The 57,671-nt window shown below is 71.9% G+C and carries 45 protein-coding genes and 3 tRNA genes (1 of these 48 running past the window's edge); 27 read left to right on the forward strand and 21 right to left on the reverse strand.

Annotated features, from left to right (window positions below; translation table 11 throughout):
- Positions 1 to 341: 341 nt before the first annotated feature.
- The 3 genes from J3486_RS37065 to holA all read left to right on the forward strand — a co-directional run bounded on the left by J3486_RS37065 (position 342) and on the right by holA (position 2,574).
- Positions 342 to 1,223 (forward strand): YceI family protein, encoded by an 882-nt coding sequence (locus J3486_RS37065; protein WP_207828215.1) that lies wholly within the window; start codon positions 342 to 344, stop codon positions 1,221 to 1,223.
- Between the two features lie 48 nt (positions 1,224 to 1,271).
- Positions 1,272 to 1,517 carry a hypothetical protein gene (locus J3486_RS37070; RefSeq protein WP_207828216.1) on the forward strand — a complete coding sequence of 82 codons (246 nt, stop codon included), beginning with the start codon at positions 1,272 to 1,274 and terminating at the stop codon, positions 1,515 to 1,517.
- 70 nt (positions 1,518 to 1,587) lie between these two features.
- The gene (gene holA, locus J3486_RS37075; RefSeq protein WP_207828217.1) at positions 1,588 to 2,574 is read left to right on the forward strand and encodes a DNA polymerase III subunit delta; all 987 of its coding nucleotides are present in this window, start codon (positions 1,588 to 1,590) and stop codon (positions 2,572 to 2,574) included.
- Positions 2,575 to 3,062: 488 nt separating this feature from the next.
- On the opposite strand, the gene rpsT is transcribed toward holA, so the two are convergent.
- Complete coding sequence (rpsT, locus tag J3486_RS37080; protein WP_207828218.1) at positions 3,063 to 3,329, reverse strand: 30S ribosomal protein S20; 267 nt, start codon at positions 3,327 to 3,329, stop codon at positions 3,063 to 3,065.
- Positions 3,330 to 3,564: 235 nt separating this feature from the next.
- Here rpsT and lepA point away from each other — a divergent pair, with 235 nt between their 5' ends.
- Both lepA and J3486_RS37090 read left to right on the forward strand, forming a co-directional pair.
- Entirely contained in the window at positions 3,565 to 5,430 is a 1,866-nt protein-coding gene (gene lepA / locus J3486_RS37085) for a translation elongation factor 4 (protein ID WP_207828219.1), read from the forward strand.
- 257 nt (positions 5,431 to 5,687) lie between these two features.
- A complete protein-coding gene (locus J3486_RS37090) occupies positions 5,688 to 7,577 on the forward strand; it encodes a long-chain fatty acid--CoA ligase (RefSeq protein ID WP_207828220.1) in 1,890 nt (629 codons plus the stop codon).
- A 17-nt stretch (positions 7,578 to 7,594) separates the two neighbouring features.
- Here the strand turns inward: J3486_RS37090 and J3486_RS37095 are convergent, their stop codons facing one another.
- Positions 7,595 to 8,173, reverse strand: a complete 579-nt coding sequence (locus tag J3486_RS37095) for a two-component system response regulator (protein ID WP_207828221.1) — start codon at positions 8,171 to 8,173, stop codon at positions 7,595 to 7,597.
- A 15-nt stretch (positions 8,174 to 8,188) separates the two neighbouring features.
- Complete coding sequence (locus tag J3486_RS37100; protein ID WP_229379223.1) at positions 8,189 to 12,397, reverse strand: HAMP domain-containing protein; 4,209 nt, start codon at positions 12,395 to 12,397, stop codon at positions 8,189 to 8,191.
- A 93-nt stretch (positions 12,398 to 12,490) separates the two neighbouring features.
- Here J3486_RS37100 and J3486_RS37105 point away from each other — a divergent pair, with 93 nt between their 5' ends.
- The gene (locus tag J3486_RS37105; RefSeq protein WP_207828222.1) at positions 12,491 to 14,479 is read left to right on the forward strand and encodes a SpoIIE family protein phosphatase; all 1,989 of its coding nucleotides are present in this window, start codon (positions 12,491 to 12,493) and stop codon (positions 14,477 to 14,479) included.
- Positions 14,480 to 14,794: 315 nt separating this feature from the next.
- Here the strand turns inward: J3486_RS37105 and J3486_RS37110 are convergent, their stop codons facing one another.
- From J3486_RS37110 to J3486_RS37140, 7 genes are all read right to left on the reverse strand, one after another.
- The gene (locus J3486_RS37110) at positions 14,795 to 15,652 is read right to left on the reverse strand and encodes a carbohydrate ABC transporter permease (protein WP_207828223.1); all 858 of its coding nucleotides are present in this window, start codon (positions 15,650 to 15,652) and stop codon (positions 14,795 to 14,797) included.
- Positions 15,649 to 16,590, reverse strand: a complete 942-nt coding sequence (locus tag J3486_RS37115) for a carbohydrate ABC transporter permease (protein WP_207828224.1) — start codon at positions 16,588 to 16,590, stop codon at positions 15,649 to 15,651. The genes J3486_RS37110 and J3486_RS37115 overlap by 4 nt, the downstream gene beginning before the upstream one ends.
- Positions 16,587 to 17,936, reverse strand: a complete 1,350-nt coding sequence (locus tag J3486_RS37120) for an extracellular solute-binding protein (RefSeq protein WP_207828225.1) — start codon at positions 17,934 to 17,936, stop codon at positions 16,587 to 16,589. The genes J3486_RS37115 and J3486_RS37120 overlap by 4 nt, the downstream gene beginning before the upstream one ends.
- Positions 17,937 to 18,092: 156 nt before the next feature.
- Positions 18,093 to 18,932 carry an SMP-30/gluconolactonase/LRE family protein gene (locus J3486_RS37125; RefSeq protein WP_207828226.1) on the reverse strand — a complete coding sequence of 280 codons (840 nt, stop codon included), beginning with the start codon at positions 18,930 to 18,932 and terminating at the stop codon, positions 18,093 to 18,095.
- On the reverse strand, positions 18,929 to 19,702 hold the full coding sequence (locus tag J3486_RS37130) for an IclR family transcriptional regulator (protein ID WP_207828228.1): 774 nt from the start codon (positions 19,700 to 19,702) through the stop codon (positions 18,929 to 18,931). Before J3486_RS37130 ends, J3486_RS37125 begins: the two co-directional genes overlap by 4 nt.
- A gap of 112 nt (positions 19,703 to 19,814) precedes the next feature.
- Positions 19,815 to 21,062, reverse strand: coding sequence for a CdaR family transcriptional regulator (locus tag J3486_RS37135; RefSeq protein ID WP_207828230.1), 1,248 nt, complete (start codon positions 21,060 to 21,062; stop codon positions 19,815 to 19,817).
- 6 nt (positions 21,063 to 21,068) lie between these two features.
- Positions 21,069 to 21,221, reverse strand: a complete 153-nt coding sequence (locus tag J3486_RS37140; protein ID WP_207828232.1) for a hypothetical protein — start codon at positions 21,219 to 21,221, stop codon at positions 21,069 to 21,071.
- Positions 21,222 to 21,398: 177 nt separating this feature from the next.
- Between J3486_RS37140 and J3486_RS37145 the strand changes: the two genes are divergently transcribed.
- From J3486_RS37145 to J3486_RS37190, 10 genes are all read left to right on the forward strand, one after another.
- Positions 21,399 to 22,427: a DUF3068 domain-containing protein gene (locus J3486_RS37145; protein WP_207828233.1), complete on the forward strand. Its 1,029-nt coding sequence runs from the start codon at positions 21,399 to 21,401 to the stop codon at positions 22,425 to 22,427.
- A gap of 216 nt (positions 22,428 to 22,643) precedes the next feature.
- On the forward strand, positions 22,644 to 23,786 hold the full coding sequence (locus J3486_RS37150) for a glycosyltransferase family 4 protein (protein ID WP_207828234.1): 1,143 nt from the start codon (positions 22,644 to 22,646) through the stop codon (positions 23,784 to 23,786).
- Positions 23,783 to 24,523, forward strand: coding sequence for a class I SAM-dependent methyltransferase (locus tag J3486_RS37155; RefSeq protein ID WP_207828235.1), 741 nt, complete (start codon positions 23,783 to 23,785; stop codon positions 24,521 to 24,523). Before J3486_RS37150 ends, J3486_RS37155 begins: the two co-directional genes overlap by 4 nt.
- Positions 24,520 to 28,689 carry an alpha-(1->3)-arabinofuranosyltransferase family protein gene (locus J3486_RS37160; protein ID WP_207828236.1) on the forward strand — a complete coding sequence of 1,390 codons (4,170 nt, stop codon included), beginning with the start codon at positions 24,520 to 24,522 and terminating at the stop codon, positions 28,687 to 28,689. Before J3486_RS37155 ends, J3486_RS37160 begins: the two co-directional genes overlap by 4 nt.
- Entirely contained in the window at positions 28,686 to 29,981 is a 1,296-nt protein-coding gene (locus J3486_RS37165) for a condensation protein (RefSeq protein WP_207828237.1), read from the forward strand. Before J3486_RS37160 ends, J3486_RS37165 begins: the two co-directional genes overlap by 4 nt.
- The gene (locus J3486_RS37170) at positions 29,978 to 30,733 is read left to right on the forward strand and encodes a bifunctional 2-polyprenyl-6-hydroxyphenol methylase/3-demethylubiquinol 3-O-methyltransferase UbiG (RefSeq protein WP_207828238.1); all 756 of its coding nucleotides are present in this window, start codon (positions 29,978 to 29,980) and stop codon (positions 30,731 to 30,733) included. The genes J3486_RS37165 and J3486_RS37170 overlap by 4 nt, the downstream gene beginning before the upstream one ends.
- A gap of 6 nt (positions 30,734 to 30,739) precedes the next feature.
- Positions 30,740 to 31,660: a hypothetical protein gene (locus J3486_RS37175; protein WP_207828239.1), complete on the forward strand. Its 921-nt coding sequence runs from the start codon at positions 30,740 to 30,742 to the stop codon at positions 31,658 to 31,660.
- Positions 31,650 to 31,877: a Trm112 family protein gene (locus J3486_RS37180; RefSeq protein WP_207828241.1), complete on the forward strand. Its 228-nt coding sequence runs from the start codon at positions 31,650 to 31,652 to the stop codon at positions 31,875 to 31,877. Before J3486_RS37175 ends, J3486_RS37180 begins: the two co-directional genes overlap by 11 nt.
- On the forward strand, positions 31,874 to 32,851 hold the full coding sequence (locus J3486_RS37185) for an FkbM family methyltransferase (RefSeq protein WP_207828243.1): 978 nt from the start codon (positions 31,874 to 31,876) through the stop codon (positions 32,849 to 32,851). Before J3486_RS37180 ends, J3486_RS37185 begins: the two co-directional genes overlap by 4 nt.
- A complete protein-coding gene (locus J3486_RS37190) occupies positions 32,817 to 33,413 on the forward strand; it encodes a hypothetical protein (protein ID WP_207828245.1) in 597 nt (198 codons plus the stop codon). The genes J3486_RS37185 and J3486_RS37190 overlap by 35 nt, the downstream gene beginning before the upstream one ends.
- Before the next feature lie 40 nt (positions 33,414 to 33,453).
- Here J3486_RS37190 and J3486_RS37195 read toward each other — a convergent pair whose 3' ends face one another.
- The 4 genes from J3486_RS37195 to J3486_RS37210 form a co-directional block, all read right to left on the reverse strand.
- Complete coding sequence (locus tag J3486_RS37195; RefSeq protein ID WP_207828247.1) at positions 33,454 to 34,329, reverse strand: RimK family alpha-L-glutamate ligase; 876 nt, start codon at positions 34,327 to 34,329, stop codon at positions 33,454 to 33,456.
- A gap of 446 nt (positions 34,330 to 34,775) precedes the next feature.
- Positions 34,776 to 35,978, reverse strand: coding sequence for an MFS transporter (locus tag J3486_RS37200; RefSeq protein WP_207828249.1), 1,203 nt, complete (start codon positions 35,976 to 35,978; stop codon positions 34,776 to 34,778).
- Positions 35,979 to 36,149: 171 nt separating this feature from the next.
- Positions 36,150 to 36,938 (reverse strand): DUF4239 domain-containing protein, encoded by a 789-nt coding sequence (locus tag J3486_RS37205; protein WP_207828251.1) that lies wholly within the window; start codon positions 36,936 to 36,938, stop codon positions 36,150 to 36,152.
- Between the two features lie 68 nt (positions 36,939 to 37,006).
- On the reverse strand, positions 37,007 to 37,729 hold the full coding sequence (locus tag J3486_RS37210) for a FadR/GntR family transcriptional regulator (RefSeq protein WP_207828253.1): 723 nt from the start codon (positions 37,727 to 37,729) through the stop codon (positions 37,007 to 37,009).
- 136 nt (positions 37,730 to 37,865) lie between these two features.
- On the opposite strand from J3486_RS37210, the gene J3486_RS37215 reads away from it, so the two are divergent.
- The gene (locus J3486_RS37215; RefSeq protein ID WP_207828255.1) at positions 37,866 to 39,338 is read left to right on the forward strand and encodes an acyl-CoA synthetase; all 1,473 of its coding nucleotides are present in this window, start codon (positions 37,866 to 37,868) and stop codon (positions 39,336 to 39,338) included.
- Positions 39,331 to 40,617 carry a carboxyl transferase domain-containing protein gene (locus J3486_RS37220; protein ID WP_207828257.1) on the forward strand — a complete coding sequence of 429 codons (1,287 nt, stop codon included), beginning with the start codon at positions 39,331 to 39,333 and terminating at the stop codon, positions 40,615 to 40,617. The genes J3486_RS37215 and J3486_RS37220 overlap by 8 nt, the downstream gene beginning before the upstream one ends.
- A 293-nt stretch (positions 40,618 to 40,910) precedes the next feature.
- On the opposite strand, the gene J3486_RS37225 is transcribed toward J3486_RS37220, so the two are convergent.
- Entirely contained in the window at positions 40,911 to 44,588 is a 3,678-nt protein-coding gene (locus J3486_RS37225) for a S8 family serine peptidase (RefSeq protein ID WP_207828259.1), read from the reverse strand.
- Positions 44,589 to 44,769: 181 nt separating this feature from the next.
- Positions 44,770 to 46,125 carry an MFS transporter gene (locus tag J3486_RS37230; RefSeq protein ID WP_207828260.1) on the reverse strand — a complete coding sequence of 452 codons (1,356 nt, stop codon included), beginning with the start codon at positions 46,123 to 46,125 and terminating at the stop codon, positions 44,770 to 44,772.
- A 145-nt stretch (positions 46,126 to 46,270) separates the two neighbouring features.
- Between J3486_RS37230 and J3486_RS37235 the strand changes: the two genes are divergently transcribed.
- The 4 genes from J3486_RS37235 (at position 46,271) to J3486_RS37250 (ending at position 50,679) form a co-directional block, all read left to right on the forward strand.
- Complete coding sequence (locus J3486_RS37235; protein WP_207828262.1) at positions 46,271 to 47,308, forward strand: rod shape-determining protein; 1,038 nt, start codon at positions 46,271 to 46,273, stop codon at positions 47,306 to 47,308.
- Positions 47,309 to 47,366: 58 nt separating this feature from the next.
- Complete coding sequence (locus J3486_RS37240; protein WP_207828404.1) at positions 47,367 to 48,794, forward strand: GAF domain-containing protein; 1,428 nt, start codon at positions 47,367 to 47,369, stop codon at positions 48,792 to 48,794.
- A gap of 323 nt (positions 48,795 to 49,117) precedes the next feature.
- Entirely contained in the window at positions 49,118 to 49,699 is a 582-nt protein-coding gene (locus J3486_RS37245; RefSeq protein ID WP_207828264.1) for a TetR/AcrR family transcriptional regulator, read from the forward strand.
- Positions 49,696 to 50,679, forward strand: coding sequence for a DMT family transporter (locus J3486_RS37250; protein WP_374194817.1), 984 nt, complete (start codon positions 49,696 to 49,698; stop codon positions 50,677 to 50,679). The genes J3486_RS37245 and J3486_RS37250 overlap by 4 nt, the downstream gene beginning before the upstream one ends.
- Positions 50,680 to 50,725: 46 nt before the next feature.
- Here J3486_RS37250 and J3486_RS37255 read toward each other — a convergent pair whose 3' ends face one another.
- Both J3486_RS37255 and J3486_RS37260 read right to left on the reverse strand, forming a co-directional pair.
- Positions 50,726 to 51,073 (reverse strand): metalloregulator ArsR/SmtB family transcription factor, encoded by a 348-nt coding sequence (locus J3486_RS37255; protein WP_207828406.1) that lies wholly within the window; start codon positions 51,071 to 51,073, stop codon positions 50,726 to 50,728.
- A gap of 152 nt (positions 51,074 to 51,225) precedes the next feature.
- Complete coding sequence (locus J3486_RS37260) at positions 51,226 to 51,651, reverse strand: anti-sigma regulatory factor (protein WP_207828265.1); 426 nt, start codon at positions 51,649 to 51,651, stop codon at positions 51,226 to 51,228.
- A 337-nt stretch (positions 51,652 to 51,988) separates the two neighbouring features.
- On the opposite strand from J3486_RS37260, the gene J3486_RS37265 reads away from it, so the two are divergent.
- A complete protein-coding gene (locus tag J3486_RS37265; protein WP_207828266.1) occupies positions 51,989 to 53,110 on the forward strand; it encodes a hypothetical protein in 1,122 nt (373 codons plus the stop codon).
- 193 nt (positions 53,111 to 53,303) lie between these two features.
- Here the strand turns inward: J3486_RS37265 and J3486_RS37270 are convergent.
- From J3486_RS37270 to J3486_RS37280, 3 genes are all read right to left on the reverse strand, one after another.
- Positions 53,304 to 53,377: transfer RNA gene (locus J3486_RS37270), tRNA-Ile, on the reverse strand.
- Positions 53,378 to 53,555: 178 nt separating this feature from the next.
- Positions 53,556 to 53,628 (reverse strand) — tRNA-Asn (locus tag J3486_RS37275).
- Between the two features lie 5 nt (positions 53,629 to 53,633).
- Positions 53,634 to 53,706: transfer RNA gene (locus tag J3486_RS37280), tRNA-Asn, on the reverse strand.
- Between the two features lie 192 nt (positions 53,707 to 53,898).
- On the opposite strand from J3486_RS37280, the gene J3486_RS37285 reads away from it, so the two are divergent.
- The 4 genes from J3486_RS37285 to J3486_RS37300 form a co-directional block, all read left to right on the forward strand.
- The gene (locus tag J3486_RS37285; RefSeq protein ID WP_207828267.1) at positions 53,899 to 54,201 is read left to right on the forward strand and encodes a YtxH domain-containing protein; all 303 of its coding nucleotides are present in this window, start codon (positions 53,899 to 53,901) and stop codon (positions 54,199 to 54,201) included.
- A gap of 38 nt (positions 54,202 to 54,239) precedes the next feature.
- On the forward strand, positions 54,240 to 55,670 hold the full coding sequence (locus tag J3486_RS37290) for an FGGY-family carbohydrate kinase (protein WP_207828268.1): 1,431 nt from the start codon (positions 54,240 to 54,242) through the stop codon (positions 55,668 to 55,670).
- A 157-nt stretch (positions 55,671 to 55,827) separates the two neighbouring features.
- Positions 55,828 to 57,567: an ABC transporter ATP-binding protein gene (locus tag J3486_RS37295; RefSeq protein ID WP_207828269.1), complete on the forward strand. Its 1,740-nt coding sequence runs from the start codon at positions 55,828 to 55,830 to the stop codon at positions 57,565 to 57,567.
- Positions 57,567 to 57,671, forward strand: partial view of an ABC transporter ATP-binding protein gene (locus J3486_RS37300; RefSeq protein ID WP_207828270.1) — the 5' portion only. 1,824 nt of this gene lie beyond the right edge of the window; the window shows 105 of its 1,929 coding nt (coding positions 1-105); it begins with the start codon at positions 57,567 to 57,569; its stop codon lies beyond the right edge, outside the window. The genes J3486_RS37295 and J3486_RS37300 overlap by 1 nt, the downstream gene beginning before the upstream one ends.

Genomic DNA, 57,671 nt, shown 5'->3' on the forward strand with positions numbered 1-57,671 from the left:
GGCCCCGGAAAGGCGACAGCAAGGCGGAGCGACGACCGCCTCGCCCCCGCCATCACCACCCCGCCCCACTGTCCGCCCACGATCGGCGCGGGATGCCAGAAGATCGGCAGTGCGGCGGCGGAAGGTGGCGGTGTCGTTGCTACCCGTAAGTAGAAATGCCCCTGAGCTGGGCAAACGGCAAGCGGAGTGTTGAATTCGGATCAGTCGGGGGCAGCAGGGCACCATCCCTTCCATTCCCGGGATGTGGGCTCGTCTTGCCTCGAAAGCCGCAACGGTGGTCGAATGTTTCTTCGTTGAAGAAGTGACGACAGTTGTCAAGGCGCACCTGGGGTGGGTAGTTCATGTTCGGCCGCTGGCTGGGAAACCGTACGAACCGGGCTCAACGGACAAGTCCCCTGGCGGCGGTGACCGTGCCGCCCAGCGCCGGTGTCCTCAGCTGCCGGGTGCTCGACCCGGTCAATGAGCCGGTGCGCGGCGCCGAGTTCGCGGTGAGCGACGCGATGGGGCGCAAGGTCGTGAGCGGAGGCACCGATCCGTTCGGCTCGTTCATGACAGCCGTGCCCGCCGGTGACTACCGGCTCGCCGTCTCCGCCGAGGGCTTCGCTCCCTACCGGGCCAGCGCCACCGTCGCCGAGAGCGCGCACGCCTCGCTCGGTGATGTCACGCTGCAGGTCGCCGCGCCGCCCCAGCTGCCCGAGCCGGGTGACTGGGAGATCGAGCCGATGCACTCCTCGATCGCGTTCACGGCACGGCACATCGGGCTCGCCCGGATCCACGGCCGGTTCAACACGTTCGCCGGGGCGCTGCGGGTCGCCGACCGTGTCGAGCAGTCCGCGATGCACGTGGTCATCGACGCGTCGTCCATCGACACGAACGTGAAGATGCGCGACGACCACCTCCGGTCCGCCGACTTCCTCGACGTCGACCGCTTCCCGACCCTGGAGTTCTACAGCGAGCGCTTCGTGCACAAGGGCGGCAGCCGCTGGGCGATCACCGGAGCGCTGTCGCTGCACGGCGTGACGCGTACGGTCACGCTCGACGCCGAGTACCTGGGCCTCGGCAACGGCATGGAGGGCGAGACCCGCGCCGCCTGCCGCGCCACCACCGAGTTGCACCGCGACGACTTCACCGTCAGCTGGCAGACCATGCTGGCGCGCGGGATCGCCGTCGTGGGGTCCAGTGTGCGGATCGACCTCGACGTGCAGATCGTCCCGAAGGGCTGACCTCGGGCCGGTTACGGACCGGGGTGTCGCGTGGCCGAAGATGGTGACGTGAGCGATGTGAGACACGTACTGGTGCTGCCCGACCGTGACGCCGCAGAGGAGGCCGCGGAGGCACTCGGCGAGCGTTTCGGCGTGCGCGAGGAGCCCCAGCTCGTACGCGACGCCCTGGCCGGTGAGGACGACGCCGAGGACGCGCAGTGGCTGGTGGTCGTCGAGGACCCCGACGACCGGCTCGACCCGAAGGAGCTCGACGCGTTCGCCGCCCAGTGGGACGGCTGGCGCGAGGAGCCCTGACCGGCTCGTCCCTGCGGGGCGCCCGGCGGGCCGGCCGGGTTGTCAGTGGGCCGTGGGATGCTTGACCGCGATGGCCAGGAAGACTGCAAACGACGATCCGCTCGCCCCCGTCACCCTCGCGGTGGGCCAGGAGGATCTGCTGCTCGACCGCGCGGTGCAGCAGGTGGTGGCTGCCGCGCGCGCCGCCGACGCCGACACGGACGTGCGCGACCTCACCTCGGACCAGCTGCAGCCCGGCACACTGGCCGAGCTGACGAGTCCGTCGCTGTTCTCCGAGCGCAAGGTCGTCGTCGTACGCAATGCGCAGGATCTGTCGGCGGACTCCGTCAAGGACGTCAAGGCGTACCTCGGCTCGCCCGCCGAGGAGATCACGCTCGTGCTGCTGCACGCCGGTGGAGCCAAGGGCAAGGGGCTGCTCGACGCGGCCCGCAAGGTGGGGGCCAGGGAGATCGCCTGCCCGAAGATGACCAAGCCGGCGGATCGGCTGGCGTTCGTGCGGGCCGAGTTCCGGACGCTGGGGCGGTCCGCGACGCCCGAGGCGTGTCAGGCGCTCGTCGACACCATCGGGAGTGATCTTCGGGAGCTGGCGTCCGCGGTGACGCAGCTCGGGTCCGACATCGAGGGGACCATCGACGAGGCCGTGGTCGGGCGGTACTACACGGGGCGGGCCGAGGCGTCGAGTTTCACCGTGGCCGATCGGGCCGTGGAGGGGCGGGCGGCTGAGGCGCTGGAGGCGCTGCGGTGGTCGTTGGCGACCGGGGTGGCGCCGGTGATGATCACCAGTGCGTTGGCTCAGGGGGTTCGGGCGATCGGGAAGTTGTCCTCCGCGCGTGGGGGGCGGCCGGCTGATCTTGCCCGGGAGCTGGGGATGCCGCCGTGGAAGATCGATCGGGTGCGGCAGCAGATGCGGGGGTGGACGCCGGATGGGGTTGCTGTGGCGTTGCGGGCCGTGGCTGAGGCCGATGCCGGGGTCAAGGGGGGCGGGGACGATCCTGAGTACGCCTTGGAGAAGGCTGTTGTGACGATTGCGCGGGCTGCTCGGTCCCGGGGGCGGTAGATCTCGTCGTTCGGTGGCGTCGTGGCGTCGTGGCGTCGCGGCGTCAGGGCGTCGGGGTGCGGGTCTGGGGAGTCGCCCCCGCCGCCCCTTCCCGTCCCGTCCCTGGGGGCTGCGCCCCCAGACCCCCCTTCGGCCTGAACGGCCTCGTCCTCAAGCGCCGGACGGGCTGGGTGGGCTGCGCCGGTCGTCCTCAAGCGCCGGTCGTCCTCAAGCGCCGGACGGGCTGGGTGGGCTGCGCCGGTTGTGCTCATGTGCTGGACGGGCTGGGTGGGCTGTTGGCGGTCGTGCTCATGTGCTGGACGGGCTGGAAAGGCTGTGGTTACAGCCGAAGCCCCGCTCCAGATCACTGGAGCGGGGCCTCGGGGCACGCTTTGGGTGAGCCCACACCCGCGTGGCGAACGCAGGCCGCGTGTGGGCTCGGGGTGTCGGTCGGGGGCGGATGAGAGAGGGCCCGCCCGGGTCCTGCCGACGTCAGATCAGAAGAAGGTTCAGCCCTGGATGGACGCGACCTGGGAAGCGATCGCCGACTTCTTGTTGGCGGCCTGGTTCTTGTGGATGACGCCCTTCGAGACGGCCTTGTCGAGCTTGCGCGAAGCCTCGCGCGCCGCGACCGTGGCCTTCTCGACGTCACCCGCGGCAGCGGCCTCGCGGGCCTTGCGGATCGCGGTCTTCAGGGAGGACTTGACGGCCTTGTTGCGCAGCCGAGCCTTCTCGTTGGTCTTGATCCGCTTGATCTGGGACTTGATGTTCGCCACTGATTGAGCCTTTTCAGGTTCAGGCGCGGGGCCGCGAAGGTCCCGTGCCGGTGATTTTCACTGGGTGTGTGCCTCGCGCTGAGAGGGCATGAGACACAGCTGTCCACGGTATCAGGCGTACTCCCACCGGCCCAAACCAGAGAGTGGTCGCCGTCCGTGGGACCATGGAGGCTACGTATCGATCCCAACCGAGGCCGACCTGAGGCAGAAGGCGCCTCAAGAGACAGGACCCTGCGTGCCCGCGACCCCTAACAATGTGCCCGAGCCGAGCCGTACCGACCCGGCTCTGATCCGCAATTTCTGCATCATCGCGCACATCGACCACGGCAAGTCCACGCTCGCCGACCGCATGCTCCAGCTGACCGGGGTGGTCGAGCAGCGGCAGATGCGTGCTCAGTACCTCGACCGGATGGACATCGAGCGCGAGCGCGGCATCACGATCAAGTCCCAGGCCGTGCGTCTGCCGTGGGCCCCGACCCATGACAAGAGCAGTACGCACATCCTGAACATGATCGACACCCCCGGGCACGTCGACTTCACGTACGAGGTGTCGCGCTCGCTCGCCGCGTGCGAGGGCACGGTCCTGCTGGTCGACGCCGCTCAGGGCATCGAGGCGCAGACGCTCGCCAATCTGTACCTGGCGATGGAGAACGACCTCCAGATCATCCCCGTGCTCAACAAGATCGACCTGCCGGCGGCCCAGCCCGAGAAGTTCAGCGAGGAGCTGGCCAACCTCGTCGGCTGTCAGCCGGAGGACGTGCTGAAGGTCTCCGCGAAGACCGGTATGGGTGTCGAGGCGCTGCTCGACCGGGTCGTGGAGCAGATCCCCGCCCCGGTCGGCGTGCAGGACGCTCCCGCCCGCGCGATGATCTTCGACTCGGTCTACGACTCGTACCGGGGCGTCGTCACGTACGTCCGTGTCGTCGACGGCCAGCTCAACAAGCGTGAGCGGATCCGGATGATGTCCACGGGCGCGACGCACGAGCTCCTGGAGATCGGGACGAACTCGCCGGAGATGCTGTCCGCGGACGGGCTCGGCGTCGGTGAGGTGGGCTACCTGATCACCGGTGTGAAGGACGTCCGGCAGTCCAAGGTCGGTGACACCATCACCAGCCAGCAGAAGGGCGCGGAGGAGGCTCTCGGCGGCTACAAGGACCCGAAGCCGATGGTGTTCTCGGGGCTCTATCCGCTCGACGGGTCCGACTACCCCGAGCTGCGTGACGCCCTCGACAAGCTGCAGCTCAACGACGCGGCGCTCGTCTACGAGCCGGAGACCTCGGCCGCGCTCGGCTTCGGTTTCCGTGTCGGCTTCCTCGGCCTGCTGCACCTCGATGTCATCAGGGAGCGGCTGGAGCGCGAGTTCGGGCTCGACCTCATCGCCACCGCTCCGAACGTGGTCTACCGCGTCGAGATGGAGGACCGCACCGAGCACATCGTCACCAACCCGAGCGAGTTCCCCGAGGGGAAGATCGACAAGGTCTACGAGCCGGTCGTCCGGGCCACCATCCTGGCCCCGTCCGAGTTCATCGGCTCGATCATGGAGCTGTGCCAGACCCGGCGCGGCACCCTGCTCGGTATGGACTACCTGTCCGAGGACCGCGTCGAGATCCGCTACACGCTGCCGCTCGCCGAGATCGTCTTCGACTTCTTCGACCAGCTGAAGTCCAAGACGCGCGGGTACGCCTCGCTCGACTACGAGCCCACCGGCGAGCAGGACGCGCACCTGGTGAAGGTCGACATCCTGCTGCACGGCGACAAGGTCGACGCCTTCTCCGCGATCACGCACCGGGACCAGGCCTACGCGTACGGTGTGCGGCTCGTCGCCAAGCTGCGCGAGCTGATCCCGCGGCAGGCGTTCGAGGTGCCGATCCAGGCCGCCATCGGCTCCCGGGTCATCGCCCGCGAGACGATCCGCGCGATCCGCAAGGACGTCCTCGCCAAGTGCTACGGCGGTGACATCTCGCGTAAGCGGAAGCTGCTGGAGAAGCAGAAGGAGGGCAAGAAGCGCATGAAGATGGTCGGGTCCGTGGAGGTCCCGCAGGAAGCCTTCATCGCGGTTCTGTCCAGCGACGACAGTGGCGGGGGCAAGGGCAAGAAGTAGCCGCCCGCGGCTCCCGTACGACGAAAGGCGCCTGTCCGTTCAGCGGACAGGCGCCTTTCGTCGTGGTGGCGAGGAGCGGCCGCCCGCCTTTTGTGTGGGCTCTGTGTGGGCCGGGGAAGTTGGGGTGCTTCGGGTGGAAGTCGGAGGCCGGAGCCCCTTACGCGCCGGGCGAGTGACCCTTACCCTGATCACTGCTCAATGGTTACTCGCCAGTTAAACAAGCCGCGTTTCAACAGTCGCGGGCCCCGGAGGACGTCGTGAGCGACACACAGACCCTGATCGAGAACCGGCCGCCCTCCGTGGCGTCTCTCTTCCTGGAGCGCGTGGCGGCCACACCTGATGCCGAGGCCTACCGGTACCCGGTGCCCGCGGCGGGCGGCACGGGGCCTGACGAGTGGAAGTCGCTCAGCTGGGCGCAGGCCGCGCAGCGCGTCTACGCGATCGCCGCCGGTCTGGTGGAGCTGGGTGTCCAGGCGGAGGAGCGGGTCGCGCTCGCCTCCTCGACGCGGGTCGAGTGGATCCTCGCCGACCTCGGCATCATGTGCGCCGGCGCCGCGACGACCACCGTCTACCCGCAGACCAACGCCGAGGAGTCGGCGTTCATCCTCTCCGACTCCGAGTCGAAGGTGCTCGTCGCCGAGGACGCCGCGCAGCTCGTCAAGGCGCGTGAGCGGCGCGCCGAGCTGCCGGAGCTGCGGCATGTCGTCGTGATCGACGCGACGGGGGTGGAGCCCGACGCCGCCGACCCCGACGGGTGGGTGCTCACCCTGGACGACCTGGAGGCGCGCGGCGCCGCGTACCTGGAGAAGAACCCGGACGTCGTCCGCGAGCGGGTCGGGGCGATCACCAAGGACCAGCTCGCCACCCTCATCTACACCTCCGGCACCACCGGCCGCCCCAAGGGCGTGCGGCTGCCGCACGACAACTGGTCGTACATGGCGAAGGCCATCGCCGCGACCGGCCTCGTCAGCACCGAGGACGTGCAGTACCTGTGGCTGCCGCTCGCGCACGTCTTCGGCAAGGTGCTCACCAGCGGTCAGATCGAGGTCGGCCACGTGACGGCGGTCGACGGCCGCGTCGACAAGATCATCGAGAATCTGCCGGTCGTGCAGCCCACGTACATGGCGGCCGTGCCGCGCATCTTCGAGAAGGTCTACAACGGGGTCGCCGCCAAGGCGCGGGCCGGCGGCAACGCCAAGTACAAGATCTTCCAGTGGGCGGCCGGGGTCGCGCGCGAGTACGCGAAGGTCAGCCAGGACAACTTCCGCAGGACCGGCGTCGCCTCGGTGCCGTTCGCTCTCGCCTCCAAGCACAAGGTCGCCGACGCGCTGGTCTACAGCAAGCTGCGCGAGGCGTTCGGCGGGCGGCTGCGGGCCTGTGTCTCCGGCTCCGCGGCGCTCGCGCCCGAGATCGGTTACTTCTTCGCCGGCGCGGGCGTGCACATCCTGGAGGGCTACGGGCTGACCGAGTCGTCGGCCGCGTCGTTCGTGAACCCCGGTGAGGCGTACCGGACGGGCACCGTCGGCAAGCCGCTGCCCGGCACCGAGGTGCGGATCGCCGACGACGGCGAGATCCTGCTGCGCGGCCCCGGCATCATGGAGGGCTACCACGGGCTGCCCGAGAAGACCGCCGAGGTCCTGGAGAGCGACGGCTGGTTCCACACCGGCGACATCGGCGAGCTGTCGGTGGACGGCTATCTGCGGATCACCGACCGCAAGAAGGACCTCATCAAGACGTCCGGCGGCAAGTACATCGCGCCCGCCGAGGTCGAGGGCCAGTTCAAGGCGGTCTGCCCGTACGTCTCCAACATCCTGGTGCACGGCGCCGACCGGAACTTCTGCACCGCTCTCATCGCGCTCGACGAGCCGGCGATCCTGGAGTGGGCCAAGGAGAACGGTCTGGAGGGCAAGACGTACGCGGACGTCGTCGCCGCGCCCGCCACGGTGCAGCTCGTCGAGGGCTACGTGAAGGAGCTCAACCAGGGCCTGCAGCGCTGGCAGACCATCAAGAAGTTCAAGCTGCTGCCGCGCGACCTCGACATCGAGCACGGCGAGCTGACGCCCAGCCTCAAGCTGAAGCGGCCGGTCGTGGAGCGGCAGTACAAGGGGCTGCTCGACGAGATGTACGCCGGTAGCCGCGAGGGCTAGCGGCGCTGGTCACGGGATCAGGGGCGGCGCATCGCGCGCAGCGTCTCCTCCATCCTGACCATGTCGTGGCGCAGCGCCCGGACCTCGGTGTCCGGGTGCTGCGCCAGATTCCGTTCCAGGGAGTCCATGCGGGCCGCGAGCGCGTCGAACTGCTTCTGTTCCTGCGCCAGTAGACGCTCCAATTGCTGGTTCTTGCGGTGCAGGTCGAGGAAGACGGTGACCTTGGCGCGCAGCACCCACGGGTCGAACGGCTTGGTCAGATAGTCGGCCGCGCCCGTCGCGTAGCCGCGGAAGGCGTAGCCGGCGTCCGCGTCCGTGCCCGTGAGGAAGATGATCGGCACGTCCTTCGTCTGGTCGAGACGTTTGATGTTCGTCGCCGTCTCGAAGCCGTCCATGCCGGGCATCCGGATGTCCAGGAGGACGACCGCGAACCGGCGGCGCAGCAGTGCCTTCATGGCCTCCTCGCCCGAACGGGCCCGCACCAACGGCTCGTTGAGCGAGCCGAGGACGGCTTCCAGGGCGACCAGGTTGTCCTCCATGTCGTCGACGAGCAGGATGCTGGCCCGCGGATCCACTGAACTCGCTTCTGCAGTCATCATGATGACGGTGCCTCACTCGGCGATCGGCGCGACCGTGGACGCTCCCTCGGCCCCCTGCGGCCCCAGGTCTCCGCTCTCCTTTGCGGCTGCTTCGGCTTCCGCCTCGGCGGCTTCGGCGGCTTCGGCGTTCTCGGGTGCCTCCGGGGGCACGTCGCCGGGGTCCAGGAGATCGCAGACGACCGTGAGCAGCTGATCGACGTCAACCGGCTTCGGCACGTAGTCGTTGGCGCCCTTGGCGATCGACTTCTCGCGGTCGCCGGGCATCGCCTTCGCGGTGAGCGCCACGATCGGCAGACCGGCCCACTGCGGGGTCGCACGGATGACCGAGATGGTCTCGTAGCCGTCCATCTCCGGCATCATGATGTCCATCAGGACCAGCTCGATGTCCGGATTGAGCTCCAGGGTCTCGATGCCCTCCCGGCCGTTCTCCGCGTACAGGACGGGCATGCCGACCCGGCCGAGGACGTGGGTGAGGGCGAACACGTTGCGGATGTCGTCGTCGACGATCAGGACGCGGCGTCCCGCGAGCACCTGACCGGCACGGCCGGTCTTCCACTGCTCCAGCTTCGTGGGCGTGGGCCAGTTGTCCTCCTGGTCGTGGACCGGATACGTGTCCGGGGTCAGCAGCTGCTGCTCCGGTACGAGCAGCGGATGGTGCTCGGCGGTCGCGGGCAGCTGCGCGTCGGTGACCGGCTCGTGGCTGGGGTGCAGCACGGGCACGTACAGGGTGAAGGTGGAACCCTCACCGGGCTCGCTCTCGGCGACGATCCGCCCGCCGAGCAGCCCCGCGATCTCCCGGCTGATGGACAGGCCGAGCCCGGTGCCGCCGTACTTGCGGTTGGTGGTGCCGTCCGCCTGCTGGAACGCCTCGAAGATGACCGGGAGTTTGTCGCGGGCGATGCCGATGCCGGTGTCCGAGACGGAGAAGGCGATCAGGTCGTCGCTGTCGCGCACGAACTGGTGGTCGGGGTCCTTGACCCGGGAGACGCGCAGCTCCACCCTGCCGTTCGCGGTGAACTTGATCGCGTTCGACAGGAGGTTGCGCAGGATCTGCTGGAGACGCTGCTCGTCGGAGAACATCTCGCGCGGCACGTCCTCGCCGACCGTCACCTCGAAGGCGAGACCGCGGTCGAGGGTGATGGGCCGGAACGTGGCGTGCACGTAGTCGAGGAGCTTGATCAGCGGCAGCTTCTTGGGGCGTACGTCCATGCGCCCGGCCTCGATCTTCGACAGGTCCAGGATGTCGTTGATGAGCTGGAGCAGATCCGAGCCGGAGCGGTGGATCGTCGTCGCGAACTGCACCTCCTGGTCGTTGAGATGACCGTCCGGGTTGTCCGAGAGCAGCCGGGCCAGGATGAGCAGCGAGTTCAGCGGCGTACGGAGCTCGTGCGACATGTTCGCGAGGAACTCCGACTTGTACTGGGAGGAGGTGGCCAACAGGGCTGCCTTCTCCTCCAGTTCGGCGTTCGAGCGCTGCAACTCCGCCTGCTGACGCTGGAGTTCGTCGCTGCGCTCCTGCAGCTGGGTCGCCAGGCGCTGCGACTCGCCGAGCAGCGACTCGGTGCGGGAGTTGGCGATGATGGTGTTGATCGCGACACCGATGGTGTTCACGAACTGGTCGAAGAAGGCCAGGTGGACATCGGAGAAGCGGGAGAACGAGGCCAGCTCGATCACGCCGAGGAGCTTGTCCTCGAAGAGGATCGGGATGATGACCACGGACGCGGGGGCGGCTTCCCCCAGACCGCTGTTGATCTTGATGTAGTCCGGCGGGGCCTCCTCGACGAGGATGCGCTTCTTCTCCAGGGCGGCCTGCCGTACGAGGCCGTGGACCGGCATGCCGCCGGTGTCGACGACCGACGCCGCCGCCGAGCCGTAGCCCGCGATGTAGGCAAGTCCCTTGGCGGGGATGGCCGTTCGGATCGGGGTGTCGCCCTCGTCGGGCTCGGCGAGGAAGAACGCCCCGTACTGCGCGTTCACCAGCGGGGTCAGCTCGCGCAGGATCAGGTCGGCGACCTCCATCAGGTCGCGGTGGCCCTGCATCAGGGCGGCCAGGCGGGCCAGGTTCGACTCCAGCCAGTCCTTCGCGCGGGTCGTCTCGCGGAGGTTGGCCACCATCAGGTTGATGTTGTCCTTCAGCTCGGCGACCTCGCCCTGCGTCTCCACCGTGATGGAGCGCGACATGTCGCCCTGGGTCACCGCGGAGGCGACCTCGGCGATGGCGCGGACCTGGGTCGTCAGGTTCGACGCCAGCTCGTTCACGTTCGTCGTCAGACGCTTCCAGGTGCCGTACACGCCCTCGACCCGGGCCTGGCCGCCGAGCTGTCCCTCGGAGCCGACCTCGCGGGCCACACGCGTGACCTCGGAGGAGAACGAGGAGAGCGTGTCCACCATCGTGTTGATCGTCGTCTTCAGTTCGAGGATCTCGCCGCGTGCGTCGACGTCGATCTTCTTCGACAGGTCGCCCTGCGCCACCGCCGTCGCCACCTGCGCGATGTTCCGCACCTGTGAAGTCAGGTTGTCCGCCATGTAGTTGACGTTGTCGGTGAGGTCCTTCCAGACACCCGAGACGCCGTGCACGGTCGCGCGCCCGCCGAGCCGGCCGTCGGTGCCGACCTCGCGGGCCACGCGGGTCACCTCGTCGGCGAAGCCGCGCAGCTGCTCCACCATCGTGTTGACGGTGTCCTTCAGCTCCAGGATCTCGCCGCGGGCGTCGACCGAGATCTTCTTCGACAGGTCGCCCTGGGCCACCGCCGTGGTGACCTGCGCGATGTTGCGGACCTGCGACGTGAGGTTCGACGCCATGAAGTTGACGTTGTCGGTGAGGTCCTTCCAGACCCCGGAGACGCCGCGGACCTGGGCCTGACCGCCGAGGTTTCCTTCCGTGCCGACCTCGCGGGCCACACGCGTGACCTCGTCGGCGAACGCGGAGAGCTGGTCGACCATCGTGTTGATCGTCGACTTCAGCTCCAGGATCTCGCCCTTCGCCTCGACGGTGATCTTCTTGCCGAGGTCGCCCTGGGCCACCGCCGTCGACACGAGCGCGATGTTGCGGACCTGCGACGTCAGGTTGTCCGCCATGAAGTTGACGTTGTCGGTGAGGTCCTTCCAGACGCCGGAGACGCCGCGGACCTGGGCGCGGCCGCCCAACTGGCCCTCCGTGCCGACCTCGCGGGCCACACGGGTCACCTCGTCGGCGAAGGCGGAGAGCTGGTCGACCATCGTGTTGATCGTCGACTTCAGCTCCAGGATCTCGCCCTGCGCGTCGACCGTGATCTTCTGGCTCAGGTCGCCGTTGGCCACCGCCGTGGTGACCTGCGCGATGTTGCGGACCTGCGACGTGAGGTTCGACGCCATGAAGTTGACGTTGTCGGTGAGGTCCTTCCAGACGCCGGAGACGCCGCGGACCTGGGCGCGGCCGCCCAACTGGCCCTCCGTGCCGACCTCGCGGGCCACACGCGTGACCTCGTCGGCGAACGCGGACAGCTGGTCCACCATCGTGTTCACGGTCAGCTTCAGTTCGAGCAGCTCACCGGTCGCCTCGATGGTCACCGTACGTGTCAGGTCGCCGCGGGCCACCGCCGTCGTCACGAGCGCGATGTCGCGGACCTGCGCGGTGAGCCGGGACGCCATCGTGTTGACGGCCTCCGTCACATCGCGCCAACTGCCCGACAGGCCCTGTGCCTTGGCGCGCCCGCCCAGCCGCCCCTCGGTGCCCACCTCGCGCGCGACCCGCGTCACCTCACCGGTGAACAGGGACAGCTGGTCCACCATCTTGTTCACCGCGCGGCCCAGGCTGCGCAGGTCGCCGCGGAGCATCCGGGTGCCGTCGTGCAGGTCGACACGCTGCGTCAGATCGCCGCCCGCGACCGCGTCGAGGACCCGGGTCGCGTTGGCCGTCGGAGCGACCAGGGCCCCGATGATGGTGTTGACGTCCTGGACGCGCGTGGCCCATGCTCCGTGCCCCGGGCTCGCCTCCATCCGCTCGTCGAGCCGGCCGTGCCGGACGATCTCCCGGCGCACCCGGGTCAGCTCGGTGCTGAAGTGCGCGCTGCGGTCGACCAGTTGGTTGAACGCCGCGCACAACTCGCCGACCAGGCCGTCCCCGGTGTCCGGGACCGGGACGAAGTTCCCGTCCCGGGCGGCTGTGATGGCGGCCAGCAGCGGCCGTAGATCGGACGGGCGGATCGAGGTGCCCTCGAGCCCGCTGTGATGCACACGCATAGCACTGTTCTCACTCATGGCGGCCCACTTCGGTAACTCGGCGCTTATGGGCGTGGTCAGTCTGTCACTCTGGTCCTGTCGCCTGAGGCGTAAATGCCCGAACTGCTCAGGAGCCGAACCGTGGGGTCCATTCCTCTTCAGCGGGAGACCACCAACAGTGGCGCCGACCGGCCACAGCAGTCCCACGAAGGGCCGGTCGTGGCACGCACGTCCCTGCCCGGCAACCCGCTCGCGCCCGCCGCCGCGCGGCGTTTCGTGCGCGCCGCGTTCGCCGACTGGACCGAACTCGCCCTGCCCGTGGCCCCTGCGCTGAGTGACCGGCTCACCGACGACGCCGTCGTGGTCCTGAGCGAACTCGTCACGAACGCGGTCGTGCACGCCGGCACCAACGTCGATCTGCTGTGCCGGATGGATCCGGCCGCGCCCGACGGCACACCCGCCGGCCTCGTCATCGAGGTCACCGACCACCACCCGGCCCGCGCCGTCCGCAACGACCGCGGCGCGCGCCCGCCCGACACCCCGGAGTACGGCCGCGGCCTCCAGCTCGTCGCCTCCCTCGCCGAGTCCTGGGGCATCACCTACCGGTCCGGCACCAAGACGGTCTGGGCCCGGCTGCCCGTCGACGACCCCGGCGCGGCCCTGCCCGACGCCCCCGCGGTCCCCGGCCCGCAGAGCGCCGACCCCGCCACGCGCGCGCTCCAGCGCGGACTGCGCGCCGCCGAGATCCTCGCGCCTGCCCCCCAGCGGGCCGCGCAGGAACAGGACTGGATCAACCGCGGCGCGCTCTCCTTCCTCGCCGAGGCCTCCGACCTGCTCGCCGGGCAGCTCGACGAGGACATGGTCGCCGCGCTCGTCGGACAGCTCCTCGTGCCGCGGCTCGCCGACTGGTGCGCGATCTGGTTCTACGACGAGGAGGGCCGCGGCCTGCCGGGCATCGCCGACCACGATGTCAGCGGCTCCGACCCCCTGCACGCGCCCCGCCTCGCCCGCGTCTGGCACGGCCACGAGAGCCGTATCGAGGAGCTGCGCCGGATCCTGGAGAAGGAGCCGCCGCGGCTGCCCGACACCGTGCGCACCGCGCCCGTGCCCGTGCCGTGGCCCTTCGACGGCGTACCGGACGACTCCGGGGCCGCGCTCGCGTACCGGCTCTCGGCGGGCGGCCGCACCCTCGGCATCCTGCTCATCGGCCGGGCCGGGCTGCTGCGCTTCCCCGACGAGGTCACCGGCCTCGTGGAGGACTTCAGCCGCCGGGTCGCGCTCGCCGTCAGCGCGGCCCGCCGCTTCACCCGGCAGGCCACCATCAGCCGGATCCTGCAGCGCGGACTGCTGCCCAGCTCCATGGCGGAGATCCCGGGGATGAAGACCGCCCTCGTCTACGAGCCGAAGGAGCAGGGCGGGCCCGGCGGCGACTTCTACGACGTGTTCCCGGCCGGGGACGGACGCTGGTGCTTCGCCCTCGGCGACGTACAGGGAAAGGGGCCGGAGGCGGCCGTGGTGATCGGGCTCGCCCGGCCCTGGCTGCGGCTGCTCGCCCGCGAGGGGTACCCGGTCGAGCAGGTCCTCGACCGGCTCAACCGGCTGCTGCTCGACGATGCCACCGAGGCCGCCGACGCCGCGGCCCGGGCGCTTGCCGCGGCCGGCGGGCAGGGGGTGCCGCCGGAAGGTTCCAGCTCCCGGTTCCTGTCGCTGCTGTACGGGGAGCTGACCCTCACCGAGACGGGTGTGCTCTGCACGCTCGCCTCCGCCGGGCATCCGTTGCCGCTGCTGATGCGGCCGGGCGGGGAGGTGCTCGCGGCGGCCGCGCCGCAGGTGCTGCTCGGGGTCGTCGACGATCCCGACTACACGAGCGGGACGTTCGAGATGCAGACCGGGGACACGTTGCTGTGTGTCACGGACGGGGTCACCGAACGGCGTTGCGGGGCGCGGCAGTTCGATGACGGGGACGGGTTGGCGCAGGCGCTGTCCGGGTGTGCGGGGTTGACGGCGCCGCTGCTCGCCGAGCGTATTCGGCGTCTGGTGCATGCCTTCGCCGAGACGCCGCCGGACGACGATCTGGCGTTGCTGGTGTTGCAGGCGCAGTGAGGGGGCCGGGGCGGGGCTCGGGGATGTTTCTCGGGGGCCGGGGCGGGGCTCGGGGCTGTTTTTCGGGGGCCGGGTGTGCGGGTCGGACGGGGTTTCCGGGCGGGGCCGTGGGCGGGGGCCTGCGGGGGCGCCTGCCCGGCGCTGGGGTGCCGCCTTGCCCACCCTGCCGCCCTTGGCGGCAGATTGCCCAAGGCGGGCCGTGGCGGGGCGGCGGATTGCCCGAGGCGGCCGGGGCAGGCGGCAGATCGCCCGAGGCGGCTGGGGCAGGCGGCAGGTCGCCCATGGCGGCCGGGGCGGGGCGGGGTGGGCGGGTGGTTACTGGCCGGCCAGGCCCGTGTGGGCCACTCCTGCCACGATCTGGCGCTGGAAGAAGACGAACACGATGATCAGGGGCAGGCCCGCCATCAGGCCGCCGGCCATCAGCTGCGCCCACTGGATGCCGTAGGAGTTCATGACCGTCGCGATGCCGTTCGGCATCGTCATCAGGTCGGGGTTGTTGGTGACCATGTACGGCCACAGGAAGTTGTTCCACGAGCTGATGAAGGTGAAGATGCCGACCGCCGCGAGCGAGGGGCGGGACAGCGGCAGGATGATCGTGAAGAAGACCCGCCAGCGGCCCGCGCCGTCGATGAAGGCGGCCTCCTCCAGCTCCTTCGGGATGCCCTGGAAGAACTTGTACAGGATGAACACCATGGCGGCCGGGGCGCACTGGGGCAGGATCATGCCCCAGTAGGTGTCGACCATCCCCATCTGCTGGACGGTGGTGAACAGCGGGACGCCGAGGACCGCCGGGGAGACCATCAGGCCCGCCATCACCACGCCCATCAGAACGGACTTGCCGCGGAACTCGGTGCGCGCGAAGCCGTATCCGGCGAGGGCCGCGACGGCGAGCACGATGACGGTCACCATCACCGACACGACGAGGGAGTTGACGAACCAGTTCGTGACGTTGCCGGTGCTCCACAGCGCCTTCCACGCCTGCGCGCTCCACACCTTCGGCAGCCAGTGCGGCGGGATCTCGGCCGCCTCCGCCTCGGACTTGAGGGAGGTCAGCAGGGCCGCCGCGATCGGCGCGACGAAGACCGCGGAGACGACGACACCGAGGATCGTCAGGACGATCTGGCTGGGCGTCCACGGCTTGCGGGTCTTGACCCGTATCTGGGTGGCGGTCATCGGGCGCCCTCCTCACGGTTGCGCAGCAGCACCATCCGGCCGAGGGCGACGGCGGCGATGATCACGAAGAAGATGATGGACATCGCGGAGGCGTAGCCCACGCGGTAGCTGGTGAAGCCCTGTTCGAGGGTGTACTGGACGAACGAGCGGGTGGAGAGCTCGGGTCCGGGGCCGAAGTCCATCATCACGACGGCCTGGTCGAAGAGCTGGAGCGAGGCGAGGATCTGGAGCGCGACGACGAGGCCCGTGATGTGGCGCAGCATCGGCAGCGTGATGTGCACCATCCGGTGCCAGGCGTTCGCGCCGTCGAGCTTCGCGGCCTCGTAGAGGTGGGCCGGGATGCCCTGGAGCGCGGCCAGGTAGAGCAGGAAGGAGAAGCCGACCGTCCACCACAGCGTCTCGATGACGATGGCGAGCATGGCGTACGACTTGTCGGTGAGCCACGGCGTGGTCAGCCCGAACGTCTCGTTGAACAGGCCGATGCCCTGCGTGAACAGCCACTGCCACAGATTGGCCGCGACGGTCGACGGCAGCAGGAACGGTACGAAGAAGCAGAGCCGCCACAGCCACTTCCCGCGCTCGATGTGGTGCGCGAGCATCGCGAGGAAGAAGGCGAGGACGGTGATGCAGGGCACGACGAGGAGCGTGAACCAGGCACTGTGGCCGAGCGCGTCCCACATCGCCGAGTCGTGCAGCGCCTCGCGGTAGTTGTCGAGGCCGACGAAGCCCGCGGCGCTGCCGGAGATGTTGGCGTCGGTGAAGCTGAGCCAGATGCCCCGCAGCAGCGGCCAGATCACGAACAGCACGAACAGCAGCAGGAAGGGGGCGACGAACCAGCCCCCGTGCTGGAAGCCCTGCTTGCGGCGGACGGTCGCCGTGGCCGTGGCGGTCTTCGCCCGTGCCGACGGTATGACGGTCTCAGCACTGGTCGTCGTCATGCGACCGCACCTCCCTGCGCGGCAGTCGTGCCGTCCATCGGGTTCTTCGAGGCGAGGAGCTTGCCGAGCTCCTTCTTCATGCGCCGGGCGACCGCGGCGGGCTTGGCCGAGCCCATCGTCGAGGAGACGACCATCGGGCCGAGGTCCTGGGCGAGGACACCGGTGGAGCCCGCGAACCACACCTTCGGTTCGTTGGCCTGGTGGTCCATCGCGCTGACGTACTCGTGCTGCGGGGTGAGCTTCTTGTACGCGGCCGTGGACAGCGTCGGCGTGTACGCGGGGATGTGCCCGCCGGCCGCCCATTGCAGGGCGTGCGTGCAGACGTAGGCGGCGAGTTCGTGCGCGGCCTCGTTGGTGGCGCCGCCGCGGCCCTCCTGGTGCGGCAGCACGAACGCGTGCGACTCGGCGTGCGTGGCCTGCTTGCCGAAGACGGGCGGCAGCGGGGTCGCCCCGTAGTCGAGCTCGGCGCCGGAGAAGACCGGCACCGACCAGTTGCCCTCCCAGGTGAACGGGGCGCCGTTGATGAACTGTTCACCGGTCGGCGCACCCGGGATGACGTATCCGTCGGTGACGTGCCTGCGGAGGAACTCCAGGACCTCGGTGGCCTTGTCGGCGTCGAAGAGGACCTCGGTGTTCTCGTCGTTGAACCACTGGCCGCCGAGCTGGGTGTAGAAGGCGACGAAGAACCACCACTGGAAGTTCTGGTCGTTGGTCCACAGGCCGATCGTCTGCAGCCCCTTCTTCTGGACCTTCTTGGCCTTCTTCAGCACGTCGAACCACTCGGTGGTCGAGGTGACGGGGGCCATCAGGCCGTCGTCGCCGAGCAGGTCCGCCTTCTTCAGGACGTCCTTGCGGTAGAAGCAGAGCTGTACGTGGATGTCGAGCGGCAGCGCGTAGAGCTTGCCGTCGATCACGCCGCGGTTCCACAGCTTGGGGTTGTAATCCGCCTTCCGTACGCCGTACTTGGCGAGCAGGCCCTCGTCCCACGGGTCCAGGAGCCGGCCGGGCGAGAAGCCCGCGACGCGGCCGATGTGCATGACGCCCAGTTCGGGGGCGCGGTTGCCGGCCGCCGCCATGGCGAGCTTGGTGTAGAAGGGGTTGCCCCACTGGAGCGTGGAGTCCTTCACCGCGATGTCCGGGTGCTCCTTGCGGAAGGAGTCCAGCATCGTGATCATGTTGGCGCCGTCGCCGCCGCTGAAGAGGTTCCAGTAGCGCACGCGGGTGTCGGCGCCGGAGGCGAGTGCGTCCGCCCCGGTCCCCAGCGCCGCGAATGCTGCGCTGCCGGCGACGGTCAACCCGCCCGCTGCGGCGAGGAGTTGCCTGCGACTCAGGCCAGGTCGTCCCATGCCCTGCCCTTACTGTTCGAGGATGGTCGTTCGAAATTTCGGCTGCTGCCCGTAACTTCGAACGGGACCGTATGGTCGGTGCGCTTCGACCGTCAATGGGTTCGGCACCGAAAACTTTCGGTCCTCCCCAAGGGCCCAAAAAGCCGCAGTCGCGCCCTAGCCGAAGGCGGGCTGCGGCAGCCCTTCCCCGATCCCCGGGAACACCAGCAGCGAACCCGCCAGAGGGGCCGGCCGCACCAGGCCGACCCGCGCCGTCGAGACGTACAGATCCCGCAGGTCGGGCCCGCCGAAGGCGCAGGCCGTCGGGCGCCGCACCGGCAGCGGCACCACGCGGTCAAGGGCGCCGGACGGCGTGTAGCGGCGCAGCGCCCCGCCGTCCCACAGGGCCACCCAGACGCAGCCCTCGGCGTCCACGGTCAGGCCGTCGGGGTGCCCGGCGCCCTTCTCGATCGACGCCAACTCCCGCCGGTTGACGGCCCGTTCACCGTCCATGTCGAACACGTCGATCCGGTCGGTCGTCGTGTCGACGTAGTACATGCGCGTGCCGTCGGGGCTCCAGCCGGTGCCGTTGGAGACGGTGACGTCGTCGAGGACCGTCGTCACCGCGCCGTCGGGAGCCACCCGGATCAGGTTGCCGCCGCCGGGCGTCTCGTCGTACGCCATCGAGCCCGCCCACAGGGAGCCGTCGGGGGCGACCGCCGCGTCGTTGCCGCGGCGCCCGGCAACCGGTTCCCGGTGCAGCCAGGCAAAAGCCCCGTCCGGGGAGTAAGTGCCTATGCCGTCGCGGAGGTTGACGATCAGGCCGCCGTCCTTGCGCGGCTTCGCCGCGCCCACGTGCTGCTCGGTCGCCAGGACCGTGCGGCGCCCGCTGCCGGGCTCGTAGGTGTGGACGCGCGAGCCGAGGATGTCGACCCAGATCAGCCGTCCCGCGGCCGGGTCCCAGGTGGGGCCCTCGCCGAGTTCGGCGCTCTCCCTGACCGCGACCTCGGGCCTCATGCCGTCCCCCGGTGCCCGAGCCGCTCCGACAGATCGGCCGCGCCCTTGGCGGCGAGCTGGGCCAGCTCCTCCTCGCGCGCGTCGGTCCAGCGGATCATCGGTACGGAGATGGACAGCGCGGCGACGACCCGGTTGGTGCGGTCGCGCACGGGCGCGGCGACACAGGACACGTCCGGGTTGGACTCGCGGCTCTCGACGGCGATGCCGCGCTCGCGGATCTCGTGCAGGGCCTCGCGGAGCGCGGCCGGGTCGGTGATCGAGTTCTGCGTCATGGCCACGAGATCGGCGTCGTCCGGGACGCGGGTGGCCAGCTCGTGCTCGGGCAGCGACGCGAGGAGCATCTTGCCGACCGAGGTGCAGTGCGCGGGCAGCCTGCGGCCCGCGGCCGAGACCATGCGCACCGCGTGCGTCGAGTCGACCTTGGCGATGTAGATGACATCGGTGCCTTCGAGGATCGCCACGTGTACCGTCTCGTCACAGGTCTCCGCGACCGTACGGGCCACCTGCTGGCCCTCGGCGGCGAGGTCGAGCTGTTCCGCGTACCGGCTGCCGAGCTGGTAGGGGCGCACCCCGAGGCGGTAGCGGCCCGGCTGCCCGGGGACCTGCACGATGTACGACCGGGCGGCGAGCGTGGTGACGAGCTCGTGGACCGTGGTGCGCGGCAGCTGTAGCTTGCGGACGATGTCGGGGGCGGACAGCGTGCCGTCCCCGTCCAGGAAGAGCTCCAGAATGTCGAGAGCCCGGGTCACGGCTGGTACGAGGCGTCCCACGACCGATCCCCTCCCTATGTTCGATATTTCAACAGACGGTCGGTATGGCGAACATAGGCTATGCACAGCGCCATTGAGCGGGCAATGGGTCGGTCCGAGACGAGATCTACGTCTACCGGGATCCTGGGCGCGCGGTCCCCAGGTCACCGCGGAGCCGGCGGGCCCGCAGCACCAGTTCCAGTTCGAAGCGGCGGTCGGGGTCGTCGACCTCGTCGCCCCACAGTTCGCGGATCTGGCGCAGGCGGTAGCGGACGGTCTGCGGGTGGACGCCGAGGCGGGCGGCGACCTCGGGGGCGCCGCCGCGGGTCTCCAGCCAGGCGAGCAGGGTCTCGGCGAGGCGCCGGCCGTGGGTGGGCCCGCAGTGGTCGAGCGGGGCGAGGGCGCGCCGGGCCAGGTCGGCGACGAGTTCCTCGGGCTGGAGCAGGACGAGGGCCTGGGTGTGCTCGGTGCAGTGCAGGACCTCGGCGGCGGGGAGCAGTTCGCGTTCCATCAGGGCGACGGCCACCTCCGCCCAGCGCAGTGATTTCGCGGCGTCGGGCAGCGGGACGGGCGGGCCGATGGCGCCGCTCCAGCCGGTCAGGGCGCGGCGCAGCAGTTCGGGGCGGCCGGCCGCGTCGGGGTCGGGGACGACGAGGCGGGGGCGTTCGGTGTCCATGTCGAGCAGGACGTCGGGTCCGACGGCGGGGGCGACGGCGTCGCGGGCCGGGCGGATCAGCAGCCCGACGGAGACCCGCTCGGGCACGGGCCAGCCGATGCGGGCGGCGCGTTCGGTGAGCACCTTGACGGGGTCGGGCGGTGCGGTGGCCCTGCCTTCGAGCAGCAGGTCCATCAACGTGCGCTGCTGGCGCAGGCGTTCACCGGCCTGGCGGGCGGCGGCCTCGGCGTAGCCGCGGACGGACTGGTCGACGAGGCCGTCGAGGTAGTCGTATCCGGCCTCGGCGAGTTCGTACATCGCGGGCGGCGGGATGCGCAGTCGCTGCCCGATGTCGGCGAGGCGGCGCCAGGCGAGTTTCACGCCGAGCCGGTACATCGCCTGGAGGGAGTCGAGGCTGCGGCCGTGCAGGTTCTGGTCGCGGCCGAACTCCTGGAAGACGGAGGGGAGTTGATCCTCCGGGCGGGGTGCGGTGGCGGCCACGTCGGTGAGGCGGCGCACGAAGCCCTCGATGGCGCGCCTGATGCCGATCAGGGCGAGGGGTTCGCCCGCCGCGTCGAGGACGATCGGCAGTCCGGGGAACTCGCGGCGGACCTCGTCGAGGATGTCCTGCGCGAGCCGGGGCGCCTCGTCCATGGCGAGCGCGGCGAACTGCTTGACCTGCAGTCGCGGCACGTCGCACCAGGCGGATCGCGTGGTGGCGGGCACGCCGGGTCACTGTCCCTGGCCGGGTGTCTCGTACGTGACGAGGGGTGTGTTGGGCTGGTCCGGGGTGGCGTTGATCAGCGCGAGCACGCCGAAGGTCGCGGCGACGGCGAGGGCCGCGCCGGTGGCCGCGCAGAGCACGGCGGCGAGCAGTCGGTTCATCGCAGGGTCAGCCTCTCGTGCAGAGCACCACAACTGTGCCGAGGTCGGTCCCCACCCTGTGCGTTCCGGCAATTCCCCAGTCTTGGCCGGTGATTGACACCCCGTCAAGAGCGCGTCTACGGTTCCCGCCCCAGAACTGCGGGCCGCCCACTCACCCCCCTTCCCCAGGAGTGCCGGATGCGCCGAACAGCCTCACCTCTCTCTTTGGTCTCCGTAGGACTCGGGACGTTTCTGCTGGTCCTGGCGGGGCTACTCGCCTGGTACGTGGAGCCGCGCGCCGAGCGCACCACCCTCGACATCGACACCTCGACCGTGTTCACCGGGACCGGCAGCTACTTCGACACCGCGAAGATCAGGACCGTGCAGGACCAGCGGATCACGATCACCCGTCAGGTCCGCGGCGACGTCGCCGAGAGCGAGCGCAGCGGTCGGGCGGTGTGGGACGCGGTGACGTCCGTCGACACCGACAAGACCCTGCCGGCCTCGGATCCGCACGACGCCCTGCAGTGGACCCTGGAGCGCTGGGTCACCGACCGCAGGACGAACGCTCCGGTGCACTGCTGCGGCGAGCAGCCCGCCTTCCAGGGCGAGGCGTACCTGAAGTTCCCCTTCCATGTGCAAAAACGCACGTACACCTGGTGGGACAACACGCTCGGCGCGACCGTTCCGCTCCGCTTCAGCGGCGTGACAAAGGTGCAGGGGTACGAGGGCTACCGGTTCACCGGCACCGTCGCGCCGGCCCGTACCGGCTCCCGGCTGGTGCCGGGCCGGATCGTGGGCCTGCCGAAGAAGGGCCAGGTCCTGGCCGAGGAGTGGTACGCCAACCACGGCATCGAGCTGGTCGCCGACCCGACCACGGGCCGGATCCTGTACGCGGCGATCGGCCCGCGCAAGACGCTGCGCGCGCCGGGTTCGGCGAAGGACGCGGCGGTGCTCCTGGACAGCGAGAAGATCGCGTTCACCCCGGCGACGCAACGTCAGCAGGTCGGCTTCGCCCGCGACGACAACGACCGTCTCACCCTGCTCGGGACGACACTTCCGCTGGTGGCGGGCGCGCTGGGTGCGCTGCTCGTGGTGGCGGGGGCCGTGTTCGTCGTACGGGGCAGGGGTGGCCGCACGGCCGCCGAAGGTCCCGAGGGGCCGGGGAGTCCAGGGGGTCCGGATCCCGATACGTCCCCGACGACCCTGGAAACGTCCACGATGTGACGGTACGTCAGCCGGGGAAAGCCCGAAACTTGTCACGCGGGTGAGTAGCCGCACCGAACACGGGGGCGAAAACTGTCCCACCCCACCCCGTGCACAGGCTCAGCACAAGCTGCGCACAGTACCCGCCGGTTCGGCTCGGCAGACCGCACCCTGCCGAGCCGGCACCCCCACCCCCACACCCTCACGGTTCGCACCCTGAGACGAGTTGGAGCACCGATGCCCCAGCACGTGCCTTCGCCGCTGCGTACGGCCGCCCCACCCGGCGCGCAGCTCCCGCCGGCCCCGCGCCGGATCGTCTTCCTCGCCCATCGCGACCTCGGCAACCCGGCCGCGGGCGGCTCCGAGCTGCTAGTCGACCGGCTGGCCGACGGGCTGACCCGGCTCGGCCACCAGGTGACGCTGCTGTGCGGCGGCCCCGCGGCGTTCCGGGACTACCGGGTCGTGTCGGCGGGCGGTCCGGCCGGTCACTATCTGCGCGCCCGCTCGGCGTTCGCCCGCCAGGTCGGCGCCGACTGCGATCTGCTGGTCGAGGTCTGCAACGGCATGCCGTACCTCGCCCCGCTGTGGCACCGCGGCCCCACGCTCTGCCTGGTCAACCACGTCCATACGGAGCTGTGGCGGATGCGGCTGCGCGGGCCGCTGGCGCCCGCGGCGCATCTCGGCCGAAGACTCGAACACTGGGCGCTCTCGGGAGCACAGCGGGGCAATCTGCTCGTCGCCGTCTCGCCGTCGACGGCGAACGCGCTGCACGCCATCGGGGTGGACCCGGCCCGGATCCGGCTCGTGCCCAACGGGGTCGCGGAGCCGGGCCCGCGCGCGGACCGCTCCCCCGAGCCGCTGTTCCTGGCGATGGGCCGGCTCGTCGAGTACAAGCGGATCGATCTGCTGCTGCGCCTGTGGGAGCGGGTGCGTCCGGTCACCGGCGGCCGGCTCGTGATCGTGGGCGACGGGCCCGAGGAGCCGCGCCTGCGCCACCTTGCCGGCCCCGGGGTCGAGTTCACCGGCCATGTGAGCGAGGCGGTCAAGCACCGGCTGCTGTGCGAGGCGTGGCTGCTGCTGCATCCCTCGGCGGTCGAGGGCTGGGGCCTGGTGATCACGGAGGCTGCGGCGCGCGGCACCCCGGCGGTCGGCTTCGACGTGCCCGGGGTGCGCGACTCCGTCGAGGACGGGGTCACCGGGCTGCTGGCCGGCGGCCCGTCGTCGTTCGCGGCGGCCTGGTGCACCCTCGCTCTGTCCACGCACCGCAGGGAGCTGATGGGCAAGGCGGCGGAGGAGCGCGCGGCCGGGTACCGGTGGGCCCGTACGGTGCGGCAGTTCAGAGCGGTCGCGGCGGAGGCGGTGAGGGGCCGGCAGCCATGACGGCGGACGCGGCTCTCAAAGATCCCTCCCTGAAACGGTCGGTGGCACTGTTCCGGGCGTTCCTGCGGGAGCAGCGCGACCCCGAGTCCTGTTACGCGCTGCTCGCCCGGGACGCCGCCGACCAGGTCGAGGCGTACGGGAAGGTGGCGGGCAAGGTCGTCGTGGACGTGGGCGGCGGCAGCGGTCACTTCACGCGGGAGTTCCGGGCGCGCGGCGCGCAGGGGATCCTCCTGGAGCCGGACACCCGGGAACTGGGCCCGCATCCGCCCGCGGCGACGGTCGTCGCGGACGGATATCTGCTGCCGCTGCCGGACGCGGCGGCGGACGTCACGTTCTCCTCGAACGTCCTGGAGCACGTCGCCGACCGGGACACGTTCCTGGGCGAGCTGGTGCGGGTCACGCGGCCCGACGGGCTGATCTACGTCTCGTTCACCAACTGGTTCTCCCCGTGGGGCGGGCACGAGTGGGCGCCCTGGCACTATCTGGGCGCCGACCGTGCCACGGCCCGCTACCGCCGCCGCACCGGGCACGCGCCCAAGCACACACTGGGCGAGAACCTCTTCGCCCATCACATCGGTCCGACGCTGCGCCATGTCCGCGCCCGCGACGACGTCACGGTCGTCTCGGCGCGCTCCCGCTACTGGCCGTTCCTCAGCGAGGCGGTCGCGCGGGTGCCCGGGGTGCGCGAGTTCGCCACCTGGAACCTCCTCCTCATCCTCAGGCGGTGTCCCCCATGACGACCATGGTCCAGGCCCCTCCCGCCGCGGTGACCGGCCCGGATCCCGAGCCGGGGCCGCGCTCGCGCCGCTGGCTGCTGTCCTTCTGGGCCGTGGCCTTCGTGGCGTTCTGCGCGGTCCACCCCGGCCGGGCGACGTTCGAGACGAAGCTCGGCGTCGCGTTCGACCCGTGGCACTTCATCGGGGACCTGGGCCAGTTGTGGCACGACCGGGCCGGGTTCGGCGGGCTCGCCGACCAGTACATCGGCTACGCGTTCCCGATGCTGCCGTACTACGGTCTCGCCGATCTGCTGCACGTCCCGGTGTGGCTGGCCGAGCGGCTGTGGCTGTCGATCGTGGTGACGGTGGCGTTCTGGGGCGCGCTGCGGCTCGCGGAACGCCTGCGGGTGGGCAGTCCCGGCAGCCGGCTGCTCGGCGCGGTGGCGTACGCGCTGTGGCCGACGTTCACGATCGTCATCGGCTCCACGTCGGCGGCCGCGCTGCCGGGCGCCTTCCTGCCGTGGGTGCTGCTGCCGCTCGCCGACCCCCGCACCAGCGCCCGTGTTTCGGCGGTCAGGTCGGCGCTGCTCATTCCGTTCATGGGCGGCGTGAACGCGGCGGCGACGCTGGCCTCACTGCTGCCGGTGGGCCTGTACCTGCTGTCCCGGCCGCCGTCGCCGCGCAAACGGAAGCAGATCGCGTGGTGGTTCCCGCTGGTGGTGCTCGCCACGGCGTGGTGGGTGATCCCGCTGCTCCTGCTCGGCGTGCACGGCGAGAACTTCCTGCCGTACGTGGAGAGTTCGAGGACCACGACGGAGACGATGGCGGCCACCGAGACGCTGCGCGGCGCGGGCAACTGGGTGGCGTATCTGCATCTCGGCGAGGCGTGGCTGCCCGCCGGGTGGACGGTCGCCGCGAGCGCCGTCACCGTCGTCTGCTCGGCGCTGGCCGCCGGGCTCGGCCTGGCCGGGCTCGCCCGCCGGGACGTCCCGGAGCGCCGCTGGCTGCTGCTGACCGTCATGACGGCGGCCCTCATCACCCTGGCGGGATACGGGGGTTCGTTCGGCGCGCCCTTCCACGAGACGGTCAGGGCGTGGCTGGACGGCGGTCTGTCGCCGTTCCGCAACGTGTACAAGTTCCAGACGGGCCTGGCGCTCGCGCTGGCGCTGGGCCTCGCCCACCTCGTGGGCGTGGCCGCGAATCCGCGCGGCGCCCGGCCCGTGCGCGTCCGCCGGTACGCGCCGCTGATCGCCGCGCTCCTCATCCTGCCGGGGCTCGCGTGGCCGTATCTCAACGGCTCGATCCTGCAGCCGGGTTCGTTCCAGAAGCTGCCCGCCTACTGGCGGACGACCGCCGACTGGCTGAAGAAGTACTCCCCCGACTCGCGTGCCCTCGTGGTGCCCGCGACCGCCCACGGCATCTACACCTGGGGCTCGCCCATCGACCAGCCGCTGGATGTGCTCGCCGATTCCCGGTGGGCGCAGCGCGACTTCGTCCCGTTCGGCACGGCCGGCAACCGGCGGGCTCTCGACGCGGTCGAGCAGGCGCTGATGTCGGGCGCCGAAGTCCCGGGCCTCCAGGACTACTTGAGCCGGGCCGGGCTCTACTACGTAGTGGTACGCAACGACCTCGACCCCGACCAGTTCGGCTACGTCCCCACGGCCACCGTCAAGCGCAGCCTCAGTGAGTCGGGCTTCCACCGGGTCACGGGCTTCGGCCCGACCGTGACCGGCGGCCGGATCGCCGAGAACACCCCGCCGCAGGTCGAGGGCCTGTACCCGCGCTCGCGGGCCGTGGAGGTCTACGCCCCCGACAGCGGCACCCTGCGTCCGGGGCAGGCGGGCCTGCTGCCGGTGCGCGAGACGGCCCAGGTCAGCGGTGGCCCCGAGGCACTGCTGACACTCTCCGCCGACCCCACCTTCCGCGACCGGCCCGCCGTGCTGACCGGCGACAACCATCCCGGCATCGGAACTCCCGCCCAGAACACGGCCGTTGACGGCCTGCGCCGCGCCGACACCGACTTCGGCCTGGTCAACACCCACACCTCGTACCCGTACACGGAGAGCGAACGGAACGGTCCCGGGGCCGCCGAGAACCCCGGCGGGAAGCCGAAGCAGATCCTGCCGAGCGACGGCATCGGCCATCAGACCACGGCCCGGATCGACGGGGCCCGCTCGGTGACCGCGTCCTCGTACGGCAACTGGTTGCTGCAACTGCCCCAGTTCGACCCGGTGAACGCCTTCGACGGCGATCCCGACACGGCGTGGGCGGAGGGTTCCGCCGACTCTGGGAAGGGCGAGTGGCTGCGGATCGCCTTCGACCGGCCCACCAGTGTCCCCGGCACGCTCCAGCTGACGCCGCTCCCGCAGGACGGCGGCGTGCGGGCCGCCCCCACGCGCGTACGGATCGAGACGGACAAGGGCGCCACGACCGTCCAGCTCCAGCCGGACGGCACCCGACAGACCGTCACGTCCCCCGCGGGTCGGGCGACTTGGCTGAAGGTGACGATCCTCGACACCGAGCGCGCCCGGTCCACCGCGACCGGTGCGGGTTTCTCCGAGATCAGGATTCCCGGGGTGCGGGTGACGCGCGCGCTGCGGCTGCCGGCGGACTCGGCGGGCGCCGACCGGTTCACGTTCCACCGCGCCACGGGTGACGGCGCGCTCACCCTCACCGACACCGAGGCGTCCTTCCGCCGCCACTTCACGACGGACGCGTCCGGCCGGTACACGTTCAAGGCGACGGCCACGCCCACCGCGACCGACGCGCTGGACAAGCTCCTCTACTCCGTCGCGCCCGACCAGCAGCGGAAGATCACCGCCACCGCCGACTCCACGGCGCGCATCGGCACGAACACCAGCGCCCGCAATCTCACCGACGGTGATCTGACGACCGCCTGGGTCGCGGGCGGCGACCGGCCGACGATCCATCTGCGCTGGCCGGACAAGCAGCCGGTCTCCACGCTCGTGCTGCCCGCCGCCGGCGGTCTGTCGACGCGGCCCGTGCAGATCGAGATCAGCAGTCCGGACGGCGCGGCGGTCGCGGGCGTCGACGAGAACGGGGTGGCCCGCTTCGACCCGATCACCACCGACCGGCTCGACGTCACCCTCACGCAGACGGCGCCCCTGAAGGTCTTCAACCCGCTCGCCGACGAGGATCTGCAGCTGCCCGTGGGGCTGACCGAGGCGTACATCCCGACGCTGGACGGCTACCGGGTCCAACAGCCCACGCCGGAGCGGAAGTTCAGGCTGCCCTGCGGCAAGGGTCCCGCCGTCGTCATCGACGGCACCGCGCACCGCACCTCCGTCAAGGGCACCGTCGCCGACCTCACCGAACGCCGTCCCGTCACCGTCACCCTGTGCGACGGCCTCGACCTGTCCGCCGGTCCGCACACCTTCGACACGGCGCGCGGCGGCGCCCTGGCGCTGACGACGGTCACGCTCACCGGCGCCGACGCGGCGGACGCGGCCAAGGCCACGCCCACCAGCCGCGATCTGACCGTCCGCGACTGGCTCGGCGACCGGCGCACGGTCCAGGTCGGGTCCGGCGAGGCCACGTATCTGACGATGTACGAGAACGCCAACGACGGCTGGCAGGCCACCCTCGACGGCAAGAAGCTGACCGCCCTGCGGCTCGACGGCTGGCAGCAGGCGTGGCTGGTCCCGGAGGGCGCGGGCGGCACGGTCAAGCTGTCCTACGAGCCCGCGACGACGTACGACGCGGGACTGATCGGCGCCGCGGTGGCACTGGCCACGCTGGTGGGCCTCGCGCTGTGGCGGCGCCGGGAGATTGCCGGGGAGCAGGCCGTGGCGCCGCCCGCCCCCGGGTGGATCCTCGGCGGCGTCGTGCTCACCCTCGTGGGCGTGGTGATCGCCGGGCCGTGGGCGGCGCTCGTCCCGGTGCTCGCCCTGGTCGCCCGGTGGCGGCACACCTGGCTGGTGCCGCTCGCGTTCCTGGCGATGGCGGCGGCCGGTGTCGTCGCGGCCGTGGGCGCGGGCGAGCCGGTACGGGACGGGCAGGGGGCGTACAGCGGCGCGGCCCAACTCCTCGCTCTGACCGCGCTGTTCGCCGCCGCGGTGACCGTTCCCGGACGGACGCGACGGCACGCCCAAGCGCCTCCGGCGATCGAGGAGCGCGGTCCAGGACCGAGCCCCGAGGCCCGTACCCAGGAAGGCGGCACCCCATGACCACCCTGGACGAGAACCCCACCCGCTCCCCCCGCGGCAAGCGGATCCCGTTCCCCACGGTCGACGAGGTCTCCCGGCACTGCCTCCAGGACCAGGAGCCGGAGACCGTGCACATCGAGGTGCACCTCACGGGGCGGCTGGAGGCGAGCCGGTTCAGCACGGCGTTCACCGAGGCGCTGCGCCGGCACCCCCGGATCCTGATGCGCGAGGCGCCGCGCCGCTGGTACGGCAGGCGGTACGAGTGGGAGCTGACCGAGGGGCCCGAGGTGCACCCGGTCGGCTTCCCCGCCCCGGGCCCGGACGCGCTGAAGCGGGCCCGCGCCAGGTGCCTCGACCAGGCGCCGCCGCTCACCGCGTCGCCGCCGGTCCGCGTGGAGGTGATCGAGGAGCCGAGGACGGGCACCTCGATCCTCGTCGTCACCATCAACCACACCGCGCTCGACGGCCCGGCGTGCCTGCGGGTGCTGGCCACGGCGGCCGAGCTGTACGGCGGCCGGGACAACAGTGCGCCGCCCGCCGCGCCGCCCGCTCCGGCGCCCGCCGCCGCGCAGCCCCCGCCGTCGTCGTGGGCGCGCCCGGCCCGGGTGGCTCCCGGCACGCCCGAGCCGCGGCCGGGCAACGGCCTGCTGGTCTGCGAGCTGCCCGTGCCGCGCCGTCCCAAGGGCGCCCCGTACACGGTGAACGACCAGCTGATGGTGGCCACGGCGCGCACGATCGCCTACTGGAACGAGGAGCACGGCGTCCACCGCCCGCACCGCCCGCTGCGCATCACCATGCCGGTCGACGACCGGCCACGGGACGAGACGATGCCGATCGGGAACGGCACACGACTCGTCGAAGTAGCCCTCACACCAGCCGAGTTGACACTGCCGATGCCGGAGCTGCTCCGGCGGACGGCGACCCGCACCGCCGCCCTCAAGTCCCTCGTGCGGCCCCAGCTCGGCCACGGCGCGGCCCTGTTGACGACGCCGTACGCCCCGGTCGCCTGGCGGGCCGCCGCCACCCGCGCGCTGCGCACGGCGGCCGGCCCGTGGACCTCGACGACCCTGCTCAGCAACATCGGCCGCATCCCGTACCCGCTGGACTTCGGCGACGGCGGGCGGGCGAGCGCCGTCTGGTTCTCGGCCCCGGCCCGGATGCCGCGCGGCCTGACCGTCACCACCGCGTCCACGGCGGGCCGGCTCCATCTGGCCCTGCGCTGGTCGCGCACGCTCCTGAGCCACGGCGACGGGGCGCATCTGCGCGACCTCTTCGAGCACCACCTCCACGCGACACAGGAGGAGGCACCATGAGCGCCCCCGCGAAAGCCGCCGCGAAAGCCCCGTCGAGCCTGCGCGACCTCTACGAGGACCCCGCGACCCCCGTCGCCTCCGGCACCCCGCGCACCCTGCGCCAGACCCGGCTCCTCGCCGCCGCCCTGGCCGCCGAAACCGGTTGCCGCCAGGGCGCCGTGATCCTCGACATCGGCTGCGGCGACGGCACCGCGACGGCCACGGCCGCCCGGCTGCTCCCCGCCCGGCACCGGATCGTCGGCGTCGACTGGTCGCAGGGCGCCCTGCGCCGCGCGGCGACCCGCGTCCCGCACGTCGTACGGGGCGAACTCAGCGGCCACGGGCTGCCGTTCGCGTCCGGGAGCGCCGACGCCGTCGTGTTCAGCGAGGTCGTCGAGCACCTCGTCGACCCGGACGCCGCGCTCGACGAACTCCGCCGTGTGCTGCGCCCCGGCGGCCACCTCCTCCTGTCCACCCCGAACCTGGCCGCCTGGTACAACCGGGCGCTGCTCCTCGCGGGGGTGCAACCGGTGTTCTCCGAGGTGAGCCTGCGCGCGATCCACGGCAGGCCGGGGCGCGAGGTCGTCGGCCATCTGCGGCTCTACACCCCGCGCGCACTGCGGGAGTTCGTCACGGCGTCCGGTTTCGACGTCGTACGCGTGTCAGGGGCCCCGTTCCACGGAGTGCCGCGCCCCTTGCGTCCCCTGGACCGGCTGGCCTGCGCCGCGCCGTCGCTCGCCTCGATCCTCCTGCTGCACGCCCGAAGGACGTGACCGGCGATGCCCGCCGTGGCGTGGGGCGTCGGCGCGGCCCTGCTCGCGAACACGCTGTACAGCGTCGGGTTCGTCCTGGAGAAGCGGGCCCTGACCGCGCTGCCCGAGGTGAGTGTGCGCCGGCCCGTGCGGCTGCTGCGGCACGTGGTGACCAGCCCGCTGTGGCTGGCGGGTTCGGTGGCGCTCGCCTCCGGGTTCGGCGCGCAGCTCGCCGTCTACCGGACGCTGCCGATCGCCGCGGCGCAGGGCATCTTCGTCTCCGGTCTCGTGCTGTTGCTGCTGCTGTCGGCGCGGCTGCTCGGCGAGCGGACCTCGGGGCGTGAGCGGTACGCCATCGGCGCGATCCTGGCCGCGCTGCTGATGGTCGTGCTGTCGCTGCGGCAGGGCGGCGACACCATCGGGGGCGGCGCCCCGGCCCCGCTGATCCTGACCGTGTGCCTGCCGTCGCTCGCGGCGGGCCTGTACCTGTACGCGGCGGCCGAGCGGCGCGCCCGCCACCGGCACCGGATGCCGACCACCGGGGTCGAGTACGGCGTCGCGGTCGGCCTGCTCTACGGGGTCAGCTCGCTGGCGATCAAGGGCGCGTCCGGGCTGCTGCCGGACATCCCGCGCCTGTTCGCGTCCCCGTACCCGTATCTGTTGCTGTGCACCGGCGCGTGCGGGCTCGTCATGTCGCAGGCGGCGCTCCAGCGCTGCCGGGCCTCGCTGATCGTGCCGGTGTGCACGACGGTGACGTGCCTGTTCACCGCGGTGCTCGGCACGCTCGCGTTCGGCGAGTCGCTGCCGCACGAGCCGGCGCGGCTCGCCCTGCGGGTCACCGGTACCGCGCTCGCCGTCGTCGTCCTCCTGCTGATGCCGAAGCACGACGCGGCCCCGTCCGTCGAACCGACCGCCACCCCGAGGGAGTTGATGCCCCATGAACCCTGACGACCCGCTGCTGAGGATCCTGGCCTGCCCGCTCGACAAGGGCCCGCTCGTGCTGCTGCCGGACGGCGACGCGCTGTACAACCCACGGCTGCAGCGCCGCTATCCCGTCGTCGACGGCATCCCGCAGCTGCTGCCGTCGTCCGGTGAGCAGGTCACCGAGGACGAGCACGAGCGCCTCCTGAAACGTCTCGACGAGGCCCGCCGGGTGGTCCCGTGACCACGCTCGCCGCCCGCCTCGCCCCCTGGCTGCCGGCCCGGCTCACCGCCGCCACCGCCCGCGCCCTGTACCCGCGCTTCGAGCCCGAGCTGGCCCGGCTGTCCGACATGGTGCCGTCCGGCGGCACGGCGGTCGACGTCGGCGGCTGGTACGGGCCGTGGACGCACCGCCTCGCGGCCCGCGCCCGGCAGGTGGTCACCCTGGAACCGGTTCCGCACCTGGCCCGTACCCTCGCCGCGTCGGCGCCCGCGAACGTACGGGTCGTACGGGCGGCGGCCGGGGACCGGCACGGCACGGCCCTGCTGTGGCAGCCGCCCGACGACGAGCGGGGCGAACGCGGCGTCTCCTCGCTGGTGCGCCGCGCCGGCCTGCACGCGGCGAGCGGCCACCCGGTGCCGTGCGTCACCCTCGACGAACTCGCGCTCCACGACGTGGACTTCGTGAAGATCGACGTGGACGGGGCGGAGCTGCCCGTGCTGCGCGGCGCGCACACCCTTCTGACCCGCGACCGCCCGGCCCTCTTCATCGAGCTGGAGACCCGCATCCAGCCGATCGCCCCGGTCATCGGCCATCTGCGGGCGCTCGGCTACGAGGGCTGGGTACTGCCGGGCCGCAGCTGGCTGCCGCTGCCGTCCTTCGATCTGGCGGCACACCAGCGCGGCGCCGCCCACCTGGCCGCGCAGGGGCTGCTACGACGGGCGCTCACCCCGGCGGGGCGCCGCCCCCGCTATGTGAACTCGGTGCTGTTCCTGCCGGAGGGGCGCGCCCCCGGCGCCGTACGTGGGCACGGGGCCGATGACGTAAGCGGGCACGGGGCCGACGACGTACGCGGGCACGAGTCGGACGCTGTACGCGGGCCCGGGTCCGACGACATACCCGGGCACGAGTCGGGCGACGTACGCGAGCACGGGTCGGGCGACCTGCGCGACCATGGGAGACATGCCACGCCCCACACCGGCCGCCGGCCCCGCTGACCCCTTCACCCCGCTGCACTTCCAACTCGTGCTGCTGCGCCGGATGGCCGACCACAACCCGGACCTTGTCGAGACCGCCCGCGCCGACCTGGGGGTCTCCGTCGCCGACATGCGGGAGGCGAACCGCCGCTGGCAGGCCATGGTCCGCTCGCCGCGCGCACGGGCGGCGGTCTCCCGCTACCGCTCGGTGCTGGGCGCCCCGGAGCGCACGCTGGTGCGGAAGATCGGCGACATGGAGTGCGAGGCGCTGCTGTGGCCGGTGCCGCTCTGGCCCGGCCTGCGCTTCGAGGTGCTCCTCTCCCCGCAGGGCGCGGTCTGGAACGACTGGCTGATCCGCGCCCCCGGCACGGCCGGGCCCGCGCTGCGCACCACGGCGGACCTCGTCCCGTGGTCGTGCACGGTCGACGAGGCGGCCCGCGCGTTCGCCCCGGCCCGCCCGCTGGAGGGGACCGCGCCGACCCGCTGGGGCCTGGCGTTCACGGCGCCGGACGAGGCGGGGACGCCGCGCGAGGTGCGGGCGGAGTTCACCTACGGGCTGCTGCAACGCTGGGAGACGGTCTAGGCGGGGCCACGGCGTGAGGCAGTCCGGCGCCTGCCTTCTCTCACTGCACCGCCTTGAGGATCGCCTCGGCGACCACCGGTGCCGAGCCGGGGTGCACGGCGGTCAGGAACAGGTTCGGCTCGACGAGCTCCAGCTCCATCACGCACGGCTGCCCGTCCGCGCCGTCGACCAGGTCCACGCGCGCGTACAGCAGTTGCTCCGGGCCCCCTGGGACGGCCGCCAACGCCCGCTCGGCGACGGCGCATTCGGCTTCGGTGGGCTGCCACGGCTCCAGTGACGGGTGGGCGACCTTACGGGCGTCGAAGGCGACTCCCTCGGCGAGCACGGCGCCCTTGCGGATGGAGTGCAGGAACCGGCCGCCGTAGAAGAGCACGGCGCGCTCGCCGCTGACGTCGATCCCCTCGACGTACGGCTGCACCATGGCCGTCAGGCCCTCGGTGTGCATCCGGGCCAACTGCCGCAGCGCGGCGTCCCGTTCGGCCGGGGCATAGCGGGCGGCGTAGCGGGCGCCGGCTCCGGACGTCGGCTTGACGACGAACGCGCGGTCGCGGGGCAGGTCGGGGGTGTCGCCCGGCGCGACGTACGCGGTGGGCACGGTGGGCACCCCGGCGTCGGCGAGTTCACCGAGGTACCGCTTGTCGGTGCTCCAGCGGAGCACCTCGACGGGGTTGGCGATCCGGGTGACGGCGGCGCACCGCGCGGCCCACTCCAGGAACTCGCCGCGCCGCCAGCTGTAGTCCCAGGTCGACCGGACCACGACGAGGTCGTACGCCGCCCAGTCGGCCTGCGGGTCGTCCCACGCGACGACCGAGGCGGTGGCGCCCGCGCTCTCCAACTCGGCCGCGAGCAGCGGGAGATCGCGGTCGACGGGCTGGTCGGGGCCGGGGCGATAGGTGGCGAGGGCTATATGGGGCATGCGCGGGGGGCTCCTGTGCTGCGTTCCGCTGTACGAGCTTCCTGACTCCCCGAGGCTAACGCCGGGCCCGCGCCCACACCCGGCCAGGTACGCGGGGCTGCGCCCGCGCCCCGCCAGGTAGGCGGGGCTGCGCCCGTGCCCCGCCAGGTACGCGGGGCTGCGACCGTGCCCCGTAAGGGGCGCGGGGAACTGCGCGACCAGCCCCCACCGGGGCTGCGGTCGGCGACGGCGCGACCGGGACCGAGCTGGACGCCGGATTGAAGCGCTCGCCCCGCGCCGGGGGCCGCCTTGCCCACCCTGCCGCCCATGGCGGCAGATTGCCCAAGGCGGCGCGGCAGCCGACCGGGGCGGGAAAGCCCATGGCGGCAGATTGCCCAAGGCGGCGGGGGCGACCGGGCGCCACCCCGGCCGGAAAGCCCGCGGCGGCAGTCGGCGGGGCCGGGTTCTCAGGGGCGCGGGGAACTGCGTGCCCCGGCGAGGCGGCTCGCCGTCCGACGGGGCCACGCCGAGATCAGGGTCATCCCCACCGTCGCCACGGCCGAGACGAGGAAACCACCGTGCGCCCCGCCGACATCCACCGCCCGCCCCGCGACCGCCCCGGACACCGCGATACCCGCCGCACTGGCCGACCCACCCCAGGTGAAGGCCTGCGTGAGCACCGCGCGCGGCACCGTCGACTCGGTCAGCAACGAGAACAGGATCAACAGCGGCGGCACGGCGAACCCGGTCAGCGCGAGACAGACGGCGACCGGCAGCGGAGCGTCGAGCACGGTCAGCGGCAGCACGACGGCGGCGAGCGCGGCACAGACGACGGTGCGCTGCCGGACGGGAGCCGACCGCCAGCGCCGCAACCCGTACAGCCAACCGCCCACCAGCGACGTGCAGTTGGAGACGGCGTACAGCACCGGCGCCAGGGCCGGGGTGCCGCGCCGCACGGCGTACGCGCCGATGGAGACCTGCTGGGCGCCGAAGTACACGCCCAGGACGAGAGTGATCGCGACGAGTCGGGCGAAGGCCGGGCTGAACAGGGCCCGCCCGGCCCCCTTCCGGGCCGCCCGCCCCTCGACCGGGGGCGCGGTGCGGCGCTGCGCGGCGAGCGCGAGCCCGCCGCAGACGACGAGCGCCGCGGCGAGCAGGGTGCCCAGGCGCGGGTGACCCGCCGCCCCGGCCGCGCTGACCAGGGCGGGCCCGGCGAGGAAGGAGAGCCCGTTGGCCAGCGATTCGAGGGCGTAGGCGCGCGGCAGCGCGTCGGCCGGCCCGTCGTGCAGCAGGGCCGACCAGCGGGCGGCGGCGAAGGCACTGATCTGCGGCAGCGTCGCCCCGACGAGCGCCCCGGCGACGGGGTCGGGCACCGCGCCCGTCACCAGCAGGGCGACGGCCCCGGCGTGCGCGAGGACCGTGCCGGGCAGGGTGCGCGTCTGCCCGAACCGGTCGACGAGCCGCCCCAGTTGGGGCCCGGCGAGCGCGTCGGTGACGGCGAAGCAGCCGGTGACGAGGCCCGCGTCACCGTAGGAACCGGTACGGGCGTGGACCAGCCACACCATGCCGAGCCCGGTCATGGCGAGCCCGACCCGCCCGAGGCAGGCGGAGAGGAAGAAGGCTGCGGCACCGGGGGTGCGCAGGAGAGAGCGATAGGTCGCCGACGGCACGGCGCGTCCCTTCCGTCGCCCGGCGGGACGCTTCACCACGGGGCCGTCGGCGTCCGGATGGCCGACCCGTGAGGCGCCTGAAGCCTTCCCTGACAGGCCTGGAGCGGGGACGCGCACTCCAGGCCGACTCCGTCACCGAGCAGAGTTCACGATGATGTCGATGCGGCGATCCTAGGACCAGAACTGCGCGAGCACACCTTCTTTGAACGGCTGGGGCGACACGGCCAGGTCACCGGCGAAGGGGTGGTCGAGCGTCAGGCAGAGCAGCAGACTCACGCCGATCAGCGCGGCGACGGACGCGACGAACATCAGCTGGGCGCGCAGGCTCTCGATGCCGTAGAGGAAGGTCAGCGGCAGCATGACGAGGGCGCCGCCGTAGACGAGGACGTCGAGCAGCATCGGCAAGGACTGCTCGGCGTCGGAGAGCCGGGTGCGGCGCGCCTCCGCGATCACCCCGAGCGTGGTGACGGCCTGCGTGTAGTACGTCTTCTGCGCCTCGGTCCTGGGCTCGTACGACTGGAACACCGTGTAGAGCCGCACCACTTCGGGATTGGTGAGTCCCGGGTCGGGGCTCCCCGTGCGCATCAGCGGCCACTGCTTGTCGACGACGGCGTGCACGTACGCGTCCATCGCCCCGACCACCTTGCGGTGCTGCCGCGGCGGGAACGCGGAGGCGTCCCGGAGCACTTCGGCGGTCTGGCTGGCCTCCGCGGCGACATTGGTCTGGGCCTCGCCGAGCCCTTCCCACTCCGCCACGACCACGAAGGCGAGAATGATTCCGTAGATCGCGGCGTACATGCCGAGCACGACCCCGATCATCTCGTTGTACGCGCCTGTCGCGAGCCGCGGAAACCGCCGCCGTACCAGTACGCATCCCGCGAGCGCGAGAACCACGGCCCCGCCGCCGAGCAGGGCGGCGAGGACGAGGGTACTGAAGTGATTGAGCAGCCAGATTCCCATGCCCCCGTAACCCGGCCGTCCGGCCGGGAGTTACGCCCCGCCGGGGCCGGCCGGGACGCGGCCGCCGCTCACGCGTCCGCGGGGCCGGACTCCGGGTCCCAGTCGAGCAGCCGCACCTTCGCCACCGAGCGAACGTGCCTGCGCATCGCCGCCGCGGCGCTCCGCCCGTGGCCGGCCTCGATCGCCTCCAGGATCGCCCGGTGCTGGGCCAGCGACCGCCCGGGCCGCCGGGGCTGGCGCAGCGACTCGGTGCGGGACTCGGCGATCGGCTCGTCGATCTCCTTCATGAACGCGGCGAGCAGCGCACTGTGCGCCGCCGCGGTCACCGCCCCATGGAACAGCCGGTCCCCCTCGACGCCGAGCCCGCCGGCCTCGATGTCCTCGGCCATGCGCGCGAGCGCCCCGCGCAGTGCGGCCAGGTCGCCGTCGGTGCGCCGCTCGGCGGCGAGCTCCGCGAGCTTCGTCTCCAGCGCCTCGCGCGCCTCCAGGACGTCCGGGAGCCGCTTCTTGCGCTCGACCAGGCGCTCGACGGGCTCGGCCACCTCAAGGCCGTCCCGCACCAGATACGTGCCGCCGCCGTGCCGCACCTCGACGAGGCCCTGCACCTCCAGGACGACGATGGCCTGCTTCACCGAGGCCCGGCTGACGCCGAGCCGGGCCGCGAGATCACGCTCGGTGGGCAGCCGGTCGCCCGCCCGCAGGCCACCCTCGGCGACGTACGCGCGCAGCCGGTCGAGCACCTGCTCGTACAGGCGCGGGCGCGCCCCCATCGGCCGCAGTGCGTCGGTCATCGTGGCCCTTTCGTGTGATGTGCCCGGCAGCGTACGTCCTTGACGTGGGCGGCTGCCACACGGCACGCTCGGATTGGCTGAGCCAATCAGCCACTCTGCCATCCGTCCGGATGCCCGGCAGCACAAGGAGCGCCCCGTGCCAGCACGCCCGAACCCTCTCCTGCCCGCCCTGCTCGACACCCCCGACCGGCCCGCCCTGCGGTTCGGCGACCGCGCCCTGACGTACGGCGAACTGGCGGCGGTGGCGGCCCCGCTCGCGTCCCGGATCAGCGGCTCGGCGCGGGTCGCCGTGTGGGCGACGCCCAGCCTGGAGACCGCGGTCGGCGTGGTCGCGGCGCTGCTCGCGGGGGTGGCCGCGGTGCCGCTGAACCCGAAGTCGGGCGGCAGCGAGCTGGGGCACATCGTGAAGGACAGCGCCCCGGAGGCGATCCTCGCGGCGCCGGACGCCGAACTGCCCTCCGCGCTCGCCGCGTTGCCCCGGATCGACGTGGACGCGGACGCGCCCGTGCCGGCGAAGGTCCCGGCGCTGCCGCCCGAGCCGGCCGACCCGGCGACGCCCGCCTTCGTCGTCTACACCTCGGGCACGACGGGCCCGCCCAAGGGCGCCGTGCTGCCGCGCCGCGCGGTCTCCTCGACCCTCGACGCGCTCGGGGACGCCTGGCGGTGGACGGCGGCGGACACCCTGGTGCACGGCCTTCCGCTGTTCCACGTGCACGGTCTGATCCTCGGGGTCATCGGCCCGCTGCGGCGCGGCGGCGCGGTCCGCCACCTGGGCCGTTTCAGCACGGAGGGGGTGACCCGCGAGCTCTCCTCCGGGGCCACGATGCTGTTCGGCGTCCCGACGATGTACCACCGCATCGCGGAGTCCCTGCCGACCGACCCGGCCCTCGCGAAGGCCCTCGCCGCCGCCCGGCTGCTGGTCTCGGGCTCGGCGGCGCTGCCCGTGCACGACCACGAGCGGATCACGTCGGCGACGGGGCAGCGGGTCGTCGAGCGGTACGGCATGACGGAGACCCTGATGAACACGTCCGTCCGCGCGGACGGCGAGCCGCGTCCCGGCACGGTGGGCGTGCCGCTGCCGGGCGTGGAGCTGCGGCTCACGGAGGACGACGGCGTCACCGAGGTACCGTCCGGCGACCCGGAGACGGTCGGCGAGATCCAGGTGCGCGGTGCGAACCTGTTCCTGCACTACCTCAACCGCCCCGACGCGACCGAGGCGGCGTTCGCGCCGGGCGGCTGGTTCCGTACGGGCGACATGGCGGTCCGCGACCCCGACGGCTATGTCCGCATCATCGGCCGCAAGGCCACCGACCTGATCAAGAGCGGCGGCTACAAGATCGGCGCGGGCGAGATCGAGAACGCGCTCCTGGAGCACCCGGGCGTCAAGGAGGCCGCGGTCACCGGCGCCCCCGACGAGGACCTCGGCGAGCGGGTGGTGGCGTGGATCGTTCCGGCCGACGCCGAACAACCGCCGGGCGAGGGTGAGTTGGCGGACCACGTGGCGGCGCGCCTGGCCCCGCACAAGCGCCCGCGCACGGTCCACTACCTGGCGGCCCTCCCCCGCAACGACATGGGCAAGATCCTCAAGCGGGCGCTCGGTCATGGCTGAGCCGTCCGCCGATCCCCTCGGCTGGCCCGGCTACGAAGAAGCCCGGGCCGCAGCCGCCGCCCGTGGTGCCCCCGAATCCGTCACCACCGGGACCGCCGCCTTCGAGGGGACCGCCGCCATGGTCGTCACCTTCCACTTCGCGCACCTGGGCGGCTCCCTGGGCCGGGCGGCCGGGGACCGGATCGTGGCGGCCCACGAGCACGCCCGCCGCCACCGCCTCCCCGTGGTCGCCCTGGTGGCCACCGGCGGCAGCCGGATGCAGGAGGGCATGATCGCGCTGACCCAACTCCAGCGCGTGGCGGGTGAGATGGCGCTGACCAGGGCCGCGGGCCTGCCGCAGATCACGGTGGCCCTCGACCCGACGACGGGCGGCGGCTGGGCCACCCTGGGCGCGGGCGCCGACCTCACCCTCGCGGCGCCGGGCGCGCAGATCGGCTTCGCGGGCTCCCGGGTCCGCCCGAAGGACGCGGACCCGGCGGCGTACACGGCGGAGGGCCAGCTCGCGGCGGGCTCGATCGACGCGATCGTGCGCCCGGAGGAACGGGACGCCACCCTCGCCCGGTGGCTGCGCCTGCTGACCCGGCGCAGCGCCGCACCGGCGCCCGTCCCGCACGCCCTGGGCCGCACCGCCCTGCCGCCCACCGGCTGGGAGGCCGTGCGCCGCGCCCGCGCCCCCGAACGGCCGCGCGCGGAGGCGTACTTGGCCGCGTACTTCACGGACCGCGCGCAGCTGCACGGCGACCGGGCGGGCGGCACCGACGGCGCGGGCATGCTGTGCGGTTTCGGCACCCACGAGGGCCGGACCGTCGCCTACGCGGCCCAGACCGGGACGGCGACGAGGCCCGCGGGCTACCGCACCGCGGCCCGGCTGATCCGGCTCGCGGGCCGTCTCGGCATCCCGGTGCTCACGCTGATCGACACTCCGGGCGCGGCGAACGACGCGGCGGCGGAGCGTGCGGGGGCGGGTCCGGCGATCGCCGAGGCGTTTCTCGCGGTCGCCGAGTCACCGGTGCCGGTCACGACGCTGGTGATCGGTGAGGGCGGCTCCGGCGGCGCGCTGGCGCTCGCGGCGCCCGGCAACACCTGGGTGGCGCCGGACGCGTACTTCTCCGTCATCGCGCCCGAACTGGCCGCCGCCATCCTGAAACGCCCGCCCGACCAGGCGGAACGCACCGCGGACCAACTCCGGCTCAGGCCTCAGGACTTGATGGAACTCGGGGTCGTGCGGGGCATCGCGCCGGGACCACAGGAAACGAACAAGCGCGCAGTTGTTCCCTAGAACAGGTGGTCGTCGCTGGAGAGTTTGCATGTGGCTGTGATGACCAACGATGCTTACAGGGCGCAAGCAACGGGCTGCAGACCGTAGCGAAACGCATCGCGATGCACGTGCAAGTCCCACCACATGCAACAGACTTCAGGAGAACGCGCCACATGAACGTCATCACCGACATCGTCGCCGGCCTCGCCCACTTCCTCGGCTGGCTGATCTAACGGCGTCGGACGCCGAAGCGGCGCCGTCTCCCCCGGTCCCACGGGGAGGCGGCGCCGCCGCGTTTCTACCGCACTGCCGCACTACCGCCGCACGGCAACGGCCCGCACGATCTCCTGGCTGACGGATCCTCCCTCGTCATCGCTCGCGGAGGCCCGCAGCGAGACGTACCGCGCGTCGCCCGGCACGTTCAACTCGCCCTTCCAGGAGGCGTCTTCACCCTTGAGGGCCACGGTCTTCCAGGTGGCGCCGTCGTCGTACGACACCTCCAGCTCGCCGCCGCCGAGCGTCCCGGTGTCCGCCGCGCCCGCCACGTACGCGGCGAAGAGGCCGACCGGCAGCCGCGCACCGGCCCGGACCGTGCCCTTCAGGTCGGTGTCGACGTCGAAACCCAGGTTGATCAGGGGCAGCGTCGTCCACTGGTCGTCCGGGGTCGCGGCCGACTTGAAGGTCCACTCCGAGTGGCCCTTGGTCGCCAGTCCCCAGCGGTCGCCGTCGAGCTGGGTGTCGGTGGCGACCTTGTAGGTGTGCTCGGCCGGGTCGGCGTCCCACACATAGGCGCCGGAGCTCACGTTGCGGTCGGCCTCGGTCCCGTCGACGTACACCGTCGTGAACTGCTGCATCCCGGACGTCTCGCTGTACGCGTCACCGAAGCCGGTGTGGTCGGGGCCCGAGTCGCCCCAGCCGGGCGTGTTGAACTGAAGGGTGTTGCCGGAGCGCTGCTGCCCCCAGCCGAGGCCGGTGCCCAGCCACGGGTGCCAGACCGGCTTGAACCAGTCGAGCTCCTTGTGCGTACCGCCCTTGTACGAGATCAGGCCGCTGCGCTGCTCCCAGTCCGTCGGGCCCGCCTGCACGGACTCCATCCACTGCAGGCCCGCGCCGGTGGAGACGTAGTCGGTGCGTTCGGCCGGGTAGGCGACCGATTCCAGGAAGCCGAGGCCGACGGTGAAGGTGTCGGTGAGCGAGTAGCGGAACTCGGCGCCGGGCTGCGGTTTCACGGCGTGGAACTTGGTGTCCAGGACGGCGAGTTCACGGTCGTCCGGCTCGTACGTGAGATCGCTCCTGGGGATCGATCCCTTGTGCTGGTCGGTGAGGTCGTACACCCACGGTGTGTACCGGGTGCCGGTCATACCGACCGTGCGGCCGTCCTTCGCCGCGGCGGCGAGGACCGCGGCGCCCTGCGCGTCGACGGTCGCGATCTGCAGCGGCCGGTCGGTGTTGTCGTCGGTGCCGAAGTAGGTGTTGAGGCGGCCCGCCGTCGTGTCGGTGACGAACAGGGCCCTGGCGCCCGCGTCCTGGGCGGCCTGGGCGATCCCGGCCGGGGGCGTGGCCCCGTCGGCGTGTACGAGGACGGCCTTGCCGCGCACGTTCTTGCCCGTGTAGTCGGCGGGCGCGCCGGTGCCCGCGTCGACGACCCCGAGCCGGCTGCGGCCCTCGATCAGCGTGCCGCCGGCCTGCACGAGGGTGTCGCGCACCCCGTCGACCTGGAGCATCGGCTTCCCGAGCCGCCACACGGTCCGGTAGACGTAACTGCCCTCGCTGACCTTGCGGGTGGGCGCGGCGAAGACGCTGTCGTACGCGACGGGCAGCTGTACGGCGTTCGTGATCTCGGCGCCGTTCGCCTTGCGGTCGGCCTCCATGATGAGCTGCCGGGTCTCGGCGGTCCGCCCGACGTCGGCGGCGACCTCCCTCAACTGCCGCCCGTCCAGGGTGATGTCACGGTCCTGGTCGAGCTTGACCTCCGGGTCGGCGAGATAGCCGAGGCCCAGCGAGTCCTTGCCGTGGCTGCCGCGCACGTTCAGGAACGAGTCGACGTAGTACGTGCCCGGCTTCAGCCGCAGCTCGACCGTGCCGTCGTCGCCGACCTCGTACCCCTGCGGGTCGACGCCCGCGGCGAGCTGCTGCACGGCGATGAACGCGCCGGAGGGGGCGCCGTCGCGGTCCTTCACATGGACGGTGAGCGTGTACCGCTCGTCCTCCTTGACCATGCCGAACGCCGTGTGCGCGACCTCCTTGCCGGCCGCGCTCGCCGTGATCCGCCCGCTGGTGTTCCCGACGGCGGCCTTGGCGCCGTCGCCGGTGACCGTGGTGGAGGCGGTGCCGTGCGCGGGGACGGTCAGGGTGGAGTCCTTGAGGGTGGCGACCCCGTCGGGCGCGCCCGTGACGGCGAGACTCAACTCGACCGCGGAGTCTGAGGAGTTGGAGTAGGTGACGGTCCTGGTGACCGGGCCATTGCCGCTGTACGGCCACTTGTAGAACCCGAGATCGGCGCTGCCGGTGGCGGTGATGTCGGCGCCGACGGCGTCCGGCACGCTCACCCGGCCCGCGCCCAACGCGTAGGCGGAGGCGTCGAGTTCCTTGCTGCTGGACATCAGCGCGTCCTTGAGCTGCGCGCCGGTCCAGTCCGGGTGCTCCTGGGCGAGGAGCGCGGCGACACCCGCGACGTGCGGCGTCGCCATCGACGTACCGCTCATCGTCGTGTACGCGCCCTCGCCGGAGACCAGCGAGGAGCGGGCGGCGAGGATGTCGACGCCGGGCGCGGAGACGTCGGGCTTGAGGGCGTTGTCGCCGATGCGCGGGCCCTGGCTGGTGAAGTAGGCGGCCTGGTCGTCGGCGTCGACGGCGCCGACGGTCAGCGCGGCGTCGGCGGCGCCGGGCGAGCCGATGGTGCCGGGGGCGCCGTAGTTGCCCGCGGCGACGACGAAGAGGGCGCCGGTCTCCTGGGAGAGGGAGTTGACGGCGGCGGCCATCGGGTCGGTGCCGTCGCTGGCCACGTCCGAGCCGAGGCTCATGGAGACGATCTTCGCCTTGATGTCCTTGGCGGCCCACTCCATGCCGGCGATGATCTGCGACTCGGTGCCGGAGCCCTCGTTGCTGAGCACCTTGCCGACGGCGAGCGTGGCGTCGGGGGCGACGCCCTTCTCCTTGCCGTCGGAGGCGGCGCCCGAACCGCCGACCGTCGAGGTGACGTGGGTGCCGTGCCCGTTGGCGTCGGCGACGTCCTGGCCCTCGATGAAGGACTTCGACTCGGTGACGCGCGAGGCGAGGTCGGGGTGGGTGGTGTCGTACCCGCTGTCGAGGACGGCGACCTTCACGCCCTTGCCGGTGAGCCCGGCCTCCCAGGCCTTCGGGGTGCCGATCTGCGCGTTGCTCTCGGCCATGTCGGCGGTGACCCGCGCGTCCAGCCACACCTTGCCCAGGCCGTCCCCGAGTCCGGTGCCGGAGGCGCTGGTGACGCCCTTCCAGAAAGTCCGTCCCTTGTCGGCGTCGACGGCGGCGCCGCCGATGCTGGGCAGGGCGCGGGTCCGCTCGGCGCCCTTGGGCAGGGCGGCCGCGGTGCGGGCCCGCTTGCCGTCGTAGGTCACGATGAGGGGCGTCGCGTCGGCCTTGGCGTCCGCGAGCCCCTGCCGTATCAGCTCGCTGACGTCGAAGAGCCGCTTGTCGAGGGTGCCGGCGGCGAGGTAGGGCCGGGCCTCGTCGGGCACGACGGTGATGTCACCGTCCGACACCTGGGTGCGGACGGCGCCGGTCGCGCCCTTGGCCCGCTCGACGGTGACGGTCCTGTGGCCGCCGCCGAGGTCGGTGACGGTCACCTTGTCGCCGGTCACCAGGGTGACGGTGTGCGCGGCGGAGGCGGCCTTGGTGGACGGCGCCGCGGTCGCGGCGTGCGAGCCGCCGGCGGGCAGCAGCGCGAACGCCAGCCCGGCGGACAGCAGGGCCGCGCCGCGTCTCGAGTGTCTCGCGGCAGGTCCTCTGGTCATCGTTGCCTCTCTCCGTAGGCCTCGGATCAGATCTGGGGGGGTGGTGCCCGAGTGCTGCGTAGAGTCTCAGGAGGCTTGTGTTGCAGGGAAGTTGCCCCGAGGTGGCGGATGCCGGTCTGGCGTCTTCCCGCCACGGGCGGCCCCGCGGCACCGGACGGCCCCCGGTGGCCACGCCGCCCCCTCAGGCCGACGGCCGCCGCGCGTCGTACCGCACGAATCCCCGCCACCGCGCCACCAGCGCCCAGACCGCCACCGCGCACGCCACGCCGCCGCCCACCACGGCGACCCGCGGCGACAGCAGGTCCCCCGCCGTCCCCGCGACGAAGTCGCCCAGGCGCGGGCCGCCCGCCACGACCACGATGAACACGCCCTGGAGCCGGCCGCGCATCTCGTCCGGCACCGCCGCCTGGAGCATCGTGCTGCGGAACGCCATGGAGACGGTGTCCGTCCAGCCGGCGAGGGCGAGGAAGAGGAGGCCGAGCCAGAGGTCGCGGGTCAGGCCGAACACGGCGACGGCCAGGCCCCACCCGGTCACCGCGAGGACGATCCCGAGCCCGTGCCTGCGCACCCGGGGCAGCCGGCCGGAGAACACCCCGCCGCACAGCGCGCCGACGGCGGGCGCGGCGACCAGCAGGCCGGTGGTGCGGGCGTCGCCGCCGTACCAGGCGCCGGCCACCGCGGGGAACAGCGCCTTGGGCTGGGCGAGGACCATGGCGCAGAAGTCGGTGAAGAACGTCATCCGCAGATTCGGCCGCCCGGCCAGGAACCGCAGCCCGTCCACCACGGAGGCCCGCTTCCTGCGCCCGCCCGCGGGCAGGTCCGGCAGCATCGGGGGCAGCCGCCACATCCCGTGGAGGAAGGCGGTGAAGAGGACGGCGTCGACGGTGTACGCGGCCTGGTAGCCGCCGTACCCGACGACGAGGCCGCCGAGGGGCGGGCCGACGAGGAACCCGAAGGTGAGGGTCAGCGAGCCGAGCGCGTTGGCGGCGGGCAGGTGCTCGGCGGGGACCAGGCGCGGGATCATCGCCTGCCGGGCGGGCAGGTTGAGGGCGCTGCACATGGCCTGGAGCGCGACCACGACGTACAGGACCCACACGTGGCGCAGCCCGGCGAACGCGGCCCCGGCGAGCACCATCGCCAGCGCCCAGGTGCCGAACGCGCTCCAGAGGCCGAGTTTGCGCCGGTCCATGGTGTCCGCGACGGCGCCCCCGTAGAGGCCGCAGACGACGAGCGGCACCAGCGAGAAGAGACCGACCAGGCCCACGGCGAAGCTGGACCGGGTCAGGTCGTACACCTGGAGGGACGCCGCGAGCGCGGTCATCGACTGGCCGGTCCAGGAGATGGTGGTGCCGGTCCACAGGCGTCGGAAGTCGGGCGAGACCCGAAGGGGCGTCAGATCGGCGAGCAGGCGTCGGCGGGGCGCGGGCTCCGGGGTGGGTGACGCGACGTCAGAGGCGGTACGGGTTCGGGTCTGTTCACCTGCGGGATCGGCTGAGGGCACCCGGGATGGTATCCGCACCGTCTCCGGTCGCTCCATCCGATTTTTCGCCCGTCCGGCCCCGCCCCGTCCGGCCTACTCCGGCGCGCGGCATCCCGCACTCCGCCGCACGATGCGAAAAGGAGACCGCCGTCCGGCGGTCCGACGCCCTTGTCGTCGGGTTGCGCTCTCGGGAGGAACTGCCATGGCCGTCAGTCTGGAGCAGCTGCGCCGCTGCCACTTCGCCGTCGACCTGGGTGCCGCGCGCACCCGTGTGTATGTGAAGGGTGCGGGTCTCGTCGTGGACGAGCCGAGCTGCGCCGCGGTCAACACCCGCACGGGAGCGCTGATCGCCGTCGGTGAGCTCGCGGAGAAGATGACGGGCCGCACCCCCGCCTACATCCGGGTCGTGCGTCCGGTCTCCGGCGGCACCGTCGTCGACATCGAGATGGCCCAGCGGATGCTGCGCCACCTGATCGGCGAGAAGCTGCGCCGCACCCTGCGCCGCAAGCCCCGGCTGCGGGCGGCGGCCTGCACGCCGCACGACGCGGACCCGCTGGCGCAGCGCGCGGCGGTGGAGACGCTGGTCGGGCTCGGGGCCCGCCGCGTCGAGCTGGTCGACACCCTCATCGCGGCGGCGGTCGGCTGCGGGCTTCCCGTGGAGCAGCCCGAGGCCACGATGATCATCGTGTGCGGCGCGGCCACGACGCAGATCGCCGTTCTCTCGCTGGGCGCGATCGTGACGGCCGACCGGGTGCCGGTCGGCGGCGACGCGATCGACCACGCGGTGGTCCAGCACCTGCGCCAGCAGCACGAGCTGATGCTGCCCTCGCAGTCCGTACGTCCCTTGCAACTGGCCCTGAGCGGCAACGGCCTGCACCCGCACGGCCCCCAGCACACCGAGATCCACGGCCGCGACGTGGCGACCGGGCTCGCCCGCTCGGTGCACGTCGACACCTCGGCCGTGCGGCGCGCGATCCACACCCCGCTGACCGCCGTCCTCGACGGCATCGGCAAGGTGCTGCGCGACTGCCCGCCGGATCTGGTCGCCGACCTCGCGGACCGCGGCATCATGATGGTCGGCGGCTCCGCGCTGCTGCCCGGCCTCGACCAGATGCTGCGGGAGGCCACGGGCATGCCGGTGCACATCGCGGAGCGCCCCGACGTGTGCGCGGTGCAGGGGCTCGGCGCGATGATGGAGGGCAGGATCCAGCCCCTGGTGCTCGACCCGCTGGCCGGCTGACCCGGTCCGCGGCACACGGCACCCTTCGTCGACCGGCCCCAGGGCCGCTGAGGTGAGCATGCAACCAGTGCGGCCGGGCGCCGGTCTCCCCGCTCTCCTGGAGGCGGTGCTGAACGTGGGCACCGAGCTCGAACTGCGCTCCACGCTGCAGCACTTGGTGGACAGCGCGGTGACGCTGACCGGTGCGGCGCACGGGGTCCTCGACGTCGTCGACCCCGGGCACGGCCGACTGCTCGAATCCGTCTCCACGGGCGGCGGCGCCACCGACGGCGTCGCCTCGCTGACCGTCCCCATCCACGTACAGGAGACGACTTTCGGTCGACTGCGGTTGTCCGGAAAGGAGTTCACGGACGACGACCTCGGCCTGCTGCGGGTGCTCGCCACCCAGGCCGGCATCGCCATCGGCAACGCCCGCCTGTACGAGACGGCCAAGCAGCGCGAGCGGTGGATCGAGGGCGCCGCCGAGGTCACCACGGCGCTGCTCACCGGCCGCGCCGAGGACGCCCTCACCTCGGTCGCCGAGCGGGCCCGGCTGCTCGCCGACGCGGCGGCCGGGGTGGTGCTCCAGCCCACGGAGGCGGGCGGCATGTCGATCGTGGCGGCGGCCACCACGGCCGACGCGGACACCCTGCTCGGTACGACGATCCAGCCGGGCAGCGCGGTCCTGACCCAACTCCTCACCGGCGAGCCGGTGTTCATCGACGACTCGGCGACCGACCCGCGGATGACGACAGAGGTCAGGGTCCGGTTCGGGCCGAGCATGATGCTGCCCCTCCAGGCGGCCGGGAAGCTGATCGGCACCCTCGCGCTCCCCCGCGAGCGCGGCGCCCGGCCCTACACCTCCGTCGACCATCTCCTGGCCACCCAGTTCGCCTCGCAGGCGGCGCTCGCCCTGGTCCTCGCCGACGCGCAGGCGGGCCGCGAGCGCCTCGCCGTCTTCGAGGACCGCGACCGGATCGCCCGCGACCTGCACGACCTGGTGGTCCAGCGGCTCTTCGCGACGGGCCTGATGCTCGAATCCACCCAGCGCCGCGTCCAGGTCGGCGACGTGCGCGAGACGCTGGCCCGCGCGGTCGACGAGCTGGAGTCGACGATCCAGGAGGTCCGTACGACGATCTTCGCGCTGCAACAGCCGCCCGCGGAGGCCCCGACGACGTTCCGCGGCCGGGTGCTGCGCGAGACGGCGGGCGCCGCGGCGATCCTGGGCTTCGCCCCGTCGGTGCACTTCACCGGCCCGGTCGAGGGGGTCTTGGGCGACGCGGTCGAGGGCCATCTCCTGACGGCCCTGCGCAGGGCCCTGGCCACGGCGTCCCGGCGCCGCGCGGTCTCCCGCATCGACGTCACGGTCGACACCCGCGGCGCGCTCCCCGACGGCCGCCCCGGCGTCCGCCTGACCGTCGAGGACGACGGCGCCCGTGGTGAGACGCCCACCGCGGGGGCCCTCTCGGGCACGACGGTGACCTGGCAGTCGCCCCTGCGGCAGTGAGCCGCCGGGGCGAGAGGGGGCGAGAGGGCCGCCCGGTGCCCGGGGCGCTGCGGGGATGACCGGCGCCGACTCCGCTCATCCCCGTACGCGCACCGTCCGGGCATCACCGGGTACGGCCGTCCGGAGGATACGACGCGGCGCACGCGCGGGGCACTCCACTGAGCGCGGCTCTGTCCAAAAAACGCAGCCGGTTTCCACGGCACGTGGCAGTTACCTGCCCTTGCGCGACCGGACCCCGACCTCCCTGCCGCCCGACGGCCATGATAGGTAGACTGGTCTACCTAATTGGTTGCCCGCGCGGCCACCCGGCGAAGAGGGGACCCATGACCAGCACCGGCAAGGGAGCCGCGCGCGAGCAACTGCTCGCCGCCGCGGCCCGCCGCTTCTACGCGGACGGGGTCGCCGCCACCGGCATCAACGCCATCACCGCCGAGGCGGGCGTGGCGAAGATGAGCCTGTACAACAACTTCTCGTCCAAGGCGGACCTGGTGAAGGCGTACCTGGACGCCCGGCACGAGGAGTGGCTGGAGCTGTACCGGCGCCGGCTCGCGGGGACGTCGGACGCGCGCGGCGGCGTCCTCGCCGTCTTCGACGCGTACGCCGATCACGCGGCCTTCGACTACGAGGGCGGCTTCCGCGGCTGCGGGCTGCTCAACGCGGCGGCCGAGCTGCCTCCGGGCGACGCCGGCCGGACAGTCGTACGCCGCCACAAGGAAGAGGTGGAGTCGCTGCTCGCCTTGCACCTCACCGAGCTGCTGCCGGGCCGGGACGACGAGGTGCGCGCCCTCGCGGAGCATCTGGCGTTCCTGCTGGAGGGCTCGGTGGTGCGGGCGGGCCTGGAGGGCGCGGGCACCCGGCTGCGGCACGCCAAGACGCTTGCCGAGCAGCTCCTGGACCGCCTGTGAGCCGCCCCGCCGGGCACGCCGCCGGTTCCCTGTGCGTGCTGCTCGCGTCCCTGCTGTGGGGCACGACGGGCACCGCGGCGACCTTCGCCCCCGGCGTCGGCCCGCTCGCGATCGGGGCCGCGGCCATGGGCATCGGCGGGCTGCTCCAGGCGGCCGTCGCCCTGCCCGCGATCGCCCGGCACGCAGGCGATCTGCGCGGACAGCGCGGCACCCTGCTGCTCGGCGCGGTGTCGGTGGCCGCCTATCCGCTCGCGTTCTACAGCTCCATGCACCTGGCCGGGGTCACGGCGGGCACGGTCGTCTCACTCGGCTCGGCCCCGCTCGCCTCGGCCCTGATCGAGCGCGTGGCGGACCGGCGCCGGCTCACCCGCCGCTGGACGGCCGGCGCCGCGCTCGGCCTGTCGGGGACGGTGCTGCTGTGTGTCGCGCAGGCCACGCGGGCGCACGCACCGGAAGGCGGCGCGGGCGGCTCCGTGGGGGCGACCGTGCTCGGCGTGGGCCTCGGGCTGGTCGCCGGCCTGACCTACGCCCTCTACTCCTGGGCCGCGCACCGGCTGATCAGCCGCGGCATCACGTCGGGCGCGGCCATGGGCGCCGTCTTCGGCATCGGCGGCCTGCTCCTGATGCCGGTGCTGCTCGCCACCGGCGCCCCGCTGACCGCCTCGTGGCCGAACGCGGGCGTCGGCGTCTACATGGCGCTGGTGCCGATGTTCCTCGGCTACGTCCTGTTCGGCTGGGGCCTGGCCCGTGTCCCGGCGAGCACGGCGACCACCCTCTCGCTGCTGGAGCCCGCCGTGGCCGCCGTCCTCGCGGTGCTGGTCGTCGGCGAACGTCTGGCCGCTCCCGGCTGGACCGGGATCGCGCTGGTCGTGGGCAGCCTCGCGGTACTGACGATGCCTCAGCGCCGGTCGCGGGCGGCGTCCTTGGGGACCGGACCGACACGGACCGCACGCGACGCGGAGACGACTTCGACGCGCTGATCGCGTCCCGGCGGCGGGCCGTTTACGGAGCGCCGGCCGGCCCCGGCTACGCCCGCTTCGGCTCCCCGGCCGCCGAGCGCAGGTCCGCGAGGAGCTCGGCCTGGTTGCTGAGCACGCCGGTGAGGATGGTGCGCGCCACCCGCAGCAGTTCGGCGACGTGCGGATCGGTCAGCGAGTAGTAGACGTTGGACCCTTCCTTGCGGGTCACCACCAGGTTCGCCCGGCGCAGCACCGCGAGCTGCTGGGACAGATGGGCAGGCTCGATGCCCACCTCGGGCAGCATCTCGGCGACCGCGTGCTCCCGCTCGCTCAGCAGCTCCAGGACGCGGATCCGGGCGGGGTGCCCGAGCGTCTTGAAGAACTCGGCCTTGAGTTGGTACAGCGGCGTGCTCATCGCCCCGGCCCCGCGCTCCCGCGGCCCGCCGCCGCGCACCGCGCGCACTCCGTCCATGCCGGCCGCCCAGAAATCATCACCATGGGGCCATCCTCGCCTGTCGACCCGAAACTGATGACCTTCGGAATTGCCTATTTTAGCAATCGCGCAGGTCAGAGCGGCAGGGTGATCCAGATGCCCTTGCCCCGCCCGTCCCCGTCCGCGCGCACGACGGCGGTACCGCCGAGCTGCAGGGTGAGCTCCGTGACGGTGTCGAGTCCGCCGCCGGTGCGGGGCGCGCACAGGGACGGCTGATGCGGATGCCGGTCGTGGACGCCGAAGGCCAGACAGTCCGTGCCGCCCGCGAAGATCACCGTGATCGACGGCGACAGTTCGGCCGCGTGCCGCACCCCGTTGGTGACCAGCTCGGAGAGGATGAGCAACGCCGGGTCCACGCTCGGGTGCCCCGGGTTCACGCCCCACTCGGCCAGCACCAGCTCCAGCGTCTCGCGCGCCAGGCGCACCGCCGAACCCTCTGCGGGGACGGTCAGCGCGTGCCGGTAGGGCAGGGACTCCAGACCACCGAGCGCCGCGTTCATCGACCGCCCCCTCTTCTCGCCCGCACGGCCGCACACCCCGGCCGGGGCGCGGCTCCCCCACCATCCAACGACTTGCGAAATTTAGCAATTCAGCGAGTGGATCCAGAGACTCCGCGTACGAGAGAGACGTCGACCGCGATCGCGGGAACCCCGCGAACGGATGGCAGGCGTAGAGCCTCGACGTACGTGCGACCTGCGCAACGGCCGCTTCGTACGGGGCTGGTGATGCCCAACGGACAGAGCTCTCCTGCACGAGATCGCGTTGACCAGCTGAGGGCCACCGGCAGGAACGCCCACGCCATTGCCCCGGCCTCACCGCCTGAGTACTTTCACCGATGTGCTGGCGAGTCTGCTACCTGGCCTCCGGGACCTGCGCACGCCTCTGGCGGTGGGGTACCTGTGGCTCATGTGCGCCTGGCTCTGGTTTCACGATGCACTGCCGCGGCGCGCGACAGCGAGTGGTCCCGTCGCCGATCTCTACGCGCTCAACGAAATCCTGCCACCTGCGACCTTCCTGGCCGCGCTCACGTTCTGTGCCTACTTTCTGGGCTCGATCGTCGAGCTTCACGTGGCCGAGGCCCGCTGGCTTGACCCGATCCGACCCAACCGGGCGTCGTGGGAAGCCGTCGCCGACCGTTTCCGCATCCGCCTCGACGAAGGTGAGACCTGGACCGCGGAGCGGCTCGCGGCCGGGGTGGCGGTGTGGCACCGAGCTGCCCCTGCGAGGACCACCAAGTCCATGACTCTGTTGGTCAACCTGAGCGTTGACGAAGCCGAGCAACATCTGCTGGACAGCGGCCCGGGCGCCAGGGCTACGCAGTTGGCATGGCGGGCTTCAATGGAAGCCGCCGTTCAGGCCGCATCGGCACATGCGGTGGCCCAGGGCCAGGACCCTCCTGTCCGTGAGAGCCCGACATTCCTGGGTGGCCCCGGCGTTTGGACGCAGGTGACCTTGAGCCCTTTCTGGTCCACGCAACATGTGTACTGGAACAATTCTCCCGAAGGTACTGCACTCATTGACTGGCGTGGCCGTCAACTGCCGCTGCAGGATGCCACTGTCCGGCAACTGTCAGCCCTCGCGCTCGCCGCTCTCTACGCCCTGCGCGATGAGCTGCCCGACCTCGCCACTCGGCTGCTCATCGAACGGCCCGAGGTCTTTGACAGGTACGACCGATTGCTCGCGGAGGCGTCGATCCGCATCAACATGTTTCTGCCTGTCACTGCGCTCGTGGCCACGTTGGCTCTCCAGGCGCATTGGCTCTGGTGGCTCGGGCTGGCGGCAGGCGGGGCACTCCTCGCCCAGGGGCTCGTACTCCGTTCCCGGGCGCTCGCCGTAGTGATGGACTCGGTGGCCATGCGGCTGATCGAGTCGCCCACAACGACGGCCGTCGAAGGGGCCCAACCATCCGCGGGCGGGCCTGAAGACCCACGCACCAGGTACGGGACAGCGACGAGGTGAGAACCCCACGTCACGGGCGCAGACGGCCCTGTAGTGCGCCTGCGGGCAACGTCCTGGAGCCTCGGGCAGCATTCGGGCAACACGCCCGAACGGGTGATTGTTCTGCCCGGTTCGACCTCGGCCAGTTTTGACGACGTGTCAGGTAGGGAAGAAGAAGCCCCAGGTCAGATCGTTTCTTCCCTGGGGCACTCGGTGGGGCGGGTGGGACTCGAACCCACGGCCGACGGATTATGAGTCCGCTGCTCTAACCGGCTGAGCTACCGCCCCGTTACGGCGCGCCGCGCACATTTGTGCGCGCCGTCTGCCGCAGCATAGCCGCTCATACGATCTCCTGCTCCGGATGGTTCGGCTCTGCACGACCTTGAGGACTCCGGCAGGCCACGGCCGGTTCCACCCGGCACGAAAAAGCCCCCCGGAGTGGACTCCGAAGGGGCTTGTTCGACAGCTCTCCCGACTGGACTCGAACCAGTAACCTGCCGGTTAACAGCCGGCTGCTCTGCCAATTGAGCTACAGGAGATCGAGCTCCCCCGACTGGACTCGAACCAGTAACCTGCCGGTTAACAGCCGGCTGCTCTGCCAATTGAGCTACAGGGGAATGACCTCATTGCGTCAAACGCCGCTACCTGGGTACTTGCCGGGCGGCGGTCGCTCGTTGCGAGACATACATTAGCGCAAGCAGGGGGGTGCTCCGCCAATCGGTATCCCCCGGCGATCATCAGGCACCCCGGTGACCGCCACGACGAACCGTGATCCACCACGACGCCTCGCTACGGAAAGGGTGGCCGACATGCGCTACCGGCTCACATTCATCGCCGGTCTGGCCCTGGGATACGTGCTGGGGACGAGGGCCGGACGCGAGCGGTACGAGCAGTTGAAGAAGACCGCACGCGAGATCTCCCAGAACCCGGCCGTGCGCAACACGGCGGAGTCGGCCGCGCAGCAGACGCGCGAGTACGCCGGGAAGGCGTTCCACTCCGTCAGCGCGAAGGTGGAGGGCAAGGTTCCGGACTCGGTGGCCGACCGGGTGCGCTCGCTGCGGGAGCGCGGCGGCCCCGGCGAAGAGGACGACTGGGGCACCACTAACACCTGAGGGCACGCGCACCCCGGCGGTGCGGCAGAATTTCCAGCATGGGGATAGTCGCCGGGCTGGACAGTTCGCCCGATTTCACACGCATTGTCGTTTGTGACGCGGACACCGGGGCCGTGCTCCGGCAGGGGTACGCCCCGCATCCGCTGGAGGCACCGGAAGGCGGCGGGCGGCCGTCCGACGTCGATCCCCAGGCCTGGCTGCTCTCGCTCGGCGAGGCGGCCGGCGGCGGACTGCTCGAAGGCGTGCAGGCCATCGGTGTCTCGGCGCAGCAGAACGCGCTGGTGCCGCTGGACTCGCAGGGCAACACCGTGCGCCCCGCGCTGGTGGGCGCCGACAAGCGGGCGCAGGTGGCGGCGGCCGATCTGATCGACCGGCTCGGCTCGCGCGAGGCGTGGGCCGAGGCCGTGGGCAGCGTGCCGCAGGCGGCGCAGCCGGTGGCCAAGCTGCGCTGGCTGGCGCGCGCCGAGCCGGAGAACGCGCAGCGTGTGGCCTTCCTCATGCAGGCGCACGACTGGCTGGTGTGGCAGTTGCTCGGGCGGCCCGCGCGCCGGACCACGGACCGTGGCGGGGCCTCGGGCACCGGGTACTGGTCGGCCGCGACCGGTGCCTGGCGGCCCGATCTCGTGGAGCTGGCGCTCGGGCAGCGGGCCGGACTGCCGGAGGTGCTCGGCCCGGGTGACGCCGCGGGGACGACCCCGGAGGGGCTGATCATCTCGGCCGGTACCGGGGAGACCATGGCCGCCGCGTTCGGCCTCGGCGTGCGGGCGGGCGACGCCGTCGTCTCGCTGGGCGCGTCCGGGTCCGTGATGGCCGTGCACCATGAGGCGCTGGTGGACTCCGGCGTTTCCATCACGTCGCTCGCCGACGCGACCGGGATGCATCTGCCCGTCGTGCATACGTTGAATGCCGTGCGCACGTTGCGGGGCACGGCCGAGCTGCTGGGGCTCGACGGGGGGCTCGAAGAGCTTTCCGAGCTCGCCGCGAAGTCGACACCGGGCGCCCACGGCCTCGTACTGCTGCCGTATCTGGAGGGCGAGAAGACGCCCAGCCTGCCGCACACCGCGGGGACGCTGAGCGGGCTTCGGCGGGAGTCCATGAAGCCGGAGCATCTGGCGCGGGCCTCCTTCGAGGGCATGCTGTGCGGGCTCGCCGACGCCATGGACGTCCTGCGCGGCCGCGGTGTGGAGATCCGGCGGGTGTTCCTGCTCGGGGCCACCGCCGAACTGCACGCCGTGCAGGCGCTGGCGCCGATGCTGTTCGGCACGCAGGTCGTGGTGCCGCAGCCCGCCGACTACGCGGCGATCGGCGCCGCCCGGCAGGCCGCGTGGGCGATGACCGGCCAGTTGCCGATGTGGCAGGGCGCGGCCACCCAGGTCTTCGAGCCCGGTGAGGAACTGCCCGTGGGGCAGGCGGTGCGGCAGCAGTTCCGGGCGGTGCGGGAGCAGATACACCCCGGGGCGTTCGCGTAGCGGCAGGATCCGGTCTTTGAGCTCTCTTGGGTTAATCGGTTGAGGTAACACGGGTGGAGTGTTCGACGATAGGGGTCCATGCGTCTCCGTTTCGGCGGGGCGTGTCCCCCTCCCCAACCGCTCTCAGTCCAGATCGCCGACCACCGAGAGACCGAGCGTGCTCATACGACTCCTGCGGACCTACCTCAGTCCGTACAAGAAACCCATCGGGCTGCTGGTGCTGCTGCAGTTCCTGCAGACCTGCGCCTCGCTGTATCTGCCGACTCTGAACGCCGACATCATCGACAACGGTGTCGTCAGCGGCGACACCGGCTACATCCTGAAGTTCGGCGCCCTGATGCTGGGCGTCACGATCGCCCAGGTCGTCTGCAACACCGGCGCCGTCTTCTTCGGCGCCAGGACCGCCGCCGCGCTCGGCCGTGACGTGCGGGCCGGCGTCTTCGACCGGGTGCAGTCCTTCTCCGCCCGCGAGGTCGGCCACTTCGGCGCGCCCTCGCTGATCACCCGCACCACGAACGACGTGCAGCAGATCCAGATGCTGGTGCTCATGGGCTTCACGCTCATGGTGTCGGCGCCGATCATGTGCGTCGGTGGTGTGGTCATGGCGCTCGGCCTCGACGTGCCGCTGTCCGGCGTGCTGCTCGCCGTGCTGCCCGTGATGGCCGTCGTGCTGTCGCTGATCATCCGGAAGATGCGTCCGCTGTTCCGGTCCATGCAGGTCAAGCTGGACACGGTGAACCGGGTGCTGCGCGAGCAGATCACCGGCAACCGGGTCATCCGCGCGTTCGTGCGCGACGGCTTCGAGAAGGAGCGCTTCGGTGACGCCAACTGGGACCTGACCAAGACGTCCCTGGCCACCGGCCGGATCATGGCCCTGATGTTCCCGTTCGTCATGACGATCGTGAACATCGCGTCCATCGCCGTGGTCTGGTTCGGCGCCCACCGGATCAACAGCGGCGGCATGCAGATCGGTGACCTCACCGCGTTCCTCGCGTACCTCATGCAGATCGTGATGAGCGTGATGATGGCCACCTTCATGTTCATGCAGGTGCCGCGCGCCGAGGTGTGCGCGGAGCGCGTGCAGGAGGTGCTCGACACGGAGTCGAGCGTCGTGCCCCCGGAGGCCGCCTCGTCCGTGCGCGAGCTGCGGCGGCGCGGGCACCTGGAGATCCGGGGCGCCGACTTCGGCTACCCGGGTGCCGAGGAGCCGGTGCTGCGCTCCGTGGACCTGATGGCGCTGCCCGGCGAGACCACCGCGATCATCGGCTCGACCGGCAGTGGCAAGTCGACGCTGCTCGGGCTCGTCCCGCGGCTGTACGACACCACGTCCGGCGTCGTCTACGTGGACGGTGAGGACGTCCGCGGGATCGACCCGGAGCTGATGGCGAAGACGGTGGGCCTGGTGCCGCAGAAGCCGTATCTGTTCTCCGGAACCGTCGCCTCCAATCTGCGCTACGGACGGCCGGACGCGACCGACGAGGAGTTGTGGCACGCCCTTGAGGTCGCGCAGGCCAAGGACTTCGTCAGCAAGCTGGAGGGCGGGCTCGACGCGCCCATCACCCAGGGCGGCACGAACGTCTCCGGTGGCCAGCGCCAGCGGCTCGCCATCGCGCGCACGCTCGTCCAGCGTCCGGAGATCTACCTCTTCGACGACTCGTTCTCCGCGCTCGACTACGCCACGGACGCCGCGCTGCGCCGGGCGCTGACCGCCGAGACCGCCGAGTCGACCGTGGTGATCGTGGCCCAGCGCGTGGCCACCATCCGGGACGCGGACCGGATCGTCGTCCTCGACGAGGGCCGGGTCGTCGGCACCGGACGCCACCACGAGCTGATGGCGGACAACGAGACGTACCGGGAGATCGTCCTCTCCCAGCTGACGGAAGCGGAGGCCGCCTGATGAGTGGGCCGATGGCGGCGCGGATGGCGGCCGGTGGGCCGAACTCGCGCTCGATGGACTTCAAGGGGTCCGGCAAGCGGCTGCTGAAGCGGCTGGCGGCGCAC

The sequence above is a fragment of the Streptomyces sp. VRA16 Mangrove soil genome (assembly GCF_017377775.1).
Classification (GTDB): Bacteria; Actinomycetota; Actinomycetes; order Streptomycetales; family Streptomycetaceae; genus Streptomyces.

Coding starts and splice junctions, on each gene's coding strand:
- J3486_RS37105 (WP_207828222.1), top strand. CDS start 12,491: ATGCCCGAACTGCTCAGGAGCCGAACCGTGGGGTCCATTCCTCTTCAG.
- J3486_RS37245 (WP_207828264.1), top strand. CDS start 49,118: ATGACCAGCACCGGCAAGGGAGCCGCGCGCGAGCAACTGCTCGCCGCC.
- J3486_RS37155 (WP_207828235.1), top strand. CDS start 23,783: ATGACGGCGGACGCGGCTCTCAAAGATCCCTCCCTGAAACGGTCGGTG.
- J3486_RS37145 (WP_207828233.1), top strand. CDS start 21,399: ATGCGCCGAACAGCCTCACCTCTCTCTTTGGTCTCCGTAGGACTCGGG.
- J3486_RS37160 (WP_207828236.1), top strand. CDS start 24,520: ATGACGACCATGGTCCAGGCCCCTCCCGCCGCGGTGACCGGCCCGGAT.
- J3486_RS37170 (WP_207828238.1), top strand. CDS start 29,978: ATGAGCGCCCCCGCGAAAGCCGCCGCGAAAGCCCCGTCGAGCCTGCGC.
- J3486_RS37065 (WP_207828215.1), top strand. CDS start 342: ATGTTCGGCCGCTGGCTGGGAAACCGTACGAACCGGGCTCAACGGACA.
- J3486_RS37100 (WP_229379223.1), bottom strand. CDS start 12,397: ATGCGTGTGCATCACAGCGGGCTCGAGGGCACCTCGATCCGCCCGTCC.
- J3486_RS37180 (WP_207828241.1), top strand. CDS start 31,650: ATGAACCCTGACGACCCGCTGCTGAGGATCCTGGCCTGCCCGCTCGAC.
- J3486_RS37115 (WP_207828224.1), bottom strand. CDS start 16,590: ATGACGACGACCAGTGCTGAGACCGTCATACCGTCGGCACGGGCGAAG.
- J3486_RS37140 (WP_207828232.1), bottom strand. CDS start 21,221: ATGAACCGACTGCTCGCCGCCGTGCTCTGCGCGGCCACCGGCGCGGCC.
- J3486_RS37150 (WP_207828234.1), top strand. CDS start 22,644: ATGCCCCAGCACGTGCCTTCGCCGCTGCGTACGGCCGCCCCACCCGGC.
- holA (WP_207828217.1), top strand. CDS start 1,588: ATGGCCAGGAAGACTGCAAACGACGATCCGCTCGCCCCCGTCACCCTC.
- J3486_RS37190 (WP_207828245.1), top strand. CDS start 32,817: ATGCCACGCCCCACACCGGCCGCCGGCCCCGCTGACCCCTTCACCCCG.
- J3486_RS37220 (WP_207828257.1), top strand. CDS start 39,331: ATGGCTGAGCCGTCCGCCGATCCCCTCGGCTGGCCCGGCTACGAAGAA.
- J3486_RS37125 (WP_207828226.1), bottom strand. CDS start 18,932: ATGAGGCCCGAGGTCGCGGTCAGGGAGAGCGCCGAACTCGGCGAGGGC.
- J3486_RS37240 (WP_207828404.1), top strand. CDS start 47,367: ATGCAACCAGTGCGGCCGGGCGCCGGTCTCCCCGCTCTCCTGGAGGCG.
- J3486_RS37230 (WP_207828260.1), bottom strand. CDS start 46,125: ATGGAGCGACCGGAGACGGTGCGGATACCATCCCGGGTGCCCTCAGCC.
- J3486_RS37255 (WP_207828406.1), bottom strand. CDS start 51,073: ATGAGCACGCCGCTGTACCAACTCAAGGCCGAGTTCTTCAAGACGCTC.
- J3486_RS37225 (WP_207828259.1), bottom strand. CDS start 44,588: ATGACCAGAGGACCTGCCGCGAGACACTCGAGACGCGGCGCGGCCCTG.
- J3486_RS37205 (WP_207828251.1), bottom strand. CDS start 36,938: ATGGGAATCTGGCTGCTCAATCACTTCAGTACCCTCGTCCTCGCCGCC.
- J3486_RS37095 (WP_207828221.1), bottom strand. CDS start 8,173: ATGACTGCAGAAGCGAGTTCAGTGGATCCGCGGGCCAGCATCCTGCTC.
- J3486_RS37110 (WP_207828223.1), bottom strand. CDS start 15,652: ATGACCGCCACCCAGATACGGGTCAAGACCCGCAAGCCGTGGACGCCC.
- J3486_RS37235 (WP_207828262.1), top strand. CDS start 46,271: ATGGCCGTCAGTCTGGAGCAGCTGCGCCGCTGCCACTTCGCCGTCGAC.
- J3486_RS37210 (WP_207828253.1), bottom strand. CDS start 37,729: ATGACCGACGCACTGCGGCCGATGGGGGCGCGCCCGCGCCTGTACGAG.
- J3486_RS37260 (WP_207828265.1), bottom strand. CDS start 51,651: ATGAACGCGGCGCTCGGTGGTCTGGAGTCCCTGCCCTACCGGCACGCG.
- J3486_RS37120 (WP_207828225.1), bottom strand. CDS start 17,936: ATGGGACGACCTGGCCTGAGTCGCAGGCAACTCCTCGCCGCAGCGGGC.
- J3486_RS37290 (WP_207828268.1), top strand. CDS start 54,240: ATGGGGATAGTCGCCGGGCTGGACAGTTCGCCCGATTTCACACGCATT.
- J3486_RS37165 (WP_207828237.1), top strand. CDS start 28,686: ATGACCACCCTGGACGAGAACCCCACCCGCTCCCCCCGCGGCAAGCGG.
- J3486_RS37195 (WP_207828247.1), bottom strand. CDS start 34,329: ATGCCCCATATAGCCCTCGCCACCTATCGCCCCGGCCCCGACCAGCCC.
- J3486_RS37285 (WP_207828267.1), top strand. CDS start 53,899: ATGCGCTACCGGCTCACATTCATCGCCGGTCTGGCCCTGGGATACGTG.
- J3486_RS37175 (WP_207828239.1), top strand. CDS start 30,740: ATGCCCGCCGTGGCGTGGGGCGTCGGCGCGGCCCTGCTCGCGAACACG.